At 48.8% G+C, this 57,671-nt stretch carries 51 protein-coding genes and 1 pseudogene (2 of these 52 running past the window's edge); 35 read left to right on the top strand and 17 right to left on the bottom strand.

All coding sequences use genetic code 11. The features are described from left to right. A protein-coding gene (locus tag BLV50_RS22990; RefSeq protein ID WP_090810217.1) for a hypothetical protein crosses the window boundary here: on the top strand, positions 1 to 76 show its end. Its footprint begins 1,055 nt before the window's first position; only the last 76 of its 1,131 coding nucleotides appear in the window; its start codon lies beyond the left edge, outside the window; it ends in the stop codon at positions 74 to 76. Between the two features lie 97 nt (positions 77 to 173). Here the strand turns inward: BLV50_RS22990 and BLV50_RS22995 are convergent, their stop codons facing one another. The 3 genes and pseudogenes from BLV50_RS22995 to BLV50_RS23000 all read right to left on the bottom strand — a co-directional run bounded on the left by BLV50_RS22995 (position 174) and on the right by BLV50_RS23000 (position 1,465). Beyond that, the gene (locus BLV50_RS22995; RefSeq protein WP_240321495.1) at positions 174 to 563 is read right to left on the bottom strand and encodes a TetR-like C-terminal domain-containing protein; all 390 of its coding nucleotides are present in this window, start codon (positions 561 to 563) and stop codon (positions 174 to 176) included. A 51-nt stretch (positions 564 to 614) separates the two neighbouring features. After that, a pseudogene (locus BLV50_RS33580) lies at positions 615 to 743 on the bottom strand (TetR family transcriptional regulator); the annotation flags it as partial. Continuing rightward, on the bottom strand, positions 740 to 1,465 hold the full coding sequence (locus BLV50_RS23000) for an MBL fold metallo-hydrolase (RefSeq protein ID WP_177031245.1): 726 nt from the start codon (positions 1,463 to 1,465) through the stop codon (positions 740 to 742). The pseudogene BLV50_RS33580 and the gene BLV50_RS23000, both read right to left, overlap by 4 nt. Positions 1,466 to 1,900: 435 nt before the next feature. On the opposite strand from BLV50_RS23000, the gene BLV50_RS23005 reads away from it, so the two are divergent. Together BLV50_RS23005 and BLV50_RS23010 are read left to right on the top strand one after the other, a co-directional pair. Beyond that, positions 1,901 to 2,365, top strand: a complete 465-nt coding sequence (locus BLV50_RS23005; RefSeq protein ID WP_063566196.1) for an Rrf2 family transcriptional regulator — start codon at positions 1,901 to 1,903, stop codon at positions 2,363 to 2,365. Positions 2,366 to 2,614: 249 nt separating this feature from the next. Further along, positions 2,615 to 3,241, top strand: coding sequence for a nitroreductase family protein (locus tag BLV50_RS23010; RefSeq protein WP_063566195.1), 627 nt, complete (start codon positions 2,615 to 2,617; stop codon positions 3,239 to 3,241). Between the two features lie 115 nt (positions 3,242 to 3,356). On the opposite strand, the gene BLV50_RS23015 is transcribed toward BLV50_RS23010, so the two are convergent. Further along, the gene (locus BLV50_RS23015; RefSeq protein WP_063566194.1) at positions 3,357 to 4,040 is read right to left on the bottom strand and encodes an S-layer homology domain-containing protein; all 684 of its coding nucleotides are present in this window, start codon (positions 4,038 to 4,040) and stop codon (positions 3,357 to 3,359) included. Positions 4,041 to 4,365: 325 nt separating this feature from the next. Here BLV50_RS23015 and BLV50_RS23020 point away from each other — a divergent pair, with 325 nt between their 5' ends. From BLV50_RS23020 to BLV50_RS23045, 6 genes are all read left to right on the top strand, one after another. Beyond that, positions 4,366 to 5,421 carry a lactonase family protein gene (locus BLV50_RS23020; protein WP_090810219.1) on the top strand — a complete coding sequence of 352 codons (1,056 nt, stop codon included), beginning with the start codon at positions 4,366 to 4,368 and terminating at the stop codon, positions 5,419 to 5,421. A 248-nt stretch (positions 5,422 to 5,669) separates the two neighbouring features. Next, entirely contained in the window at positions 5,670 to 7,544 is a 1,875-nt protein-coding gene (locus BLV50_RS23025) for a rhamnogalacturonan lyase (protein WP_090810221.1), read from the top strand. Positions 7,545 to 8,023: 479 nt separating this feature from the next. Further along, positions 8,024 to 9,103: a sulfate ABC transporter substrate-binding protein gene (locus BLV50_RS23030; RefSeq protein WP_063566192.1), complete on the top strand. Its 1,080-nt coding sequence runs from the start codon at positions 8,024 to 8,026 to the stop codon at positions 9,101 to 9,103. Positions 9,104 to 9,185: 82 nt separating this feature from the next. Further along, positions 9,186 to 10,022, top strand: a complete 837-nt coding sequence (cysT, locus tag BLV50_RS23035; RefSeq protein WP_063566191.1) for a sulfate ABC transporter permease subunit CysT — start codon at positions 9,186 to 9,188, stop codon at positions 10,020 to 10,022. Between the two features lie 40 nt (positions 10,023 to 10,062). After that, positions 10,063 to 10,938, top strand: coding sequence for a sulfate ABC transporter permease subunit CysW (gene cysW / locus BLV50_RS23040; protein ID WP_090810224.1), 876 nt, complete (start codon positions 10,063 to 10,065; stop codon positions 10,936 to 10,938). A 226-nt stretch (positions 10,939 to 11,164) separates the two neighbouring features. Then, the gene (locus BLV50_RS23045) at positions 11,165 to 11,404 is read left to right on the top strand and encodes a YezD family protein (RefSeq protein WP_062322628.1); all 240 of its coding nucleotides are present in this window, start codon (positions 11,165 to 11,167) and stop codon (positions 11,402 to 11,404) included. A 144-nt stretch (positions 11,405 to 11,548) separates the two neighbouring features. Here the strand turns inward: BLV50_RS23045 and BLV50_RS23050 are convergent, their stop codons facing one another. Then, positions 11,549 to 12,469 (bottom strand): hypothetical protein, encoded by a 921-nt coding sequence (locus tag BLV50_RS23050; RefSeq protein ID WP_090810225.1) that lies wholly within the window; start codon positions 12,467 to 12,469, stop codon positions 11,549 to 11,551. Between the two features lie 218 nt (positions 12,470 to 12,687). Between BLV50_RS23050 and BLV50_RS23055 the strand changes: the two genes are divergently transcribed. The 3 genes from BLV50_RS23055 (at position 12,688) to BLV50_RS23065 (ending at position 15,731) form a co-directional block, all read left to right on the top strand. Next, positions 12,688 to 13,101: a GNAT family N-acetyltransferase gene (locus tag BLV50_RS23055; RefSeq protein WP_079695807.1), complete on the top strand. Its 414-nt coding sequence runs from the start codon at positions 12,688 to 12,690 to the stop codon at positions 13,099 to 13,101. 264 nt (positions 13,102 to 13,365) lie between these two features. Continuing rightward, a complete protein-coding gene (locus BLV50_RS23060) occupies positions 13,366 to 13,998 on the top strand; it encodes an NAD(P)-dependent oxidoreductase (protein WP_090810227.1) in 633 nt (210 codons plus the stop codon). 65 nt (positions 13,999 to 14,063) lie between these two features. Next, complete coding sequence (locus BLV50_RS23065; protein ID WP_177031240.1) at positions 14,064 to 15,731, top strand: NAD(P)H-hydrate dehydratase; 1,668 nt, start codon at positions 14,064 to 14,066, stop codon at positions 15,729 to 15,731. Positions 15,732 to 16,215: 484 nt separating this feature from the next. Here BLV50_RS23065 and BLV50_RS23070 read toward each other — a convergent pair whose 3' ends face one another. The 4 genes from BLV50_RS23070 to BLV50_RS23085 all read right to left on the bottom strand — a co-directional run bounded on the left by BLV50_RS23070 (position 16,216) and on the right by BLV50_RS23085 (position 22,040). Continuing rightward, positions 16,216 to 17,868, bottom strand: coding sequence for a methyl-accepting chemotaxis protein (locus BLV50_RS23070; RefSeq protein ID WP_090810229.1), 1,653 nt, complete (start codon positions 17,866 to 17,868; stop codon positions 16,216 to 16,218). 27 nt (positions 17,869 to 17,895) lie between these two features. Then, positions 17,896 to 18,903, bottom strand: coding sequence for a BMP family lipoprotein (locus BLV50_RS23075; RefSeq protein ID WP_256338028.1), 1,008 nt, complete (start codon positions 18,901 to 18,903; stop codon positions 17,896 to 17,898). A gap of 423 nt (positions 18,904 to 19,326) precedes the next feature. Further along, positions 19,327 to 20,937, bottom strand: a complete 1,611-nt coding sequence (locus tag BLV50_RS23080; RefSeq protein ID WP_090810231.1) for a gamma-glutamyltransferase family protein — start codon at positions 20,935 to 20,937, stop codon at positions 19,327 to 19,329. Positions 20,938 to 21,140: 203 nt separating this feature from the next. Beyond that, positions 21,141 to 22,040, bottom strand: coding sequence for a glucose 1-dehydrogenase (locus BLV50_RS23085; protein WP_090810233.1), 900 nt, complete (start codon positions 22,038 to 22,040; stop codon positions 21,141 to 21,143). A 168-nt stretch (positions 22,041 to 22,208) separates the two neighbouring features. On the opposite strand from BLV50_RS23085, the gene fosB reads away from it, so the two are divergent. Continuing rightward, positions 22,209 to 22,628 carry a metallothiol transferase FosB gene (fosB, locus tag BLV50_RS23090; RefSeq protein ID WP_072734912.1) on the top strand — a complete coding sequence of 140 codons (420 nt, stop codon included), beginning with the start codon at positions 22,209 to 22,211 and terminating at the stop codon, positions 22,626 to 22,628. Positions 22,629 to 22,758: 130 nt separating this feature from the next. Next, positions 22,759 to 24,570 carry a S9 family peptidase gene (locus BLV50_RS23095; RefSeq protein ID WP_090810235.1) on the top strand — a complete coding sequence of 604 codons (1,812 nt, stop codon included), beginning with the start codon at positions 22,759 to 22,761 and terminating at the stop codon, positions 24,568 to 24,570. A 94-nt stretch (positions 24,571 to 24,664) separates the two neighbouring features. On the opposite strand, the gene BLV50_RS23100 is transcribed toward BLV50_RS23095, so the two are convergent. From BLV50_RS23100 to BLV50_RS23115, 4 genes are all read right to left on the bottom strand, one after another. Then, positions 24,665 to 25,702 (bottom strand): phosphotransferase family protein, encoded by a 1,038-nt coding sequence (locus BLV50_RS23100; RefSeq protein WP_090810237.1) that lies wholly within the window; start codon positions 25,700 to 25,702, stop codon positions 24,665 to 24,667. Positions 25,703 to 25,719: 17 nt separating this feature from the next. Then, a complete protein-coding gene (locus BLV50_RS23105; RefSeq protein WP_090810239.1) occupies positions 25,720 to 26,694 on the bottom strand; it encodes an SMI1/KNR4 family protein in 975 nt (324 codons plus the stop codon). A gap of 206 nt (positions 26,695 to 26,900) precedes the next feature. Further along, the gene (locus BLV50_RS23110) at positions 26,901 to 27,932 is read right to left on the bottom strand and encodes a ribonucleotide-diphosphate reductase subunit beta (protein WP_024632189.1); all 1,032 of its coding nucleotides are present in this window, start codon (positions 27,930 to 27,932) and stop codon (positions 26,901 to 26,903) included. 348 nt (positions 27,933 to 28,280) lie between these two features. Next, the gene (locus BLV50_RS23115) at positions 28,281 to 30,614 is read right to left on the bottom strand and encodes a ribonucleoside-diphosphate reductase subunit alpha (protein ID WP_063568260.1); all 2,334 of its coding nucleotides are present in this window, start codon (positions 30,612 to 30,614) and stop codon (positions 28,281 to 28,283) included. A 760-nt stretch (positions 30,615 to 31,374) separates the two neighbouring features. On the opposite strand from BLV50_RS23115, the gene BLV50_RS23120 reads away from it, so the two are divergent. The 7 genes from BLV50_RS23120 (at position 31,375) to BLV50_RS23140 (ending at position 36,557) form a co-directional block, all read left to right on the top strand. Then, on the top strand, positions 31,375 to 31,701 hold the full coding sequence (locus BLV50_RS23120) for an MTH1187 family thiamine-binding protein (protein WP_090810241.1): 327 nt from the start codon (positions 31,375 to 31,377) through the stop codon (positions 31,699 to 31,701). 210 nt (positions 31,702 to 31,911) lie between these two features. Then, on the top strand, positions 31,912 to 32,016 hold the full coding sequence (locus BLV50_RS33150; protein ID WP_017690880.1) for a hypothetical protein: 105 nt from the start codon (positions 31,912 to 31,914) through the stop codon (positions 32,014 to 32,016). 42 nt (positions 32,017 to 32,058) lie between these two features. Next, the gene (locus BLV50_RS33155; RefSeq protein WP_197521564.1) at positions 32,059 to 32,166 is read left to right on the top strand and encodes a sporulation protein YjcZ; all 108 of its coding nucleotides are present in this window, start codon (positions 32,059 to 32,061) and stop codon (positions 32,164 to 32,166) included. 166 nt (positions 32,167 to 32,332) lie between these two features. Continuing rightward, the gene (locus BLV50_RS33585; protein ID WP_063568262.1) at positions 32,333 to 32,638 is read left to right on the top strand and encodes a hypothetical protein; all 306 of its coding nucleotides are present in this window, start codon (positions 32,333 to 32,335) and stop codon (positions 32,636 to 32,638) included. A 578-nt stretch (positions 32,639 to 33,216) separates the two neighbouring features. Further along, positions 33,217 to 33,813: an RNA polymerase sigma factor gene (locus tag BLV50_RS23130; protein ID WP_064642567.1), complete on the top strand. Its 597-nt coding sequence runs from the start codon at positions 33,217 to 33,219 to the stop codon at positions 33,811 to 33,813. After that, positions 33,810 to 34,790, top strand: a complete 981-nt coding sequence (locus BLV50_RS23135; protein ID WP_090810243.1) for an anti-sigma factor domain-containing protein — start codon at positions 33,810 to 33,812, stop codon at positions 34,788 to 34,790. Before BLV50_RS23130 ends, BLV50_RS23135 begins: the two co-directional genes overlap by 4 nt. Positions 34,791 to 35,066: 276 nt before the next feature. Further along, positions 35,067 to 36,557 (top strand): HD-GYP domain-containing protein, encoded by a 1,491-nt coding sequence (locus BLV50_RS23140; RefSeq protein ID WP_371129275.1) that lies wholly within the window; start codon positions 35,067 to 35,069, stop codon positions 36,555 to 36,557. Here the strand turns inward: BLV50_RS23140 and BLV50_RS23145 are convergent. Further along, complete coding sequence (locus BLV50_RS23145; protein WP_079695791.1) at positions 36,550 to 37,203, bottom strand: phosphatase PAP2 family protein; 654 nt, start codon at positions 37,201 to 37,203, stop codon at positions 36,550 to 36,552. The two genes, BLV50_RS23140 and BLV50_RS23145, sit on opposite strands and share 8 nt — an antisense overlap. 232 nt (positions 37,204 to 37,435) lie before the next feature. Between BLV50_RS23145 and BLV50_RS23150 the strand changes: the two genes are divergently transcribed. The 4 genes from BLV50_RS23150 (at position 37,436) to BLV50_RS23165 (ending at position 41,441) form a co-directional block, all read left to right on the top strand. Continuing rightward, positions 37,436 to 38,851 carry a sensor histidine kinase gene (locus BLV50_RS23150; RefSeq protein ID WP_064642562.1) on the top strand — a complete coding sequence of 472 codons (1,416 nt, stop codon included), beginning with the start codon at positions 37,436 to 37,438 and terminating at the stop codon, positions 38,849 to 38,851. A gap of 208 nt (positions 38,852 to 39,059) precedes the next feature. Next, positions 39,060 to 40,217, top strand: a complete 1,158-nt coding sequence (locus BLV50_RS23155; RefSeq protein ID WP_244552209.1) for an MFS transporter — start codon at positions 39,060 to 39,062, stop codon at positions 40,215 to 40,217. Positions 40,218 to 40,237: 20 nt separating this feature from the next. Then, entirely contained in the window at positions 40,238 to 40,918 is a 681-nt protein-coding gene (locus tag BLV50_RS23160; protein WP_256338029.1) for an oxidoreductase, read from the top strand. 148 nt (positions 40,919 to 41,066) lie between these two features. Continuing rightward, a complete protein-coding gene (locus BLV50_RS23165; RefSeq protein WP_063567999.1) occupies positions 41,067 to 41,441 on the top strand; it encodes a RidA family protein in 375 nt (124 codons plus the stop codon). Between the two features lie 100 nt (positions 41,442 to 41,541). On the opposite strand, the gene BLV50_RS23170 is transcribed toward BLV50_RS23165, so the two are convergent. After that, on the bottom strand, positions 41,542 to 42,300 hold the full coding sequence (locus tag BLV50_RS23170; protein ID WP_090810247.1) for a tryptophan-rich sensory protein: 759 nt from the start codon (positions 42,298 to 42,300) through the stop codon (positions 41,542 to 41,544). A 712-nt stretch (positions 42,301 to 43,012) separates the two neighbouring features. On the opposite strand from BLV50_RS23170, the gene BLV50_RS23175 reads away from it, so the two are divergent. Continuing rightward, positions 43,013 to 43,960 (top strand): arsenic resistance protein, encoded by a 948-nt coding sequence (locus tag BLV50_RS23175; RefSeq protein WP_256338030.1) that lies wholly within the window; start codon positions 43,013 to 43,015, stop codon positions 43,958 to 43,960. A 165-nt stretch (positions 43,961 to 44,125) separates the two neighbouring features. On the opposite strand, the gene BLV50_RS23180 is transcribed toward BLV50_RS23175, so the two are convergent. Continuing rightward, complete coding sequence (locus tag BLV50_RS23180; RefSeq protein ID WP_090810251.1) at positions 44,126 to 45,757, bottom strand: response regulator; 1,632 nt, start codon at positions 45,755 to 45,757, stop codon at positions 44,126 to 44,128. Between the two features lie 5 nt (positions 45,758 to 45,762). Further along, positions 45,763 to 47,589, bottom strand: a complete 1,827-nt coding sequence (locus tag BLV50_RS23185; RefSeq protein WP_090810253.1) for a cache domain-containing sensor histidine kinase — start codon at positions 47,587 to 47,589, stop codon at positions 45,763 to 45,765. Between the two features lie 143 nt (positions 47,590 to 47,732). On the opposite strand from BLV50_RS23185, the gene BLV50_RS23190 reads away from it, so the two are divergent. The 9 genes from BLV50_RS23190 to BLV50_RS23230 all read left to right on the top strand — a co-directional run. Next, a complete protein-coding gene (locus BLV50_RS23190; protein ID WP_063567994.1) occupies positions 47,733 to 48,614 on the top strand; it encodes a carbohydrate ABC transporter permease in 882 nt (293 codons plus the stop codon). Continuing rightward, positions 48,615 to 49,451: a carbohydrate ABC transporter permease gene (locus BLV50_RS23195; RefSeq protein ID WP_053779743.1), complete on the top strand. Its 837-nt coding sequence runs from the start codon at positions 48,615 to 48,617 to the stop codon at positions 49,449 to 49,451. It abuts the gene before it with no gap. 119 nt (positions 49,452 to 49,570) lie between these two features. Continuing rightward, a complete protein-coding gene (locus tag BLV50_RS23200) occupies positions 49,571 to 50,869 on the top strand; it encodes an ABC transporter substrate-binding protein (RefSeq protein ID WP_063567993.1) in 1,299 nt (432 codons plus the stop codon). 406 nt (positions 50,870 to 51,275) lie between these two features. Beyond that, positions 51,276 to 51,896, top strand: coding sequence for a TetR/AcrR family transcriptional regulator (locus tag BLV50_RS23205; RefSeq protein WP_072734898.1), 621 nt, complete (start codon positions 51,276 to 51,278; stop codon positions 51,894 to 51,896). Positions 51,897 to 51,973: 77 nt separating this feature from the next. Then, entirely contained in the window at positions 51,974 to 53,980 is a 2,007-nt protein-coding gene (locus BLV50_RS23210; RefSeq protein ID WP_090810254.1) for an alpha/beta fold hydrolase, read from the top strand. A gap of 240 nt (positions 53,981 to 54,220) precedes the next feature. After that, positions 54,221 to 55,171, top strand: a complete 951-nt coding sequence (locus BLV50_RS23215) for a DUF1177 domain-containing protein (RefSeq protein ID WP_072734897.1) — start codon at positions 54,221 to 54,223, stop codon at positions 55,169 to 55,171. Positions 55,172 to 55,267: 96 nt separating this feature from the next. After that, on the top strand, positions 55,268 to 55,939 hold the full coding sequence (locus BLV50_RS23220; protein ID WP_090810256.1) for an AroM family protein: 672 nt from the start codon (positions 55,268 to 55,270) through the stop codon (positions 55,937 to 55,939). A 19-nt stretch (positions 55,940 to 55,958) separates the two neighbouring features. Continuing rightward, positions 55,959 to 56,909, top strand: coding sequence for an aminopeptidase (locus BLV50_RS23225; RefSeq protein ID WP_063567989.1), 951 nt, complete (start codon positions 55,959 to 55,961; stop codon positions 56,907 to 56,909). A 228-nt stretch (positions 56,910 to 57,137) separates the two neighbouring features. Then, positions 57,138 to 57,671: the 5' portion of an aspartate/glutamate racemase family protein gene (locus tag BLV50_RS23230; RefSeq protein WP_090810258.1), read on the top strand. The gene runs 99 nt beyond the window's last position; only the first 534 of its 633 coding nucleotides appear in the window; it begins with the start codon at positions 57,138 to 57,140; the stop codon falls past the right edge of the window.

Raw genomic sequence — 57,671 nt, forward strand, 5'->3', positions numbered from 1 at the left:
TTACTGGAAAGTATATGTACCCGTGATGAAGAAGATTTTGCAGGAAGTTCAGACAGGGCAAGCACCCTGGCAATAGAAAAGCCGTTCCTTTGGTAGCGGGACGGTAGGATACATAAGGAGGGCTGCAGATCATCTGCAGCCCTCCTCCATTTTCCATCAAGATATATCAGGTTTTATGAATGAAGATGTTGCAGCCCATTCAGGAAAGCGGCCACGGACAGTTGCAGGCTCTCATCCGGGTCAAAGTTCATACCGAAGCCACCCTTCTCACCCATGGAGGCGAAGCCGTGGCAAAGACTGCGTAAACCGCGAACGGCATGGAGCGTTTCCGCTTCACTTAGCGTATAGGGCTGCAACAGGCGGAGCAGCAGATCTAGGGCAGCTGTACTCTCCACAACGAGCTGCGGTTCCTGACGGTCCGGGGCATGGAAAAAGGCTTCGTACAGCCCTGGATGCTTGCGGACGAAGCCGATATATGCAGCAGCGACCTCCTGAATGGCTTCGTCACCCGAACGGCCGACAGAAGCCTCAGTTAATGCAAGCCTGAGCTGCTGTGCGGACATCAACGCCATTTCCTGGCGAAGCCCGGGAAGACCGTTGATGTGGTTGTAAAGCGACGGGGAGCGCACATCCAGCCGCTGGGCCAGAGCGGCCAGTGTTAGCGAATGGAATCCGTCACTGTCGGCAAGCTGGGTGGCGGCGCTTAATAGAGCGCCGCGATCCAGCCCTTGGCGGGGGCTCACAGATGCCCCCCGGCAGGGCGCAGCCGCTGCTCTGCGTCTGCTGTAGCTGCACGCATGGCCGCGGCGGGCTGACGCAGCATTCGTCCGTGCCCTACAGCGAGCACGGACGGCTCCAGCTCAGCCAGGCGCTTGGCGCTGGCAAGAGCAAGTTCACGGTTCCACGTCGCCAGCGCGGGGAACGGAAAGAGCGGGCGCAGGCGGCCGGATACGGCGAGGCCGCCGTGCAGCTGATACGCGTCGCCAGCGATGAGCACGCGGCTGCGCGTATCCATGAAGGCCATATGGCCCGGCGTATGGCCTGGGGTAGCAATGGCGACCAGGGATCCGATCCGGTCGCCGTCATCGAGCAAGCGATCCGGCCGGGTGCGGATCGCTTTGGGAACACTGCCGCGTACCGGAGTCTGTGGCTCGCCGGGAAGCAGGGAGGCGTCTCCGCCAAGCAGTGGGGCATCTCTTCTTGAGATGCAGACCTCGGCTTCAGGCAGTGCCTCCTTAAGACCATCCAGTGCACCAACATGGTCACCATGGGCGTGAGTCAGAATAATTCTGATAATCGGTTTGCCCAAGGATTGTGCAGTAGCCAAAATCCCCTTGAGACTGAATGGCATTCCGGCATCAATAAGGGTAAACCCCTCTTTTTCTTCAACAAGATATACGTTCACAGGGAAGAGGCGTGGAAGGAATGAAACTTGGACAACATCATGCTCACGTGTAATTCGCATCATTGAATCCTCCTTAAAACTAATGTTATTAGTAATATAACTAATGTCATTAGTTTTTGCAATACCCTATGTAGATTTGCTTAAAAAATAGCATTTTTTAAAATCCCAAAACACTTTACAAAAAAAGCGTTTTCAAAATAGGAATAACCGATTATAATAATCTCGTAAGCCCTTTCATATGTCTATCTTATTGGAGCCTTTCGCGAAGCGATAGGCTCACTTTTTTTGTTCTGTTCCCTCAAAACACGGAGGAACTCAACCTTTTTACTAAGCCTATGAAGGGCCTGTATATACTGGTATGACAGGGGGAATCAGGTTTTCTAACCCCTAAGTTGAGAATGTTGACAAACATAACTGTTATTCCTATAATAACAGTTATACTTACCTTGGATTGAATTTTCAGCGGTGAACGATATGCCGGGAAGGGAGTAAGTAATGAACAGTGAATTTACCATTGCTGTGCACTGTCTGGTCTTTCTGTCCATGAAGGATGAGTGTATGGCCAATAGTGAAGACTTGTCTCAAAGTGTTGGTACGCATCCAGCCAGAGTACGCAAGGTGCTTAGTGTGCTGCGGAAGCATGGATACCTGACCACCAAGGAAGGTGCCCACGGTGGTTATCTGCTCAGCCGTCCGAGTGAAGAAATCAAGCTTGGAGAACTGTACAGACTGGTAGCAGGTGGATCACTTGGTCCCAGCTGGTGTTCGGGAGAATCCGGTTCAACGTGCGTTGTTTCTTCCAATATGCAGGATGTGATGGGAAGTATCTACGATGGAGGCGAAGAAGCATTAAGCGCTTATTTTGACCGTATATCCATTGAGGATGTGAAGCATCGTATCGGTAATGGGGAAGAATGTTCTTTGTCTATGGAACCCTTGGCCATGAAGGATAGGTCGTGACAGAACTGATCGTTAACAGCTCTTCATGACCTGGCCTTGGACTGCTGCTATCAGGCATGGTGGACAAGCTATATCAGGGCGTTTGCTCCGGTTGTAAGATCCGTTGATGTTTCAGGCGATTCCGGGCATAACGTGAACACAGATGGAAGCGATCGTCTGCGCTGATGTTATTTTCGGAAGGTGAGTACTCGGTAGAGTTTGGCCTTGCGAACGTAAAAAAATAAAAAAAGAATTTGGGGAGTGGAACGCATGTCCAGCATTGAAAACAATGAAACACTTCGCGTGATTAACGAACGTCACGCTGTCAAAAAGTACGAAAGTGGTTTTGTTATGCCTGAAGCAGATCTGAACGCTATCCTGACTGCCGCTTCCGAAGCACCGTCTTCATGGAACCTGCAACACTGGAAATTCCTCGTGATCGAATCCGAAGCAGACAAAGCCAAGTTGCTGCCAATCGCTTACGGCCAAAGTCAAATCACAGACAGCTCCGTTACGATCGCTGTACTCGGAGATTTGGAAGCAAACCGCAACGCCGTGATTTATGATCAGGCTGTTGAAGCAGGTGCGATCCCGGCTGAAGTTCGTGACGCATTGGTTGGACAGATCAACGGTGCTTACCAAAATCCGCAAATCGCCCGTGACGAAGCAATCCGCAATGCATCTTTTGCTTCACAGAACATTATGCTTGCTGCACGTTCCCTGGGATATGATACTTGCCCAATGGGTGGTTACAACCCGCAACAATTGATCGAAACATTCAACATCCCTGCGCGTTATTTACCAACGTTGTTGATCACTGTAGGTAAAGCTGCAGTACCAGCTCGTCCGGCAGGTCGTTTCCCGCTGTCCGAAGTTGTTGTTAAAGGTTCTTTCTAAGACTGATTTTGGATCAGTTATCGCTATAGAGAGTAATATATATAACGTAAATAGCCGCATGTCCCCTTTAGAGGGAACATGCGGCTATTTGGTATTTAAATGATGAAGAAGGGCATTATTTCTCTGGTGTTTCCGGGATTTTCGGTGCATTGAAATCTTCCAGATACTCAATTGCGTTATACATCATAACCGCAGCTTCGGCGCGGGTAATCGTTTCCTTCGGATTGAAGTTGCCTTCTGCATCGAGTGTATTAATCTTCAAGACAAGGGAACGTTGAACAGCACCTTGAAATTCTGGAGTCAGCTCTTTTTCATCCGTGATGTCTACAGGTTTGATGTTAATCATCGGCAGGCCGCCTTTGGCTTCAATGCCCTGCATTAAGAAAAGGGTATACTGTTCACGGGTCAACGCCTTGGAAGGATCGATATCGTTGGACATCTTAATGCCATTGAATTGGGCACGGACAAAAGCATCACTGTACCATACGCCATCTTTTACGTTGGAGAAGTAGTCACTTGGCAGGGGTTGTTTGATAAAACGAATCGTGTCCAAATTCAGATGGAGGCCATCTGCAATGAGCTGGATACCCTGAGCTGTGTTTAGTTCCTGTTCCGGTTTGAACAAGCTATCACTCACGCCTTTGATTAAACCATCCTGATGTAGGGATTCAATCTTGTCTGCCCCCACAATACCTTGAATATCAGTGAATTCCGCTTGAGCGGCGTGAATCGGACCAGCGCTCAGAGAAAGGGTAAGTAAAGCTCCGGCTGTTAATGTAGCCAATATATTTTTTTTCATATCAGATTCGCCTCACTTTTCCAGGGAGTATCCCTTTGTATAAAAGTTATTTGTCCCTATAGACGACCCTATTCCTCAAAAGGTTGCTGTAATTTTCCATTGTTTTTCTACAAGAAATTCTGTTGGAATATGTGCAAAGTAAATGGACTATTGTAAGGCATTATGCTTTGTATTATGGTGAGGAAAGATAACCACTGAAGCAAAGGTCTGTGATTTGGGTAAGTACATAACAGTGGAATCAACTATTCGGGTTACAACTTCTTATAATTGCATGTAATTAGAGTGTAAGGTTAATCATTTGAATCAATAAGGAGAGAATGAGACGATGGAACCGACAGCAACGAATGAAGCTTTTTTCTATACAGGTACTTATGCATCAGCAGAACAGCCGGGGATTTTTCTATGTGCGTTAAACAAGGAAACAGGCGAGTTGCGGATTGTAAATCATATGGATGGGGTGGATAATCCATCCTATCTGGCTTTATCTCCGGATGGGAATGGTCTGTACGTGGTAAGTGAGACAGATGAGGGAGAGGTGCTGGTCTATCGCAGGGATGCCGCAACGGGTGAGCTGCACTTGATGGATCGCAAGTTAACGAAGGGCGCTTCGCCTTGTTATGTGTCTGTCACGGAGGACGGCAAGTGGGTGCTGACTTCGAACTACAGCAGTGGTAGTGTGAACGTATTCCCGGTAGGAGATCAAGGCACGCTTGAAGAGATGAGTGCGCTGATTGAGCATACAGGAAGAGGGCAGAATGATGACCGTCAAGAAGGGCCGCACGCCCACTCCATTCAACCAGACCCTTCGGGTCAGTACGCCATTGTCTGTGATCTGGGTCTGGATCAGATTATTGTGTATCGTCAGGAAGAAGGCCGCCTGGTAACGCATCGTGAGACGAATCAGCCTCCAGGCTCCGGACCGAGACATCTCGTCTTCCACCCAAGCTCGAAATGGGCCTATGTGATTAATGAATTGAGTAACACCGTTACGGCGTTCATGTATGATCAACGCAGAGGTGAGTTCACTACGTTGCAGCATATCACCACACTGCCTGAAGGACATTCTGGAGAAGGTACGGCAGCGGATATCCGTGTGTCCCCGTGTGGTCGTTTCCTCTATGCTTCCAACCGTGGGGACGACAGCATTGTGCTGTATCACATTGACCAGGAATCCGGTGAGCTGGAGGCTATAGAGTGGACTTCCACTATCGGTCAGACTCCGCGTAACTTCAACCTGCTTCCCGGTGGTATTCTGCTGGTTGCCAATCAGGACAGCAACAACCTCGTTGCTTTTCAGATTAATGGTGAAGATGGACGTCTAACACACAACGGATTCAAGCTGGAGATACCCCGCCCAGTGTGTATTGCTCCGGTAGTATAAGGTGGGATGACACAACATTCTTTGTTACGTTCAAATTCCGATCGAGCGTGTGAAAAAGAAGCATCCAAGTCGAAAGATTCATCTTTCGGCTTTTTTCCTTTTTTTCATACATAAAATTACTAAGTTAGACCTATAGATGGAATTATATGTTTAATTTAAAATGAATATATTAAAGCGCTTACATGGATGTGAGATGGCGCTACCAAGGGCATCGGGCTTACCAATTCGATTGGGGAGGCAATGGCTTTATGGGAAAACGATCGTTATGGAAGCGTACATTGCGGACCGCAGGGGTATCCCTGCTGAGTTCTGCGTTACTGGTGACTTCGCTCGGTCTTGGAAACATACCAGTCACTCATGCTGCTGGTGCCCGTCAGATGGAGTTTCTGGACCGAGGTGTAGTTGCAGTGAAGACAGGCACAGGTGTGTTTGTCAGTTGGCGGCTTCTGGGTACGGAAGGGTCGAATGTATCGTTTAATGTCTATCGGGATGGAACTAAGGTAAATGCATCGCCCATAACGAACAGCACCAACCTCCAGGATGCAAGCGGGACAAGTAGTTCCAAATATACGGTTCGAGCCGTAGTCAGTGGAAACGAACAGGCTGCTTCGGCGGCAGCGAGCGTATGGGGCAATAATTATTTGTCTGTACCTCTCAGTGTACCCGCAGGAGGCACAACACCGGATGGTGTAGCCTACACGTACAGTGCCAATGATGCGAGTGCAGGAGATGTAGACGGGGACGGCGAGTATGAACTGATTGTGAAGTGGGACCCGTCCAACTCCAAGGATAATTCCCAAAGCGGCTACACGGGTGAAGTATTTATCGATGCCTACAAATTGAATGGAACGCGCCTATGGCGAATTAGTCTGGGTAAAAATATCCGTGCCGGTGCTCATTACACCCAGTTCATGGTGTACGATCTGGACGGAGATGGTAAGGCCGAAGTGGCGATGAAAACGGCTGATGGTACGAAGGATGGTACGGGAGTAGTCATCGGGGATGCCAGCAAGGATTATCGTAATTCCAGCGGATACGTTCTGTCCGGACCGGAGTTCCTTACGATCTTTAATGGACAGACCGGCAAAGAACTTTCCACGGTGAACTACGAACCAGCGCGCGGTAATGTGTCCGATTGGGGAGACAACTATGGCAACCGGGTCGATCGATTCCTTGCTGCGATTGCGTATTTGGATGGGGAGCGGCCCAGTCTGGTCATGGCGCGTGGATACTACACCCGAACCGTGCTGGTGGCGTACAACTGGCGGGATGGACAATTGACGAAACAATGGACTTTTGATTCCAATACATCAGGTAATTCCGGTTATGCTGGGCAAGGTAATCATAATCTGAGCGTGGCAGACGTGGACGGCGATGGCAAAGATGAGATCGTATATGGCGCGATGGCGGTAGATGATAACGGCAAAGGACTCTACACGACAGGACTCCATCATGGGGATGCGATGCATCTCAGTGATCTGGACCCGGATCGTGCAGGACTTGAAGTATTCCAGGTGCATGAGACACCGTCCAATGCCGGAGTGGAATTCCGTGATGCGCGTACAGGTCAGTTGATCTGGGGCATCCCTACGACCAAAGATATTGGACGCGGCATGGCAGCCGATATCGATCCACGTTATAAGGGGGCAGAAGTGTGGGCGGATGGTGGCTTGTATACAGCCAAAGGACAGAAAATAGGGACAACCCTGCCTTCCTCCACGAATTTTGGCATCTGGTGGGACGGTGATCTGCTCCGTGAATTGCTGGACAGCAACCGGATTGATAAATGGGACTACGCCAATAGCCAAACGGTTAATCTGTTGACGGCATCCGGTGTTTCTTCCAATAATGGAACGAAGTCCACACCGAATCTGCAGGCTGACCTGTTCGGCGACTGGAGAGAAGAAGTGGTATGGCGGACCAATGACAGCTCTGCACTGCGCATCTACACGACAACAGCCGTTACGGACAAACGGATCTACACCCTGATGCATGATCCGGTATACCGTCTTGGCGTAGCTTGGCAAAATGTAGCCTATAACCAACCGCCACACACGGGCTTTTATTTGGGAGATAGCATGAGCACACCTCCCGTACCGAATATCCGGTACGCTGGCAAATAAGAGCGAAAGGGCATGGAACTCATGCCAACCCCAGAGATGATGTTACAGCGAATTAAACTTACCGCTGACAAGGGAACAACGGACTTTGGTCCGTTGTTCTTCTTTTTCTGCCATTTACACAGATATTCGGTAGAAATCGGAAAAAACGTTTGACAGTCCTATGTACTGCCCTTATGATACGTATATAACTCACTAAACAGGTAGGAATAATAAAAATGACTATGCTCTATTTGCGGAAGCAGTCATTTACAGTCACATGAGCGATCGTAACGTGAACAGAATAACGTTCTCACCGTATAGACGGAGGAACACCGCAGCGCATCATTTCTGGATGAAGCATACACGGCCTTTGGGTCGGCATGACTTTATGAGGGAGAAGTGCGCGGGGGTTCCTCCGTTTTTTGTTTTTTTTCGGTGCGTTCCATGCTGTTCAGCCTGTTGGGGTAATCTTGCAGATCCATTCGGGGGGAGTGTTATCTATGAAAAAGAGAATTCATAAGGGTATTCTGGTTGGTCTGGCATTGGTGTTAACAGGGGTACTGGCGGCATGCGGATCGGATAGCGGTGGCACGAATGCGGCAGCAACATCGGGGGGAACGGAAGGTGGCAAAGAAGGGGCAAAAGCGATCGAGCTGCTGAATGTATCCTATGATCCGACACGTGAACTCTATGAGCAATATAACAAGGCATTTGCGGCGTATTGGCTGAAAGAGAAAGGTCAGGAAGTAACGGTTAAGCAGTCTCATGGCGGTTCAGGTAAACAAAGTCGTTCCGTCATTGATGGGCTGGACGCGGATGTGGTTACTCTGGCATTGGGATACGATATCGATGCTATTGAAGATAAAGGTCTGATCAATGCGGGGTGGCAGGACAAATACGAGCACAACAGCTCCCCGTATACGTCAACGATCGTGTTTTTGGTACGCAAAGGCAATCCAAAAGGCATTAAGGACTGGGATGATCTCATCAAGGGAGATACCCAGGTCATTACCCCAAATCCAAAAACGTCCGGCGGGGCACGCTGGAACTATCTGGCGGCATGGGGATATGCGCTCAAACATAACAACAATGATGAAGAGAAGGCCAAAGCATTTGTTGCAGAGCTGTTCAAACATGCACCTGTCCTTGACTCTGGAGCACGTGGAGCGACGACTACGTTTGTAGAGCGCGGTATTGGTGATGTACTGCTTGCATGGGAGAATGAGGCTTTCTTGTCAGTTAAAGAGCTGGGTCCGGACAAATTCGATATTGTGGTGCCTTCGGTCAGTATTTTGGCTGAACCACCTGTAGCGATTGTAGATAAAAATGCAGACAAAAAGGGCAGCCGCGAAGTGGCGGACGCCTATCTGAAATATTTGTACAGCGAAGAGGGGCAGACCATTGCTGCCGAGAACTATTACCGTCCAACCCTGGACAGCGTGAAGGAAAAGTTCAAGGATCAATTCCCGCAGCTTGAGCTGTTCACATTGGACGATGTATTTGGTACATGGCGCGATACCCAGGCCAAGCACTTTAATGACGGCGGTATCTTTGACCAGATCTATGTTCCGGGCAGTTAATGCATCTGACGTCGATGATGTTGAGTGACCATGTAAGCGGCCAACCAGTCCGACCGACTGAAGGCAGAGAGGATGAACGTGCATGAGCAAGGTGATGGTGGCCCGGAGTCGCACACTGCCGGGATTCGGATTAACGATGGGTTACAGTGTGCTTTACCTGAGCCTGGTTGTACTTATTCCACTCGCAGCGCTCTTGTTTAACTCCACGGGGCTGACCTGGTCCACATTGATTGAGGTGGCGACCAATCCCCGGGTACTGGCTTCTTTCCAGGTGAGTTTTCTGACTGCAGGTGCAGCGGCCCTGATCGATCTGGTTCTCGGGCTGCTCCTGGCTTGGGTACTTGTCCGGTATGAGTTCCCTGGAAAGCGGCTGTTTGATGCCGTTATTGATCTGCCTTTTGCCTTGCCGACAGCAGTGGCGGGGGTTGCCTTAACGGCGCTGTATGCCGGGAATGGCTGGATTGGGCAGTTTGTGGAACCTTTGGGCATCAAGCTGGCCTATTCACAGGCGGGCATTACTCTCGCGCTGATGTTTATCGGGATTCCGTTTGTGGTGCGTACGGTGCAGCCGGTTTTGCAGGAACTGGAGACTGAAGTGGAGGAAGCTGCGGCTACGCTGGGAGCGGGAAGATGGCGGATATTTCGTAAGATTCTGCTTCCGGATCTGATCCCGCCGCTGCTGACCGGTTTTGCGTTAGCCTTTGCCCGAGGTATTGGCGAATATGGTTCAGTGGTGTTTATCTCAGGCAATATGCCGATGAAAACGGAGATTGCGCCCCTGCTGATCATGGCGAAGCTGGAGCAGTTCGATTATGCGGGAGCTACGGCGGTAGCCTTGCTGCTGCTGCTGGTCTCTTTTGTCCTATTGCTGATCATTAATTCACTTCAACGCTGGAGCCGCAAGGCAGGCAGAGCTTAGTGAGCAGTGAGCCAACCTAAACCAAAAGGAGGTACAGAATATGGCGGGTTCCGTTCCATTGACGCCTGCTTCCCGTGTGCGAACCGGGCCGGGGCCAAACCGTGCAACCACGGAAGCACCATGGGTCAAATGGTTGTTGATCGGATTGGCAAGTCTGGTGCTGCTCTGGCTGCTCATCTTGCCGCTGGTGATCGTGCTGATGGAGGCTTTAAAGCAAGGCTGGGGTGTCTACATCGCCGCGCTTACCGAGCCGGACGCGATGTCGGCATTGAAACTTACGCTGCTGGTTGCCGGGATTACCGTACCGCTCAATACGATATTCGGTGTGGCGGCTGCGTGGGTCATTACCAAGTTCCAGTTCAGGGGCAAAGGACTCATGATCACCCTGATCGATCTTCCTTTTTCGATCTCGCCTGTGGTAGGCGGGTTGATCTTTGTCCTCATCTTTGGTTCAAATGGATGGTTTGGACCGTGGCTGGCCGAGCATGATATCAAAATTATTTTTGCCCTGCCCGGCATTGTCATCGCAACATTGTTCATTACGTTTCCCTTCGTTGCCAGAGAGCTGATTCCGTTGATGGAGGATCAAGGCACGAGGGAAGAAGAAGCGGCGGTTACGCTTGGGGCCTCCGGGTGGCGGATATTCTGGAACGTTACACTTCCCAACATCAAGTGGGGACTGTTATATGGCATTATTCTGTGTAATGCGCGGGCAATGGGGGAGTTTGGGGCCGTGTCTGTTGTATCGGGACATATTCGCGGGGAGACCAACACCTTGCCGCTGCATGTCGAGATCCTGTATAACGAATATCAATTCTCTGCTTCGTTTGCCGTCGCCTCCTTGTTGCTGATTTTGGCTCTGGCAACGTTGCTGCTCAAGAGCTGGTTGGGTCATAAAACGATTCCCGAAAAGTGATGTAACAATCCTATATTCATGCCGATCATCTTGGTTTTGAAGAGGGTTCCGAATGAAAATGGATTTTGTTTAAACTTCATGAAAATTCGGATTGACAGCTACTGGAAGCCCTGCTAATGTATAAACCAAGTATATAGGTTGGATAAGAATGAATTATAAGTCGGGTTGGATGACAGCGCACTTGAGGAATATAGCGGGCAGTAGCCCGAGAAGAGGAGGCGGCTCTATGGCTAAGCCGTTAAAAGTGGATGAGGTATGGATGGATCGCATTGCCGGACAACTGAACGACATGGAGTTTGGCTCGTTACACATCGTTGTACATGAAGGCCAGATTGTGCAGATGGAGCGGACCGAACGCAAGCGTTTTGAAAATACGCCCTCCGGCAGCGCCTCCAAATCCGGCAGCACTGCACGAAGCAGCTCACCCCGTTCACTGCGCTCATCGAATGCAAGTGCGAAGGGATAGGCATCATGTAATCCAGGATCGAATTAGGCATAATGCAAAAAATAGTAGAAACCAAAAAGAGAAGCCGCCGATTTTGCGGGCTTCTCTTTTTGGTGTTGAATGAACTGAGTCTGATGATGCAGGCAAACCAAGTTAAAAGAAGGTTTATTTTTCGGAAATGGCTCCGGATGTGCGTGGTTTATAGAGGTTTAGCTCCATATCCAAGTTCTCATCCTCATGTGCTTCTGCAATGCTATTCAATTCCTTATCCGAATCGGTGTGTCCCGCATAGGGGCGATCACTGCGAGAAGGCGTTCCTGTCAGGCTGAAGCCAGAGATGAACAGAATGAGTTGCAATCCCAATGCGTAGGGAGCAGCAGCCAGTCCAATCAGATGAAGCAGCGAGCACATGGCAATTAGCGTAACAAGTGCTCTGGTTACTGTGCCCGATGAACCCTGTCTTGGACTGGACCAGAGCAGATAACCATAGAACACCGTGATGATCAAAGAAACGAAGCGTATCCATGGCAAAGCATTGAACCATGAATGCCAGAAAGGATACAACAGACCTTGTTGACGAAACACAAAATCAGCGATTAGGTACAGTACAGCTACTACAGCGGTGGGCTCGGCAGCTGGACGAATGACATTCCAGATCGCTCTTCCCCACTGGTCAGGATGTGCGTATCGATTCAATTCATCGGACAATGCTGCACTCTCTCGTTCCAGAGCCCTGTGCATCAATGCCAGTCGAGCGGGATCAACATCGATAATACAGCTGCGGATCTGATCCTGAAGCTGTGGAGACAGATGCACTGCGGCTCTGCAGGACAGCATAGCCGTTAATAATTCATGATGCTCATGTTCCGTTATAGCAACTTTCCGTTGTTCTTTGGCTGTGAGTTGTCCCAGTAGGGTTGTACTTATGTATAATGTATCTCGTATCGCGTGCATTCGCCTGTCCCGGCTTCGTCTGACCTCAGTGGCTGACCATACGTAGAGTCCAAGCAGCACAGCGATCATTCCGAGTAGTACCGCCACGAAGCCCGGATATGAGAATAGAGCAAGCATCCAGCGTTGAAGCACAATGGTTCCTCCTTTGCAAAAACTGTAGTGTAGCATGAAACACGGTTCACATAAGCTTTCTCTCACTATTACACAGGAATTGCGTGAATTCAAGCAGGAACAGTAGGAATTTACTGTCATAAGAAGGACCACGGCACCCATGCAAAGAAGATGTAATTTCCATGAATTTTTTTAATTCTACACATAATTATAGGTTTAATAGGAAGGGAGCATGATACATGGACCAGATCAACATTGAACACACACCGCCCTCAGCAGCAGAATACCTAGCGTTACGGAAAAGCGCAGGTCTTAGTGCGATGAGCAACGAGGGGGCGGAGATTGGGCTGCCCAATAGTCTTTTTGCCGTATGTCTGCGTGAAGAAAATGAAATCGTAGGCATGGGCCGGGTCATCGGGGACGGAGGTTGCTTCTTTCAGGTGGTGGATATCGCCGTGCGCCCGGATCAGCAGGGAAGAGGATATGGCAAATTGATTATGAGCGAGATCATGAATTATTTGCGCGAACATGTGCCTGCTCGTGGCTTGGTTAGCCTGCTGGCTGACGTTCCTGCCGATCGTCTGTACGCTCAATTCGGCTTCACCTACACCAGTCCGAAATCGGAAGGTATGTGGTGGAGACAAGGGGAATAGAGCGGAAATAAAGCGCAGTTTATTGAAAATTGAAATGAGGGAAGTATGCATGACCTCAAACTAATATGAAGTAATTGATGCTGAGCCGCATTGCGGCTTTTTTTGTGTGGAGTAAGAGGTGGAAGAGATTTTTTCGCGATGGTTTACAAGTGGGCATAGACGGTTTAAGATGGCGTGAGCCGTTTAAGGTATATAACAATGGGATTAAGTATTAAAATAACGGTAAGTTGACAAGATGATATCTACTGAAAAGAGGGATTTGATATGAAAGTTGCCATTTTTGGAGCAACCGGAGCGATTGGGAAGACGATACTGTGGGAGTTAATGGACCGCGGACATGAGGTAACGGCGATAGTTCGTGATCCTTCGAAGGTTGAGATGGAGCATGAGCGTTTGCGTGTGATAGAAGGGGATTTGCTTAACCCGGACCAGGTTGCTGATTTTACAGCAGGCCAGGAAGCCGTTGTGAGTGCCTATGGACCGAAGTTTGGTGCGGAGGAAGAGATGTTGGAAGTTACACGTTCACTAATTGAGGGTGTTCGTCGTGGAAAAGCAGGACGTTTGGTTGTCGTGGGTGGAGCAGGAAGCTTGCTTACCGATTCTGGAGAAATGCTGATGGACACACCAGGATTCCCTGAGGAAGTCAAACCATTGGCGAAGGCTCATGTCGATGCGTATAACCTGATTGAAGCATCGGATATTAACTGGACCTACATGAGTCCTGCGGCTACGATCACAACAGGAAGACGGACAGGCCTGTTCCGGGTTGGCATGAATCGTGTAATCACAGATGATCTTGGTGAGAGTTCGATTTCCGTTGGCGATTTTGCAGCGGCTTTGGTGGATGAGCTGGATGATCCGCAATTTATTCAATCCCGGTTTACAGTAGGTTATTAAAAGTTTTAGGTAAGCTAGCAATCTTTCTGTAAATTTCCGAAGAGGCCACCGGGGAGGGATGAACGTTGTTTATCGTAACCGCTGAACAGATGAGAGCTGTGGATGAGCATACGATTCAGAAGCTTGGCATTCCTGCTGTCAGTCTGATGGAGAACGCAGGCAGAGCCATCGCCGAGGAAGTTATCCGGCTGTGCCGGGAAGACGATGTTGACCACCGTTCGAAGCAGTATGGTTACTGGAACAAAAACGGGAAGCGGGCGCACACCGGGCCCGGCGATCGGCCTGCTCATGGTGGCGACATCATCGCCGATCCGGCGCTCGTGATGGAGCAACCCGGTGATCAGCAGTGGTACATGCTGATCGGCAAGGGTAATAATGGCGGCGACGGGCTGGTTGCGGCGCGCCATTTGGTTGAAGCGGGGCTCGGCGTGACTTTGGTTTACGCCGATGCGCCTGATGCGTTGCGGGGCGAAGCCGCAGTGCAGCGGGATGCCGCCGCGCAGCTCGGCATCCCTGCTCTGGTCCATGGGCGCGAAGCCGTGGACTTCAGCCGGTGCACAGGCATCGTGGATGCGCTGCTGGGCACCGGCTCGAGGGGGGCGCCGCGCGGAGCATACGCAGCGCTGATTGAGGCGGTGAACGAAAGCGGCAAGCCAGTCGTGTCAGCCGATGTGCCAAGCGGGCTCAATGCCGACACCGGGGAGGTATATGAGCCCTGCATTCAGGCCCGGGTTACCGTATGTCTCGCGCTACTTAAGTGCGGGCTGGTGCAGTACCCGGGTGCATCTGCCGCAGGGCGCATCGTGGTGCGCTCCATCGGCATTCCCGCGCGGCTTGCGCCGGAGCATGGCCCCTCGGTCCGTCTGCTGACGGAAGAGGTACTGCGCAGTGCGCTGCGCGTGGACACGGGCCGACTCCGGGCACCGGACGGCCACAAGGGCACTTACGGCCACGTGCTGCTGGCCGCAGGCAGTCTGCCGATGAGCGGCGCAGGCCTGCTCTCGGCCAAAGCCGCGCTGCGCGCTGGCTGCGGGCTCGCCACATGGGCGCTGCCCTCGGCACTGCTGCCGCATGTCATCGGCACCGTGCCCGAGCTCATGCTCGCTGCCGCCGCAGATGGCGACAGCGGCGAGTGGAACGCGGCTTCCGCAGACGCTGTGCTGCGTCTCGCCGAAAGCCGCGACGTGCTCGCGACCGGCCCGGGTCTCGGCCGCTTCAAGGGCGACACAGACTGGCTGCGCCGTCTGTGGCAACATTCGGATCGCCCGCTCGTCATCGACGCGGACGCCCTCAACATGCTGGCAGACGCTGGCCCAACAGGGCCTCGCGACTGGGGCAAACGAAGTGCGGCGACCATCCTGACGCCGCACCCTGGGGAGATGGGCCGACTGCTGGGCATGTCGACCCCCGAAGTACAGCGTGACCGAATTGGACACGCTGTACGGTACGCCCGCGAGCAGGGCGTGACCCTTGTGCTCAAGGGAGCACGAACGGTCATCGCAACGCCATCCGGCGAGGCGTATATCAACACCACCGGGCACGCAGGCATGGCAACCGGCGGTGCAGGAGACGTGTTGACCGGCATTATCGCCGGTCTGCTCGCCCAAGGGCTCAGCGCGGAGCAGGCTGCAGCCTTTGGCGTGTTTCTACACGGCCAGGCAGGGGAGAGAGCTGCGCTGCTGCGCGGTGATCCGGCATCCCTGCTCGCCGGGGATATCGTTGATGCACTATAAAACAGGGGCATGATTGGTGCCGACTCTTGGTACGTACATTCGTTACTTCATAAGCTGCATTTACACCGCTTTGAGCTCGGGTGATAGGTGTGCTGCATGCCTTTGCACAAAGGACGAAGATATAAACCACTCATAACATTAAGAAAGGGATGTCCATAGTCATAAACATGACGAGGACATCCCTTTTTAGTGTATTGCCATTTTAACGAATCAAACACATGCTATTAGCTGCAATTTTCATAGTTTCGCCATTTAACAAATCCTAGCGAAGTTATTCCCTCAATTAGCACCTCATACCGCTGTATTTGTGGCCGGACTAACCGGAATAACGTGACTGAAGTTCGTTAATCTGTGCATTCGACCCAAATCCTCTAATTAAGGTGTGGTCGATTCGTTAGAATTGATTAGCGCTTCGACCCGAGAAAGGAAGTTCCTTTCAACCTTCGGTACAGACGCTTCTCTTCATTCTTTTATCATGGTTCAACTACAACCGGAACCGTAAAAGCTCCTGATGCATCTCTGCACTGATATCCCGCAGGGTTTTCACCTTAGTGCTTGCTTCGGCGAACGAACGTTGTTGCTCGGCCGTTGAAGCTGTAATTTCCTCACTGCTTGCGGCCGATTGTTCCGTAATGGCACTTATATTTTCAATCGCCTGCTGAACCTGTGCGCTAAGCTCACTGGACTGCTGCATGTCTTCCGTAAGCTGATTAATACTTGTGCTAATTCGCTCTACACTGTGACGAATTCCGGAGAAGGATTCGCCGGTTTTTCCGGTGGCCTGCTCCTGTTCTGCAAAGAGCTGAATGCTCTGTGTCACAGAGTTTTTCACTTTGCCCATAGCCGTTGTGATTTCGCCGACAGCCCCAAAGATATGCTGTACCGATTGCTCGGATTGCTCGGCCAGTTTCTTCACTTCCCCCGCAACGACAGCAAAGCCGCGTCCGGCTTCACCTGCACGTGCCGCTTCGATGGAGGCGTTCAGAGACAGAAGGGTTGTCTGCGTAGCGATGCTTGATACATAAGCAGTCATGGTTGCGATCCGGGAGGCACTCTCCTCCAATTCCTGGACAGTCTTTTCTACCTCGGACATGGCAATCCGGTTTACTTCAGCCAGTCGAAGCTGTTCCTGTACGGCAATGTGTCCCTCCTGCACGGAAGTCAAAACTTCGTTACCATAGATGGCCGATTGTGAAGTCGCCTGAAGATTGCTTTCAAACATATGCTGCATCTTGTCCACAACCATAACCGTGTCGCTTAGATCCTCAGCAATTTTCTGACTGCCAATCGATAGCTCTTCGGTAGTTCGGGATACCTGCTGCACAATGGCTTGCACAGTATCATTACCGCGGTCAATGTCCTGTGCCATCCCATCAACACGGTTTCCTGCCGCACCGATAGATTGAATGATACTGCGAATATTCCCCGTCATAAGGCGGAAGGAGCGGTTTAAGTCATCCAATTCATCTTTGCCTCGTGTCTCCGGAAGCTGCTGCGTCAGATCACCGTTCGCAATTTGTCCTGCTGCTTCCTTCAAGTTGCGTATGCGTCTCGCCAATTTTCGTGAAGTGTACATGTTGAACACCAGTACAGCGACAAGCAGGATGATGGCTCCGGCGAGAGCAATCTGCCAGGTCCGCTGAATGTCTTGTTCAAGATTTACTGTGTATTGGTCATATCGATCCCGGGTCACCTCATCCAGCATATAAATATCATTTTGTATGCCTTTGACCCGTGAGCTGAAACGTTTGGCGTCCGAACTGTTCATGGCTGTGATGGCTTCGGTGGCGCCCGTGTCCAGAGCTGTTAATTTGGTTTGGATCGATTGGATCAGGCGAAGCTGTTCATCCGTTTCCAGCAAGCCTTCTGTGAGCTGCTTTACCATGGTTTTACCTTCATTCAGCAAGCGTGCAACATTATCCTGATTTCCAGCTGTCATGGAGAACGAGTACACATCGAGCGCCTGCTCGGTCTGTATCTGGTTAGCGTTCAACTCCGTGACCTTCAGCATGGCAGGCACCAGATTTTGATTTTTGGCATTCATGCTCAGCAATTGAATAATGATATAGGCTACAAGCAAAAGGCATAACAGTAACGATACTACGGCATTCATTATCAGCTTTCCCTGCAATTTCATAAGCGTGCCTCCATATTAGCAATTGGTTTATTGATCTAGGGTAATTTTGGTTTTGCCGGAAGCGATCTGTGCTTTCAAATCTTCGAACGTTTGCTGTTGTTCGTCCGTGAGTGTGATGTTATGTAGGGCGGTTAAACCTACGCCGTTTTCTGCCAGACCATAGAACATTTCTTTTTCGGGAAATGAATGCTGGTTCTGAATGAACGTATTAATGGCGTTATGAAGAGAGACATCTACATTTTTGAGCATGGAAGTGAGTACTGCTTTTTCTGCTAAAAAGAACTGATCCTGGTCCACGCCAATGGCGTATTTACCTAATCTCTGAATCTCCGAAAGTGAGCCTATGCCGGTAAGTCCGGCAGCAACGTAAATGACATCAACACGCTGTTCCTGAATCATCTGCGCCGCGAGTTTTCCTCCAAGATCAGGATTGCCGAAATCCCCGGCGTACACGACATGGACTGTGGCATCCGGATTAGCCGCCTTTACACCTTGCTCAAAACCTTGCTGGAAATCGTGAAGCACCGGAATATCCATTCCACCCAAGAAGCCTACATGGTCTTCGGTTGTTGCAAAGCCAGCAATGATACCTGCAAGATAGCTGCCTTCTTCTGCTTTGAAGGACATGGAGGTCACATTGGGGAGATCGGAATGCCCGTCAATGATGAGAAAATGCTGATCGGGATACTTCTGAGCAACCTTCTCCAGATCGGTTTTTATCGTGTCGCTTAGACCAATAATCAGATCAACTTTATCCTTCGCAAATTGCTCAAAAGCTGCCTCGGATGTCAAATCCTTTCCCGGTTCCTTGTAATCAAAAACAATACTGTTCTCGTTTCTTGCCTGTACCAATCCCTCAAAAGATGCGTCACTGAAAGAATGATCACCCAAGCCGACATCCGTAAGAACGATTCCGACTTTAGTTCGCTGATCTGCGGGGGACACCTTATCGGATGCCGAACATGCTCCCAGCATCAGAACAACTAGAACCATCATCATGGTGAACCCGAATTTGATTTTCCATTGTGTTTTCATGTGCGTATGCCCTCTTTTCTATAAGATGGAGATGACGTGTGAGGTGAGCAATTCCTCTATATGTATATCGGACGAGAGCAGAGTCTCTATAATGGGTAAGGATGAAAATTTACGAAAACTCAATAAAATTCCAATGAAACCCATAAATTATACATAGAATTTACATCTGAAGAGGCATGAATTCTATACTGAACCTGTACTACGTCTTGCTGGTCAACGGGAAAAAGAAAGACAAAAAAAGGGTAAAGAAGAGACCGATTAGATCTCTTCTTTACCCTTTTTTTGAAACCAAACGAATGATGAATGACTACATATCATGAATCAAAAAATTCATATATATGAACGGTTTTCCCGGTTCCCGCAGCATATGCAATATTCCTGAGCGTTACGTTCCCGCTCTCATTCAGCTGCACTTGCAACGTATTACCACGCTGCTACCGAGCCATCTGCCCGGCTTTCCGTGCCGCCGCACAATACGCCGTTGTCCGGGTTGCGCCAGATGATCTGGCCGCGTCCAAACATCGACGGATCGAGGGCGACCTGTATATCATGCCCTTTGCGAGCAAGTGCCTGTGCAATATGTTGAGGGAATCCAGGCTCAACCAGAATCGTTTTGCCTTTGGTCCACTGCCAGCGCGGAGAATCGAGCGCAGCCTGTGGATTGAGGTGGAAGTCCACCGTATTCATAACGACCTGCACATGACCCTGGGGTTGCATGAAACCGCCCATGACCCCGAATGGTCCGACTGCTTCATCACCACGTGTGAGGAAGCCCGGAATGATTGTATGAAATGTCCGTTTGCCTGGCTCCAGTGCGTTGGCGTGATCGGGATCAAGCGAGAAATTATGTCCCCGGTTTTGCAGGGCAATGCCTGTGCCTGGCACAACCAGCCCGGAGCCGAAGCCCATATAATTGCTCTGAATGAAGGAAACCATGTTGCCCTCACCATCTGCCGTTGCAAGATACACCGTTCCACTTGCCCTTGGGTCGCCCGCTTCAGGCGGAAGTGCCATATCACCAATGAGCTTGCGCCGTTCATCTGCATACGCTTCGGATAATAATTCCTGCACCGTTACGCCCATCTTGCGTTCCTCGGTAATGTATTTCTCTCCATCGGCAAACGCCAGCTTCATGGCTTCCAGCTGCCTGTGGTATGCCAGAACGGATTCCTTTTCTTCAAAATCAAATCCCTTTAACAGATTGAGCGCCGCCAGAGCAATCAGCCCCTGACCATTTGGCGGGATCTCCCACACGTCATATCCGCGATAGGAGACCGAGATCGGATCAACCCATTCAGGTTGGAATGCAGCCAGATCTTCTTTGGTCAGGTAACCTCCGTGTTCTGCCATAAAAGAATGAATACGCTCCGCGAGTTCGCCTTCATAGAAGTCTCGCGCACCGCTCTCGCCAATCCGGCGCAGTGTTGCCGCATGATCCGGCGAGCGCCACATCTCGCCCACGGCTGGAACACGCCCGCCTGGGGCAAACGTCTCAAACCACGCACGGCCGGCTTCCGCATCGCCTTGGCGCGCATAGATGTCGGCTGCCCTTGCCCAATGGCGAGCCAGCCCCGGCGCAAGCGGGTAACCTTCTTCCGCGTAGCGGACAGCCGGTTCCAGCGTTTCCGCCAGCGTAAGCCGCCCGAATCGGCGGCTCAGCTCAGCCCAACCCGCCGGTGCGCCAGGCACCGTCACCGGGATGACCCCCAGCTTCGGCATCTCCGAATGGCCTGCCGCTTTGAGCGCCTCAATCGATATACTCTGAGGCGCAGGCCCACTGGCATTCAGGCCATGCAGTTTGCCCTCGGTCCAGACGAGGGCAAAGGCATCGCCCCCAATGCCATTGGACGTTGGCTCCAGCACGGTGAGTGCAGCAGCGGTGCCGATAGCGGCATCAATGGCGTTGCCGCCCTTTTTTAACACGTCCAGACCCGCTTGTGCAGCCAAAGGTTGTGAAGTGGCGACCATGCCTTTTTTGGCATAAACGGGCACACGATAAGACGGATACGGTTGGTAGAGTGGATCGTAGTTCATCAGGTTGTTCAGCTCCTTGTCGCAAGATGTCAGGTTCCGGCTCGCCGGATCAATTACTCCTAACCCTCTTCGGAACAGGTGGCATGATCTCCTGCTGCCAACGCGAAATCCAATCTGACATAGCCCGTGAATAGAGATGATACAGTTGTATTCATATCAGTGCCAATGTATTTTTTCCAAGATATGAGGTGTTCTCCAGATGACTAGGTCGTTACCATATCGCCGCCATTGACATGAATGCACTCACCAGTGACATAGGAGGAGTCGCGGGAAGCGAGATAGACGTAGGCAGCTGCTAGTTCATAAGGTTGGCCTGCCCGGCCCATCGGCGTCTCGGTTCCAAATACCTGCACGTCTTCAGCGGAGAAGCTGGATGGAATGAGTGGGGTCCAGATCGGTCCGGGCGCGACGCAGTTGACCCGAATGCCCTGAGCAGCGAGTGATTTGGCGAGTACCCGTGTCAGAGAGACCACAGCCCCTTTGCTGGATGAGTAATCGATCAGTTGCACTTCACCTTTATAGGCCGTAATGGAAGCCGTATTGATGATGGATGCTCCTTTGCACAGATGTGGGAGAGCCGCCTGAATCAGAAAAAAGTAGGCAAACACATTCGTCTGGAACGTATGGTACAGCTGTTCTTCCGTAATATCGACAATGCTTGGCTGTACGTACTGCACGCCATGATTGTTGACCAGGACGTCGATCTTTCCGAAGGTTTCCATGGTCGTTCGGATGACAGCCTCACAGTTTTTCTTTAACCGCAGATCAATCTCGATTAATAGACACCGTTGTCCCAGCTCTTCAATGCGTTCACGTGTCCTTTCGGCGTCGGTCCGTTCATATAGATAAGCGATGGTGATATCTGCACCTTCCTTGGCAAAAGCAATAGCTGCCGCTCTGCCGATTCCACTGTCACCACCGGTAATAATCGCAACCTTGCCTTCTAGCTTGCAGCTGCCAATATAAGCAGGATCTTCGCTGATCGGTTCAGGCACCATCAGGGTTTCCAGACCTGGCTGCTGGTCCTGATGCTGGGGTGGGAAAGCCAGCTTTTGTGGCTTGCACACCGTTTTCTCACCGTAAAAAGGATAGACAGGATTCATTCGGTTTACATCCCCCTCGCACGTTCGTTCATACGCCTAAACTATGCATTCGCCCAGAAGAAGGTGCGACAGGAGGAAGAAGGGCATTTGTTTTTGGGGTAAAATATACCATAATAAGGATGTAGCAATTGCAACAGTTCATTAAAATGTGGAGGTGTCAGGAGCCAAATGAATATTCAGGGGATTAATCATCTGTGCTTTTCCGTATCCAATCTGGAACGGTCCATTACCTTTTATGAGCAGGCTCTCGGTGCCCGTATTCAGGTGAAAGGCCGGAAGCTGGCATATTTCGAACTTGCCGGACTTTGGATCGCTTTGAATCAGGAAGACGTCATTCGCAACTATACGGAACGAACGTATACACATATTGCATTTACCGTAAAAGAAGAGGAATTTGACGAGTCTGTGCAGCAGCTGCGAGCAGCCGGGGCTGACATTCTTCCCGGAAGACCACGCGATCCGAAGGATGCATTATCCATTTATTTTACCGATCCCGATGGTCATTTGTTCGAGCTACATACCGGAAATATGAAGCAGAGACTTGACTATTACCGTGAGGATAAACCTCATATGACCTTTTATACGTAATCGAATGAGCTGAAATGGAAAAAAATATGACATATCTATTGTGCAAACAATGGATGTGCATATAATATGGACAAATATACCCTTAATTTACCACTGTTTGATACTTCGTTCATACTCAAGGAGGTTTGTCATGATTCAGTTTCCCAAACCGGATGTAGAACAGTATTTCCAGACGTATCGCATTTCCCATTTTGCCGTATCGGCCGACGAGAAACGTTTGTTTTTTGACAGCAATCTGAACGGCCAGCCCAATATCTGGGCGATGGATCTGCCGGGTGGCTACCCGTATCCTTTGACGTATTTGAATCAGAGCAGCCAGTTTATCAAACCAGACCCAGAAGGACGTCATATTCTCACGGCGTTTGATCGGGATGGGGATGAGAATTATCATCTGTATGCACTTCAACCGGAAGGCGGAGTCCCATTTCCTGTTGTTCCGGCAGAGCCCAATGATCGTTGTTATTTCTCCCATCTGTCCGAGGATGGACAGCGTCTTTATTATATGACAAGTAAGGATAACCCGAACTATCTCAACTCACGCCGGATGAACCTGGAAACGGGAGAGGATGAGCTCTTGCATCAAGGGGAAGAGGTCACAAGCAATCTGATTGCTGTGAGTTCGGATGAACAAGCCTATGTAATCTTGAATGTATACTCCAATACCTACCAGACAGCATATGTATACCGGAACGGTGAGTCAGAATCCATTATTCCGGTCTCCGAGCGACAGAGTCAGGTTTCGTATGTCCTATTTGCAGACAATAATCGGCTTCTGATGATTACAAATGATAACGAACCGTACACCTATGTGGCCGAATACCGGCTGGATACTCATGAGTTTCGTCCTCTGTGCAAAGTGGAGGGAGAAGACGTGGATATCATCCGCTGGCATAAGGATTCAGAGACGTTATACTTCTGGACGTTTACGGGTCCCGAGAATCGGATGTACGCGCTGGACAAAGGTTCCGAGCAGCCTCGGCGTGTGGCCATGCCACTGGACACCGTAGAACATGTGACGGTTACCAAGGCTGGCAACGTGTATATTTCGGGGCGTGGAGCTGTCCAGCCGCATAATATCTATCGGTTGATGACAGGTAGTGAGTCCTGGGAACCGTTGACTGCGAATCGGGTCACGGGGCTTAATCCGAGTGATCTCGTCTACCCGGATGTCATTCGATATAACTCCTACGACGGACTGGAGATCGAAGCGCTTTTTTTCAAAGCGAAGCCGGAACAGGCTAATGGTTACACGGTATTTTGGCCGCATGGCGGGCCACAGGCATCGGAAGCAAAATTCTTCCGTCCGATGTTCCAAATGATGCTGGCTCAGGGTTATCATATTTTTGCTCCGAACTTCCGGGGAAGCACTGGATATGGCGCCGAGTTTGGCAAAATGGTCGAGAGAGATTGGGGCGAGGGCCCAAGGTTAGACTGTGTTGCCGGTATAAACTGGCTGTTTGACGAGGGTATCTCATCACCGGATCGCCTGTTCGTGGTAGGGGGTAGTTACGGCGGGTATATGACCTTGCTGCTGGCAGGGCGTCACCCGGAATTATTCCGCGCTGCGGTTGATATTTTTGGGCCAAGTAACCTGTTCACATTCCTGGAATCTGTGCCGGAAGACTGGAAACCGATGATGGACAACTGGCTGGGTGATCCGGTCCGTGACCGCGAACGCTTAACGAAGGATTCACCGATTACGTATCTGGACCAGATGGTCAACCCGATGCTGGTCATTCAAGGGGCCAATGATCCAAGGGTCGTGAAGGCGGAATCGGATCAGATCGTGGCCGCGTTGCAGGGGAAAGGGGTAGACGTGGAATACATCGTTCTGGATGATGAAGGCCATGGCTTCTCCAGAAAAACGAATGAGATTCTCGTGTATCGGCGGATGCTGGAGTTTTTGCAGAAACATCAGGAAGTGCCGGTTGCACAACCGTAATTCATATATGCATATTACCGATTTAAATATATGATGGTTTGAGAAAACCGCCAGGAGTGAGTGCATCTCATCCTTCTGGCGGTTTTTTGTTGTGTTAATCCAGTAAAGCAATTACCGAATCCATGTACTGCTCCGCCCAATGTGCAAAAGGCATATCCGATGCCCAGGTTACTCGGCCTGTTGCTTTGCATTCACCCCATAACAAAATACGCTGATAGAGCAGATGCACCCTAAGACGGGTAGCAAAGTGCTGGTATCGCTCCGTATCTGCTGCGCAGACAACCTCCCGGTAACCGTGAAGGAATCGTTTGGCAAGTTCGGGTTGACCTTCTCGTACATACATGGCTGTCATTTTGGTTAAGTCAGCTGTTCCGTCTCCAAAATAGGCCGTTGTAAAATCAAACAGACCACTAATCTGCCAGTCCGAAGCAAGGCTATCACCATTCCTCTGAATCACAAAGTTCTCGACCTTAAAATCACCCATCACAAATCCGGGCACAGGCATGGAGTGAAATGCAGATTCAGCGTTTTTTAATTGCTCGTCCACCCACTGTGTATCTTCGTCTGTTATCACGGAGTACTTTGCAGCATCCTGCAGCCAGTGATGGATTGTCCCATACAGCCAGTCCAGATATTTGCCCGCAAAGGGAACGATCTGCTTTGCTACAGGATCATACTCTCCCGCATCAGGGACCTTCCAACGGTGCAGTTCTGCTAAGGAGTGGGCAAGCATCGAAGCGATCTTTTCCTGATCCTCCTGTGAAAGTGAAGCTTGTAATGACGGATCATGCAGGTGCATTCCAGGTAATAGGGGCATGATGGCATAGCTCCAGCCCAATATGTCGGTATCTTCATGCAATAAATATGGAGCAGGTACAGGAATGTTAGTGTGAGTTCTCAGCTGTTTTACAAAGAACTGCTCTTCCTGAAGTTGTCCTGCATATAACGGGTTGCCTTTCAGAATATATTCTCCCTCTGAAGAGCGAATAAAAAGTGTCTGACCCATCACACCCTCATCGGTTCGCTTATAATCTATAAGCGCTCCCAGATTGAAATCATGAAGCGCCTTTTGCAAGGATGCTTGCTCAATCTCACCAAGTTTATTGGAGCCAAAATAAATACGGGTTGTCATAAGCCCCTCCTGCGATCTCAGTCTTCATCCTCTTCGTCAGACAGATCAAACGTATCGGCATCAACCAATCCGCGAATAAAAGTTTCAAAATTAGGCGCCAGATATGTAATCTCATAATCGTCTTCCTGATCCACATGAACCACAGCAGGTTCGCCTTCAGGGCCACAGAATCGATAATCCAGCATCACTACATCGTGTCCGGCAGACGGACAATCACAGATCACAACACCAAGATCAGGGTATCCCCAATCTTCAATCATGAAACGGCTTCCAAATTCTCCGCCCAGTGTATTGGACTTGTCCCGTGCAATGCCCATAATCCCCGTAATGGCGATATGGTCTTCAGCCCATGAAGTAGCTTCTTTGGTTGGGAAAACAGTGTGTGCAGGGATTCCACCGTTCTGTGTGTTCATTAACTGGATATAGGAGGCAGGTAATTTGTAGCCTAGCTCCTGTTCAATGGTTTGGATCAACTCTTCGTCAAAAGGTGAAGATACATAACTTTCCAACGCATATTCACTCTGTTCCCAGAATGAAGCCGGATCGTAGGACCCGGAAGCGGCTCTGAGATTGTTCAGCCTGCCACTGTGCTCCAATTCCAACAATATCTCTTGATGTCGTTGTCGATCCTGTTGCATTTTTTCAGCTTTGGGCCTTGTCCATTCGAGAAATTCGATAGTCGATTCGTCATGGGGCAAGAGCTCGTTTGCCATCTCAAAAGCTTTGAGTGCCTGCTCGTACATGGCCATATGATAATAAGCGTAACCCAACCGGTACTGCCATAGTGGGTCGCTTGCTCCCTGCCCATGGATGAATAGTAACTGTTGGACAGCCTCACGGTAACGACCTTCATTGTTATACGCTCTGGAAAGTTGTCCAATCAGCTCATAATCCCGCTCCGATTCGGGAATTTGTTGAATACGTTTAATAATGAGACCGAACTGGTCCTGTTCATGCCATTTGTTTAGTTGTTCCAGCAGTTCTCTTTCCATCACTATGCCTCATTTCAATAGGGGAATGTGAACCTAATTCCATTATATCTTACAAGCTCGCAGGATGGATGGGTACAGTATCCTATCCAGTCGCATATAAAAAACACTCCCACAAGCAGAAAGCCATCAAGACATTTCAACAAGGGGAGTGTTGTGCATTTTTATTAAATTGCGTTCATTAAATTACGCTCACTGTATCAATCAACTTACAGATCGTCAAATCCGTTATCGTCGCCGACTTTGCCGTAGTTACGGGATTTGGCTTCGAAGAAGTCTGTTTTCGTAGCATTCAGTGCTTCGTCGGAGAAAGGTTTGATCCAAGGCATGCAGTTTACATCCACGCCTTCATATGCTTTTTCCATACCCATCAGGCGCAAACGTTTGTTGGCGATGTACTTGATGTAGTCTTCCAACTCGTTCAGGTCAATCCCGCGTACGTTGCTGAGAGTGTAGTGTGCCCAGTTGGTTTCGAGTTCAACGGCACGGTTGATCGTTTTGTACACATAGTCCATGTTCTCAGGTGTGTTCAGTTCAGGGAAGTCTACCAGCAGCTGTTTGTACACTTCAGCGAAGAAGTAGCAGTGTTGGTTCTCGTCGCGCTGAATATAAGAGATCATTTGGCTGGTTGCCATCATCTTCTGGTCACGGGCCAGGTTGTAGAAGAAGGCAAATGTACTATAGAAGAAGATACCTTCAAGTACCAGATCGGCTACCATGGCCTGGAAGAACGTCTGTGGAGACGGGTTATCCCGGAAGGTTTGGTAGATGTCGGCGATGAACCGGTTACGGTCAAGCAGCACCGGATCATGTTTCCAGTATTCAAAGATTTCCTTTTGTTCCCGATCGGACACGATGGAGGACAGAACGTAAGAGTACGATTGGTTGTGTACAACTTCCTGTTGTCCAATGATTGCCGAGATCGCTTCCAGTGAGGAATCCGTGAAATAACGTTTCACGTCACCTACAAACATCGTTTGCATGGAGTCCAATACAGCGAGCAGGGAGATGTTGACTTTAAATGTACGCTGTTCTTCCGGATCCAATTGGGCAAATTGGGAAGCATCCTTGGACATTGGAATTTCATCCGCGATCCAGTGGTTGAGCAGCAGTACTTTGTACAGTTTGTACATATGAGGCATACGAATATCGTTCCAGTTCAGAATGCCTGAGCATTCCCCTTCAATGATACGGGTAGACTGGTTAGGCGCTTCGGTATTGAAAATTTTCTGCAATTGCATAATCCGTTCACTCCTTGAATGAATTTACACTGTATAACTACGATGACAGAACAACCTTCCGATCGCTGTTATCCCCTGATTTTTTTGATTCCCTCTTTTATAAGGGGAAATCCGGTGATAAAGGCGAGCGCTCCGCTTCTTCAGCTTTGTTCTGTCCTCTTCGTTATCGTGTAATCATTAATTCTTTTATATATTAGGGTTGTATAATGTGGCATCTATATCAACATCTCATGATGTTGTGATCGTGTTTTGGGCAAAAAAGTACCAGGGCAACGCCATTTTGCATTCAAAACAGGATGCCCTGGTAGTCATCGTAGATCTAGTGAGCTTTCAGCATCACGATAAAACTTAGCTTGCGCAAGAATCGCATTCTTCAATAGTCAATGCCCGGCTGCGAACATAATAAGTTGATTTAATGCCGGCTCTCCAGGCGTGCAGATGCAGTTCCAGGAATTCCGTTGCTTTGATATCTGGACGAACATACAAGTTGAAACTTTGTCCCTGATCGACGTGGCGTTGACGGGCAGCGGCCATATTGATGGAAGCATGTTGATCCACCATGAACGCTGTTTTGTAATACCAGATCGTTTTTTCGGACAGGTCAGGTGCCGGGTTGGCAATCTTGTATGTCGTTTTCTCTTCATAGGACAACAGTTCGTAAAGCGGATCAATGCTGGCTGTTGAACCGGCAATGATGGACGTTGAACCATTTGGTGCAATAGCGAACAACCAAGCGTTACGTACACCGTTTTGTTGTACTTGGGCTTGCAGTTCTTTCCATTGTTCAGTTGTAACGAATTCGCCTACGCGCTCACCTGTCGTGTAATCCCGTTGGTCGAAGTATTTACCTGTTTGCCAATCGGAACCTTGGAACTTCGGATAATGTCCTTTTTCCTTGGACAGTTCCATGCTGGCTTTCACGAGCAGATAGTTAATTTTTTCGTACAGATTGTCGTTATATGTGACTGCTTCTTCTGATTCCCAACGAATGCCTTCAAGAGCAAGCAGGTGATGGAGTCCGAATGTTCCCAGACCAACCGCACGGTATTGACTGTTGGTGTATTGGGCTTGTAGCACTTCAATGTTGTTGATGTCGATAACGTTGTCCAGCATACGAACCTGAATCGGTACCAGACGCTCCAATACATCATGAGGTACAGCACGTGCCAAGTGAATGGAGTTCAGGTTGCAGACTACGAAATCGCCCGGTACTTTGGAAATCACGATGCGGGTTTGTCCATCTTTGGTTACGAGCTCTTCCTTTTCAACTACAGTTGCAGATTGGTTCTGCATGATTTCAGTACAAAGGTTGGAAGAGTACACCATGCCGTGTGCACTGTTTGGGTTCGAACGGTTAACGGTATCCCGGTAGAACATGTAAGGCGTACCGGTTTCGAGTTGGGATTTCATAACACGTTTCATGATGTCAATCGCCTGAACCGTAATCCGGGACAACAGCGGGTGGTTGACCGCTTCCTCATATTTCTCACGGAACGCGCCTTCGCCTACGGATTCATCATAGAAATCTTCCAGTCCGAGTGGACGACCGTTCTCATCTTTCCAGCCCATCACTTTTTTCGTTTCATGCGGGCAGAACAGGTTCCATTCGCCGCGGCTGGCTACTCGCTCCATGAACAGGTCAGGCAGGCAGATGCCGTGGAATACGTCATGCGCACGCATCCGCTCGTCACCATTGTTCAGCTTCAGATCGAGGAAGGCCAGAATGTCTTTGTGGAAAACGTCCAGATAAACAGCGATTGCACCTTTACGTGTTCCGAGTTGGTCTACGCTGACCGCAGTATTATTTAGTTGGCGAATCCAAGGGATTACGCCAGAACTTGTATTTTTGTGACCCCGGATGTCCGAACCGCGAGCTCTGACTTTACCGAGGTAAACGCCGATGCCGCCGCCCATTTTGCTGAGACGTGCTACATCTGTGTTGGAGTCAAAGATACCCTCAAGGGAATCATCCACGGTATCAATGAAACAGCTGGAGAGTTGTCCAGCCACTTTTTTACCCGCATTGGACATCGTAGGTGTAGCTGCCGTCATGTACATGTTGCTCATTGCCCAGTAAGCTTCCTTAACGAGATCCATACGTCTCTCAGCAGGCTCCTGATGCATCAGGTACATCGCGATAACCATGTAACGCTCTTGAGGCAATTCCATGACTTTTCCGTCAAAATCGTGTGCAAGGTAACGTTCTGCCAGTGTGAGCAAGCCAATATAGTCGAACAACAGATCGTTGCGGTAATCGATGCATTCAGCAAGTTCGTCGATCTGCTCTTTGGTGTAACATTCCAGCAGTTCTTCGCGGTAGATGCCTTTCTTCACAAGATCCACTAGAAGCGGGTGGAAAGCGCCGTACGGCTCTTCCGGGTAAGATTTGTATCTGCGGTTGGTTGCCGCTTTCTTGTAAAGGGAAGTAAGCAGGGAGCGTGCCGCTGCAAATTTCCAGTTAGGCTCTTCCTTCGTTACCAGTTCCAGAGCGCTCATCATAAAAGCGCTGCTGATCTCGTCTCCGGTAACTTCGTCACGACGGAGCTTGCTGTTTACCCCGCGTATCAGACGTTCCTTGTCCAGCATGTCCAGTCCTTCCAGAATACGATCTGCATATACCGAGATGCGCATATCATCAAAGGCAAGCTGGCGGTTGTTCGGCTTGGTCACAACTTGTGGCATGAATATTCCTCGCTTTCGCATGTTTAAGAGATAAATTGGAGAAATTCTTTATATAAAGAATTGAGTGTCTTCTTACGGTGAGATAAAGATATAAGCTGCATATTGCGGACTGAACGGCGGTGATTGCGAGTCTTGCCTCATCTTGCACATAGGAGCGCACGCAGAACATGGTCACATAAAAAGCATTCCCCTTGCCTCGCGGCTGAAAATGCCCATGGATGCCCTGAGTTCCTTACCGTCTTTGAAGAATCAAAAAAAGACAGAAAAGGTGCTTATGTAATCTTTTGTCTATAGCAGACACGCCTGTGAATTAGAGGATACCGGTGCAGTCCAAATAGCCCCGTTAACCTCCGAGTCAAGTCTGTTTCGAGAAAGCGATTTACACCTACAGGGACGTGCCTTTAGAGGTGATTTCATCCTGTTTTTCGCGAGATTTCAGAAGATGACTAATAGAAGTGGGGTGATTTAATTTTACTACATTTTGTTGCTGTCCTCTTACTGTAACCCAACATATAGTGTTTGTAAACAGGGTCAACACAGTAAAACGTAATTCCGAGTATACCATTTAAGCCAGGATTCCGCAAAGGAAAAGGACTGGAAGATTTGAAGATTTATCAAAAAAAATTTTTGATCAAATCAGATGACGTCATCACGTCAGTTTGAATTATAGCTCCTTCAACTGGTAGAATAAAAACAGGCAAAAATCGACTAAAAATGAGCGGCACCGGTATCTTTCGGGGCCCAAGGGAGGCGGAGCGAAATGGCAATAGCAGAAGTGACCGTAATTCCAATTGGCACCGGAACGACCAGCTTGAGCAGTTATGTGGCGGATATGCAGAAAGTATTGGAAAACCAGCGGGGCATTACATATCAGTTGACCTCCATGAGTACCATTATCGAAGGCCCGCTCAATGAAGTATTTACAGCAATTGCGGCTCTGCATGAAGCTCCGTTTCTATCGGGAGCTCAACGTGTCTCCACATCCGTCAAGATCGACGATCGTCGTGACAAACCGGATGCCTCCAGTGTACAGAAGCTGCAATCTGTTCAGGAGAAACTGGCATCCCGTCAGACACGTCCGAACTGACGGAAGTCAGCAGCATAAGGAAGATGGTCTTATACAATGTACTGCAAGTCTCTTTCTGGGGCTTGCAGTTTTTTTGCATTTCATGGGTTCAAAGAGAAAGAGAATATGGTTGCTTCGCAGGTAATGCCTGCCCAAATTTAATCAGAGCCCGATCTAGTGTGTGATTTTTGCATATAGTGAACTGTACCTCAAATAAAAGGAGGGTTTTGCATGAGTGGAGTTGTAGGTGGATACGGCGGCGCATGGACATCGACTGGTGCCATTTTGGTTCTCTTCATATTGTTGGTTATCATTTCCAAAGCATTCCTCATCTAATAGACCCTTAACACCTAAACCATTGGTAAAGGAGGAATCTCCATGAGCGAAGTACTTGGAGGCGCAGGATACGGCGGCTGGACATCAACTGGTGCCATCTTGGTTCTGTTCATTCTTCTCGTTATCATCACTAAATCTTTCTGGGTATAATATGTTGAACTCCGCCGGTTAACCGGTGGGGTTTTTTTTGGTTTGAGGACAAGCCTACAGGAATAGTGAAAACGCCTATTTTGTCAAAGTAGGGCCATAGCCCGGTCCAGAGGTAGGCATAATACATAGCTTAGGGGTGTAGGCAAATGTTAAGGAGGAATGAACAATGAGCGAAGTAAAACCGAATTCACCGAACGGACAGGGACACGTATACGGATACGTGGGAGGGTATGAGCACATGCATGGATACACAGGTCATGAAATGCATGGGTACGGATATGGTTGTGGAACTATGCCAGCGGGCTATGGCTACGGCTACGCTCATCATCCCAATCAGGCTCCAGTGCTTCATGGGTATCACCATGGTTGTGGAACTTCCTATGGACATAGCGGAGGAAGCTGGGGATCCATGGGTACGATTCTTGTACTGTTCATCCTGTTGGTCATCATCTCCAAAACGATGTTTATCTAGATCTTACAACAGCAACTGTATCAGGGGGTTGATCCATACAACTCCGATGAAAGGCGCCGAGATTGTATCGGCGCCTTTTAGCTGTCTGGACATTTTTTTCTTAAAAGTGGACATAGAAAAACACCCGGAACCCAATTCCGGGTGCTTTGTGTATGTTTTCAATCTTCTCAAGAATAAGTGACATCCAAAACAACAAAAGCCCTACCTCTCTTTTGTCCTTGCGGCTCCGATGACCGCGCCAGTGTGAATGGGAACATCTTGTGAAACTCTGTACTACCGGGTTAATGTGATTCAGGTTCTTCAATCTTCATAGGTTAATGTGCATGTTCGCTGCGGTCGCAGCATGAAGAAAATATTCCGGGGTTTAAAGAAGACAGAAAATCATATGAGGTTGTTTAAATACCAACTCTTAGAGTATACCACAGGCTGTAATTTTTTGCAATAAAAAGGAAGGTTGAAGCATTTTTTTGAAAACAATTGCGAAAACATTTCAAATTTTTTCTTCAATAAGGTAATCCTCTTCAAATGATTCTGCGTAGGGTTATAATAAGAGGGATGACACGGAAAGGGGCCCTCGCATGACTGAATCAATAGAGGACAGCAGGTTAATGCGGCAGATTGCGGAACGAGATGCTTCCGCACTGGAGCTTTTATATGACCGCTACGAGCGGGCGGTGTATTCTTTTGCTTATCGGATTGTTGGTGATCCAATGACAGCAGAAGAGACTGTCCAGGAGTTATTCCTGCGGGTTTGGAACAATGCTGAACGATATGAGGCCTCACAGGGGAAGCTGACCACGTGGATGTTCGCCATTACGCGCAACATTGCAGTGGACATGCTGAGGCGAAAATCCAAAAGCGCAGCTACGACCTCAGTGGAGAACGAAACACTGGCGGCATATGCCGATGAACATACAAATACAGAAGAAGAAATAGAGCGCAAATGGGAAGGTGTCCGAATCAAGGAGGCGCTGTCCCAGTTGAATGGTGACCAGCAACAGGTCATTGAATCGATCTATTATGCAGGCTTAACGCAACAGGAGGTATCCAGCAGATTCGGGATTCCGCTGGGTACGGTAAAGAGCCGTGTCAGGCTTGCGATGCGGCAGCTTCAGAAGCTGCTCGCCGATGCTGAATTGCATCCGGACGCGGGAAGGGAGGGCATACATCCATGATAGAACGACATGAGGAATGGTCTGATCTGGCACCGGTGTATGTGCTGGGAGGACTCGAAGCGGAGGAAGTGGCAGCATTTGAAGCACATTTGGCCCAATGTGAGTCTTGTCGCCAGGAGGTGAGGGAATTGCAGGAAGTAACAGGCTTCCTGCCACTCGCGGCGGAACCTGTTGCACCGCCGCCTGGCATGCGAGCACGTGTGCTGAGCAACGTGCTTGGACACGCGCAGGAGAGCGCCGGAACGAAGCCGGCGGCTGCTCCTGCGAAGCCTGAAGCACCCGCGGTGCTTCAGGCGGATCTTGCGCCGCAGCATGAAGCGGCGCAGCCCGGGCAAGGCTTGCCGCCGGAGACGGCGGTGCCTGCAGCCCGGGCAGAAGAAGCTGCACAGGCACAGCCATGGCAGCCTCAAGGGCGCGCGCGTGCGCGCAGCAGTCGCGCCTGGCGCATAGCAAGCGTAGCCCTCGCGGCAGCGGCGCTCGTGCTCGGCATCTACGCCGGGCAGCTGCAAGGCCAGGTCGATTCGCTGAAGCAGCAAGCTGCGGGCTCATCGACAGTGCAAGAGCAGCTTGCTCAGGCGCAGGCACAGAATGCGCAGCTGCAAGAGCAGCTTGCTTCATCCCTGCAACCTGCACAGGGAATGCAGACAGGCGAAGCCGTCAAGCTTAGTCCTGCGACACAGGACATTGTGGCCCAAGGACTGGCTACCATCGTTATTGACAGCAAAGGCACTCACCTGGTCGTACAGGCGGAGAACTTGCCTACTCTGGAAGGAAATGAGGCGTTCCAGGTTTGGCTGATCAAGGGCGATACACCTCAGAATGCGGGGACCTTCCTGAGCCATAATGGAACGGGAGCGGTATACTATACGTTAGACTCTGCCAACGACTACGACACGGTCGCGATCACACTTGAACCGGATGCGATGGGTGATGAGCCGCGTGGTACAATGATTCTCGCTGCCAAGATTAAAGGATAAGAAATGTCTTGCCATAACAGGCTGTTTCCTACGGGGAACAGTCTTTTTTGTATGGTTGTACGCGTACATATAAGTTAAATGAGCGATTCATAGTTAATTCTAGGATGGAGGTTTCCCGTCCGTGAAATGAATTAATTTTTTCAGTCCGAGCAACCGATAACAAATAGGAGGCTGTACCCTTAATTTCCCTCTGTCATCATCAATGGGGAGAACGGGTTTACACCTAGAGAGTGAGGGGTTAGGGTGGAAGTATACCGTTCATTTATCTTTCGTCTGATGCGAAATTATATTATCGGTTCAATGGGAGCTGTTTTTGTGGTAGGTACAGTCGTTATGGTGTCTACCTTACAAATACCAAACATTCAATTTGTACGACTTATTATCATTGTGCTGATATCACTATTGTTCATGCTTGTTGCAGAACTGATTACGTTATGGGCACAACTTGGCCCCATCCGGCAGTTTTTTGCCGCTGAGCATCATGAAAAGGCCGAATTGACAAAAATGTATGAGAGCATTCACCGTTTTCCGGGACAAACGATCTATCGTATTTTGGGTCCGCATATGCTTGGATTTTCCCTGCCTGCTGCCGGATTGACGATATGGATGATTTCTACAGGATGGCTGGAATTTCCGTATGGATATGTCGCAGTTGCAGCTGCGTGTGCCTTATTGATCGCCGTAATGCATGCCTTAATTGAATATTTTCTGACGGTTCGGACCGTGAGACCGCTGCTGCTGGAAGTTCGCCGCAGAGGCAAAGATCAGCATGGCATGGAGCCATCTCTCGGAGGACGTGTCCTGGTGTCCATTCAGCGTAAATTTCAGCTGAGTACGGCGCTGATCGGTTTATTTCCATTATTTCTGTTCTTCCTGGCTACATCAATCCGTCTTCAGTATATGGATAGCGAGTTTGCGAAAGAGTATATTCTGTGGGCAGTTCTTATCGTTGTGCTGGGCGGGGGCTTCGCCCTTGTGGGAAGCTGGCTGCTGATTCGGGATGTTCGCGGCCCGGTTGCAGAGCTAACGGAGGAGATGAACCGAATTCAAGAGGGAGACCTGGGCAGAAGAACCCCTGATCTGTACGCGGATGAATTTTCTGCGCTCATCTCCGGATTCAATATGATGATTAATCGGCTTGAGATGAGACAAGAACGTAATCGGCAGTTGCTGCAAAGTTATTTTTCCACCTTGGCGGCTGCATTGGACGCACGGGACAAATATACGGCAGGTCATTCCATGCGGGTGGCAGAGTACTCCATTATGATTGGCAAGCTGAGTGGCATGAATGAGGAACAAGCAGATCTATTATACAAATCAGCATTGTTGCATGATATTGGGAAAATCGGCATACCCGACGAAGTGTTATTGAAAGATGGGAAACTCACTGATGACGAATTCGCCATCATTCGCACACATCCCGTTCTTGGAGAGGGCATTTTGTTACAGATTGAACCGATTGATGCCATGGCAGATTTCCTGCCGGGTGTAAGGTCTCATCATGAAAGATATGATGGCAAAGGATATCCTGATGGCATAGCAGGCCAAGAGATTCCGCTGTTTGGCCGTATCATTGCCGTGGCTGATGCATTTGATGCCATGACGTCTGATCGTCCATATCGGAATGGGATGAGCCATGAGAAAGCGCTATCTATTTTGGAAGAAGGAAAAGGGACCCAGTGGGATCCCTATTTTGCAAGTTTGTTTATTGATGAGTGGAGGCGGCAACAGCATCTCCAGAAATCGTCGGAGCGAGGGGTCAGCTGATCCCCTCAGTCCACTTCGATTCTTTTCTGCGACGACGGAGCAGCGAGAGCCCAGTGATAATTGTAAAAACGCATTCGCCGAGTACGACCGCACCCAGGGCGTCATAGATTACATGTTGTTTAATCATTAAGGTGGACAATATAATCAGTGCTGCACCAGCAGCAACTAACACCTTAACATGTTTGCGAATACTCTGAACGGAGAGAACAGCACGCATAACCAGATAAGAATGAAGGGCATGAATACTTGGAAAACAATTATATGGACGGTCCTGGCCGTAGAGCCATCCAAGGAGAGATGCGCCTAGACCTGTACCTGTTAACTCGGGACGCGGCACCATAGTCTGAAAATTAAAATAGATCAGGTAACAGATCCAGACACAGATGTTCATGGATAACAGGACGCGATAATAAGTGAGCCGATCTTTGGCACATAAATAAGCCAAGACGCCGAAGACAAACGGATACCAACCCAGATAGGGTATGGACATGGAAGGTACATAAGGGATGATCCGGTCCAACGGGGAATTAAGAACAGAGAACCCGCGCTCCGGACTATTCAGAATATCATAGAACATCCCCATGACAGCCAAGGAAAGCATCAAGCTTAACGACAGCCAGTAGGATTTGCTTTTTAATACGTGCACAACACCGTTTCTCCTTTCATCCAGGTTCGCAAGGAACTGGATCACAGCAAATAAAATCGAACAACAATATATTCTACTACGTTCAGCGCACAAATTGAATCCTGATTTGTGTATTTTTGTGCATTTTTTTGACGACGAAGGAATGTCGAAGGTTGAATGGGCATGATATGATAGAGATGTATACGGACTAAAGGTTTTCTGTCAATGAATACACGACAACAGGAGTGAGTGAATGCAATTTTCAAAAATGTTCGTATTAAACATGGGGATGCTCATTACCATTGCTTACCTTGCTAGTGTGTTCTATAAATACGTCGTAATACGAGCTTCATCACGAGTAAAACAGATATGTTCGTTGTTTGTACTTATTTTTGCAGGCTGGATCAGCACGGTATTTGGATTTCAGCTTAATGATGAAGTTGTCTTCGATCTTCGTTTTGTTCCTTTAATTGTTGCCGTTTTGACGTATAGACAACCCTATAGCGTGATTATCGTGGGTGTTGGGATTGGACTGACCCGGTTAACTTTCGGTATCAATGATGCTACGGTGGCTGCACTGATCAACATGTCAATCTTGGGTGTGCTGTGTGCAGGGTTGAATATATGGATGAGACGCAGTGACTACAGGCTAATTGTTAAAGGTGTCATCGTCATATTGATTGTAAATGTGGTCAATAGTGTGAACATAGCTATCGTCGGCGTTATCCCGGCTACGTATTTTTTCTCACATATTATGCCGTATACCCTTCCTGTTGGTATTTTACTTAGTCTTATTTTTGCTTTTATTTTACGAGATTTCCAGAATGAACAGAATCGGATTTTGCTCATCCAGAGCACCAATCGTTTATTGTCTGTGCAAAAGGAAGAATTGCAGAAAGCTCAGATCGTGCTGGAAGACCGTGCCAAGCAGTTGATGATTACTTCGCAGTACAAATCGGAATTTTTGGCGAATATGTCGCATGAACTGCGAACACCGTTGAACAGTGTCATTAACTTTGCCCAGATGATCAGCGAGAACGGTGATACGCTGGAGCAGGAGGATGTCGTACGTTTTGCCACAATGATTGAGCATTCTGGTCAGGAGTTGCTAACGTTAATCAATGACATTCTCGATCTGTCCAAAGTGGAAGCGGGCAGACTGGATATCGTCTTGGAGGATATCAGTGTTGCCCAACTGACGGAAGATGCCATGAATCACTTCCAGTTGGTTGCCGAGAAAAAGGGAGTCCAGCTGCAACTGGACAAGAAGCCAGGACTACCAGAGACCCTCTGGTCTGATCCCCAACGAGTCCAGCAGATTTTGCGTAATCTTATGTCCAACGCCATCAAGTTTACGCATCAGGGGAAGGTCACACTGACCGTGAGTACCAAGCAAATGAAGAAGTCAGGCATTCTAAGTCAATGGATTGTTTTCTCGGTACAAGATACGGGAATTGGCATTGCTGAAGACAAACATCAATCCATTTTTGAAGCATTTCAACAGGCTGACGGGTCTATTAGCCGCAAATTTGGGGGAACAGGACTTGGCCTGTCAATCAGTCGGGATTTGGCAAGATTACTGGACGGATCGATCGAACTTAAAAGCGCTGAGGGCAAGGGAAGTACCTTCTATCTCTATCTCCCGTTGAACCGTGAAAAAATGAGTTGACAACCATCACGCTGTGAGTAGAATTTGGGGTGACAACTAGCATCGACCGGCTCTTGAAACCCGGTCTAAGGAGTGTATCCCCATACAGAAGACGGTCAACGTTAACCCTCCTCCGTTTGCAGGCAAACCACGGCGCAAGGGTTCGACACAACGCACGAATTTATCCATTGCAACATGGGAGGGTGTACCGGCAATTATTTTGCAGACGTTGCTGGGAGGCCCATTTTTAACCGGATTTCTGCTGTACCTTGGGGCCGGGTCAAGACATATTGGCTTTGTGCTCGCCATTACGACGTTTGTCAATATCGCCCAGATTGGAGCGGCTTACTGGATGCAGCGCATTCGCAGCCGCAAACGCATGCTTATATTGTTTGTAGGGGTGCATCGCATCCTGTGGAGTTCGACGGGCCTCATCCCGTTCCTGTTTCCCAAGGAGTGGTGGGTAGGCATTTATATTGGTGTGTATACGGTTGCATTTATAGCCAATACGATTGGCGGTATGATCTGGACCTCATTGATTGGAGATATCGTTCCTGCCAAGGTGAGAGGGCGTTATTTCGGAATTCGAAACACGATTCTGAACGCACTTGGAAGCGTATGCTTATTTGCTGGAGGCATCGTTTTGGACCGTTTCCCCGGGGAAATGGGTTTCTTAATCCTGTTCATTCCGGTGTGGATTTGCGCCATAGCCAATACAGTTATTTATTGCTTTTATCCAGATGTGCCGTTTGAACGTTCAACTGAAAAGGTTTTTTGGGGCATGTTCAAGAAGCCGTTTCAGGATCCTTCCTTTTTGAGGGCTGCAATGTTCCTCGCGGCCTGGTTACTGATCCAGACGTTGATCGTTCCGCTATTTTCCTACGTGATGCTTGACCTGCTTAACATTAATTATCAGACGGTATCTATAATCACCGTGGTGCAGACGCTCGTTATGATGGCCGGATTCTATATCTGGGGCAATCTGAACGCAAGATTCAGCAATAAAACCTTATTATTTTGGACATTACCGATCATCGCACTCTCCTGTCTGTCATGGGGATTGATGTCGTTTATGCCTGTTTTGATAGCGCTTTTTTTATCTCATATTTTTCTCGGTATTGGTGTGGGTGGATTCAACCAGCTTGCTTTCAACTTCACAATCGGAGATACACCCAAAAGCGAAAGACCGATGTTTGTCGCCGTGTATTCGGCTATGACCGGAGTGACCTCGTTTCTTGGACCGCTGATTGGTGGCTGGTTGTATGAGAGAATGGAAACCTGGCCGGACGCGATGAATTGGGTTTCCACCTATGGCTTCCAAGTGGGTGTTGGTGCAGCGATGCTGGTTCTTACGTTTACGCTTGGACGTCGTGTGCTTCTGAAATAGAGATATGTGGAGGGATGTACTTGGAAAATCACGAACGGCAAGCTCTTGTGATTGGAGCCACCGGGCTTGTGGGTGGACTACTGGTACGCAGCTTGCTTCAGAATCCGGCTTATGGCCGGATTCGTGTATTGGTCAGACGACCGCTTGAAATGGAACATCCAAAGCTGGAGCAGCATGTCGTGGATTGGGAACAACTTGAAGAGCAGAAAGATCTATTTCGCGATGTTGATGACTTGTACTGTTGCTTGGGTACAACGATTAAAAAAGCCGGCAGTCAGGAAAACTTCCGCCAAGTGGATTTTCACTACCCCGTAAAAGCCGCCAAACTGGCCAAGGAACATGGTGTATCCCAGATGCTCGTCATCTCTTCCATGGGAGCCGATGCCGGTTCTCGTGTGTTTTATAGTCGGACCAAGGGAGAGATGGAAGAGGCATTAACGGATATCGGTTTCCGTTCACTGCACATATTCCGTCCGTCGTTAATTCTTGGAGATCGCAAAGAAAAACGGTTGGGTGAGCAGTTGGCAGCTCATGCCATGACGTTTCTGGATCGCTGGATGAAAGGCAGAGTGGATAAATATCGGGCAATCCAGGCTTCAACCATAGCTCGCGCCATGATGAACATTGCGCTTGTTCAAACCAATGGAAACCACGTGTATTCCAATGATGTTATTCATGTGCTTGGTTTGGATGAGTCCTGAGATATTCATGGTTATCCGATATTGGAATGAGAGCTAAGGGTAGACGTTTCTTGCCTGGGTGGGATCGTGGTATAATAAGCTTCAAAAATGAGTTCGAGGCTTGTCTCCTCGCGGTGGCAGGACAGCGAACATGAAGGAGAACTCATCCATGAAAAAACCAATCTCTACCGATCAGGCGCCAGGTGCCATTGGTCCATACAGCCAGGCTGTTGAAGCAGGCGGTTTCATCTATACTTCCGGTCAGCTTGGCCTGAACCCGCAAACAGGAGAATTCGGAGCCGATGTACAGGAGCAGACTCGTTTGTCCCTGAGCAACGTGAAGGCCATTCTTGAAGCAGCAGGCACAAGTATGGATAAAGTTGTGAAAACGACTGTTTTCCTGAAAGACATGAATGATTTTGTTCCGGTAAACGAAGTGTACAGCACGTTCTTCGAACAGCCTTATCCGGCACGCAGCGCAGTTGAAGTTGCTCGTCTGCCGAAGGATGCTCTTGTGGAGATTGAGGTCATTGCCCTCAAATAGGGGAGACTGATATTTGCCAAGCAAGGAAAGTTACATAAAAAGCCGATTTCTGGTCAGATGACCGAAATCGGCTTTTTGAATTTATATGAACAGATCCGGATTAATCCCGATCCTGGTTACGGGCGAAGAATAGCCATACCGCATAAATGGCTAGCACGATCGCAATGATAATTGCCGTATAATATACGGAGGTAACGTCTTTTTGTTTGAGTGCGATGGCAATATATGCCCAAGTAAAGACAAGTGGGTATACGCTATCCCGGTAAGGGAAGCTCACCAGTACAGCCAGCACAAGGCCTACAATTAACATGATGATGGTCCAGGTAGGTTCACTGAGTCCGAAGCCATCCCAGCCGATTTTATATAATAATACAGCCGCATTGATAATGGTTGCCACGCTAACCCATCCAAGATATATGCTGAACGGCAGCTTCACGAGCCAGATTTCGGCCGTTGTGGGGAGGGTGATTGCACGCGTTTTTACATATAGCATGATCAGGGACAACAGAAGCAGAACGATGACGACTAAGGCGAGACCGATTTTGAGATTTTGAAAAGCAAAGATCCACGCTACATTAAAGGCACAGCTTGCTAGAAACCAGTAACCGTGGCGGGTAATGGAGTCTCTTTTCCAAGAAGAGGGAACGAACTGATAGATGACAAAGCCAGCGAGCAGCAGATAGATCAGCCCCCATATAGAGAATGCATAGCCCGAAGGGGTGAGCAATACAGGGTACATATCCGATACTTCCTTGTTGGTTCTACCTCCGATAGGCAGCGCGTTGGAAAGATAATTTACTACGATAACAGCGATGAATCCAATCGCGTTTAACCACTTGTACGGATTGTTACGTGACATTGTGTTTCCTCCTTGGTTTTACAAAAATGAATGAACCACGGGTCAGTCTACAATAAATATACCCAGTTCTTTCGCATTCTAATAAGAAGCCGCAAAAATTCACAGGATCGTTGTCTGGATACCCTGCGGTTTGCCGCGCTCTTATTCGCTGTGCTACGTCTCAATGTACGCTGGTTGAAGCAGAAATATGTTAATGGCATGGACTTCTTTCTTATTCATTTGGCTGGTAAGTTTATCTATATTCGTTCACAACGTTCTGCTATACTCAAATTTAGGACAAATGTAATCGGTGGGAAGACACGGCGAAGCTGCTCCGAAAGGAGGTGGAGCCGTGTCCCTTGATTTGATCGTGAAGATTCTGAACGCTTTATTAAAGATCGTCAGTATTTGTACTGGCCTAAGAACTTTATTCAGCGTTAAGAAGACACGTAAGCACAAGAAAAACCACCGACGATAGGTTGGCCCCTTAATTCGGTGGTTTTTCATGCATTTGAAATTCGCGCCGTGGTCACCCATCGGTCTTTTGTCTGGATATCCGCAATGTTAGCGCATTGCGGATATTTTCATATTACCCAGAATTGCTTTCTAATATGACAATAACATATACTTCAATTCACTACAACTCACTACAAACGTACAATTATCATTTTGATATTGTGATAAAATGCTAATTCTCAGAGGGAGAGGAAGAAGGTTGTTTACGAGAGAAACGATGGAGAAGCAACAAACGTGGTTTTATGTTGTTGCCCTATTCGTGGGAGCAGCGATTGGGCTGGGCACCCCTGAATGGGGGTCAGCGCTGCATTATACGGTTTCACCTGTGCTTGCGATTTTGCTATATAGCATGTTTGCACAGATTCCTTTTTTACAGCTCAAAGAATCCTTATCCAACCTGCGATTTATTGGAGCTTTGCTGGTGGCTAATTTTATCGTAGTGCCTGTGGTCGTGTGGTTGTTAACCCTGGCGTTTCCGCAACCTCCTGCCGTGCTCATTGGCGTTTATCTGGTACTGTTAACGCCCTGCATTGATTACGTCATTGTTTTTACACAGTTGGGTCGGGGCAATGAGAAATTGATGCTTGCTGCAACGCCAATCCTGTTTGTTATACAAATGGTCTTATTACCAGTATATTTGTGGCTGTTCATAGGGAAGGAAGCGGCACAGGTCATGCAGGTGGGGCCTTTCGTGGAGGCTTTTCTGTTCCTGATCGTTATTCCGTTGCTGTTGGCTATTCTTACGCAAGTTGTGACCAAAGGGAAAGCCGGAGGAGAACGGGTGATGAACGCAACCGCTTGGCTGCCTGTACCCATGATGGCTCTGGCCTTGATTGTGGTTGTCGCATCGCAGATCGGGAAGGTCTACAATGATTTTGCTGTAATTGTGGATGTTCTGCCCATTTATATTATTTTTCTAGTTGTTATGCCCTTCATATCACGAATCGTAGTGGCTCTATTTCGATTGAATACAGGCGAAGGCAGGGCCGTTATTTTCAGTGCAGGGACCCGAAATTCACTTGTCGTTCTGCCATTGGCACTTGCATTGCCGCAAGAGTGGGCCACAATTGCTGCCGCAGTGATAGTAACCCAGACGATCGTCGAGCTGGCGGGAGAGTTAATCTATATTCGTATTGTTCCTTCCGTCATACTACGGGATCGCTGATTCCTTTAGAAAAGAAGATCAGGGTGTATCCATTAAGATGCATCCATATATGTAAAAAGGAAAGGGGCAATTCCCTGAGTCATGAACATGACGGGATGCCCCTTTTATCGTTTAACGAATCGAGCACGTTCTAGTAGACGAATTTCCACAGATTCGGCGGCTCAATTAAGCATTTCCGCCAGATAACGTTTTACGGTATTCCCCCGGTGTGATGCCCTCCATTTTTTTGAACACTTTACTGAAATACTTCTCGTCCTGATAGCCGACCATCTCCGAGATTTTTGCAATTCGTAGTGAAGGGTTCTGTAACAGCAGCTTGGCGTTATTGATTCGCAGTTTGCCCAAATACTCCGACCAATTCAATCCGAACTGCTGTTTGAATTTGCGAGATATATATTCGCGACTCAAGTAGAACCGGGCAGCAATCTGCTGCAGAGACAGGTCCTCCTGATAATGAGCATCCATATAACGTGCAATCTCACTCATTGGGTCCGGTGTTGCATGATGATGTGCAGTGAGGGCCTTTCCGGCTGCGAGCAACCGCTGTTCCAGCAGGGAGCGGAGCAAGGGCAGCGATAATAGTCCGTCACGGTCCAAAGGCAACTCGGCGAATGGAATGGATTGTTCATCTATCGCTTCATCTTCATCCTTCGGTGGGGCACCTGCAGCATCGTCGAGCCAACGGCCAATCATCCATTCCATTTCATCCATCCATTGCTGTATCTGCTCCGCTGTTATGACATCGAGCCGGGTGATGGGATCAATCCATTCTGCAACGGCATTGGACACGATGGAAGCGCGCCCGCTCATAGATGCCAGCCGTAAGGACTCCTCAAAGGTAGATAACCGCAGCCCTTTGTTTCCGTTGGAGGACTCCATTGCATCGTGAATACACTGCTTCGTTTGCAAGGCATTGCGTCGCCACAACCGCAAACTAGCTTCCTGATAGGCTCCCGAGGTCCCCGTAGGATAAAACTCACAGCTGGATATACCAAAATGAAGACGGCGTTGAATGGTCTGCTCCAGACCATCGTTCACTTTTTCGAGAATGGTTTGAAGTGTCGAGCATTGACCCCAGTATAGGAGAACGACTTCATCCGGCTGATCAAGCTGGCGGAACACGACACCTTCAGCAGGCGGGGATAACATCTCCGCACAGATATTCAGCACGGAGAATACGAGCAAATCAGGCTGACTACGATATTTTGCCAAGCATTGAGCATCGAGATGGGAAAGGCTGGTGACTGCCACACTGCAACTGTCGATCTGCTTGGGCAGATTTAATTCATCCCGCAGCCGCTGGAATTGGGTGTTATTGCTTCCGCGTCCAACGACAAGCTCTGTGAGCAGTCTGTCATGATAATGCGGACGCATCTGATTGACCACCATGGATTGTCTTGTGGACTGCACACGAACAGCATCGTCTTCTTTCCAGGCGTCGACTGCTCTAAATAAGGATGAATTCAGTTCGTCTGCTTCGACTGGTTTGAGCAGGTAGTCCGTACCTCCATATCGAATCGCATGCCTGACCAGTTCAAAATCATCATACCCGCTGATGACCAGTACCTTGCTGTGCGGGGCATGAACAGATATCCATTCGAGCAGAGCCATACCATCCTTGCCAGGCATTCGCATATCGCTGAGTACAATTTGCGGTTGATGAGCCGTAATGGCAGCGACCGCTTCGTGACCATCTGCCGCTTCATATAAGGTATCAATTCCTGCGGCTTCCCATTGACCAAGCAGCTTAATCGCATCGCGGACGTGTTTTTCATCATCGACAATCAAGGCTTTCATGTTGTTCACTCTCCCGCGTATATTTTGACTATGATCTGCACGCCATTCGGCTCCAGATTGCTAATCGTAAGCGTTGCATTGTATCCCGGAGGTGAGTTCAGTTGGAGTCTGCGCATCACATTACGCAGTCCAATTGACTCGGTTTCGTCCGGTTCCTGTGAGGAATCGGAAGATATAGATGCCGGATGCAACCAACGCTGAATTTCGGACAACTTGTCTTCCGGAATGCGCGGTCCGTTATTTTCCAGCCGAATCTGAATCCAATCGTCAGGCGTTCGCTGACTGGATATGCGTATCCTGCCTTTGCCAGGCTGAACATCCGCTCCATGCTTGAAGTAATTCTCAATTAAAGGCTGCAAGGTCATCCTCGGCATTTCGGCCCGCAGGGTATCTTCGGCAAAATCCAGTTCAACCTCCAGGCGGTCACCGAACCGCTCTTTTTGCAGTTCCAGATAGAGTCGTGCATGCTCGGCTTCTTCGTTCAAAGTGACCCGGGTCTGGTCACGCATGCTGTAGCGCAGCATTTTGGATAGGGAAGATAGCAGCACATACACCCGTTGTCCTTGCTGTTGAAGCGCAAGTGTACCGATGGATTGCAACGTATTATACAGAAAATGGGGATGAATCTGGGCTTGCAGCGCTTTAAGTTGATTCGTTTTATTCGCAATTTCAAGGCGATATTCCCGCAAAATCAAGTTGTTCACCGTATCCATCATATCCCGGAAATGACGGGCCAGCACACCGATCTCGTCCCGACTCGTTAAACGGATATCCACATGCAGGCGTCCTGCCTGAATCTGGTTCATATAACGCATTAATTGCTTGAGCGGTCCGGTGATCCGGATCGAGATGAACAAGGTTGCCACAATGACCAATAACAGCGCAGCAATAGCGATCATGGCATTATTCCACGTTAGAGTGGTGGCACTCGCGTACAGCGTTTCATTCGGAATCTGTTTTACAATGGTCCAGTCTGCAAATTGGCTTCCTAATTGCTGATACACATACATTGAATGATCTTGTTCAAAATGCCCTGAAGCGGTCTGTACTGTCCCTTCACCGGAACGTGCTGAATTCAGCTCAGTCGCTGCTTCCTGCCGTAATGCATCCGTTCCGCTGACTTCCGACTTTCCTTCGAAAATGATCTGGTTCTTATTGTCGATGACATAGATCTGTTCCTTTGTCGGATCATACAGTCTGCTGCAGATTTCGGCAATGGTATCCATGTTCAAATCGATGGCGAGCACACCCAATCGTTCTGTCGAAGGTACATCCTTGATCACACGGTGAAGGGTAATCACTGTTCTTGGAGGATCATCCGCTGACGCTGCCTTGAAGCCGTAAGAATGACTAAGGTGAGCCGATTCGACCCAGATATCCGGGCTTTTATCGTTCGATTTTCCATGAAGCGAGTCGGAGTAGGCCTGTTTGCGTTCTTCCCGCTTCGGGAAAGGATTGGCAATTAATGTCGATTGATTGGCAGCAAAAGAGTGCAGATACAGCTGGAATACATCGGGCACAGCCGAACGTATCGTCTGCAGAGTGGTGTATACCTCGGCAACTGCGCGATAGTCGCCGGGGATTTTCGCCAGATTTCGCAGAAAATTCGGATCGTTGTACACAGCAAGCGAAGCTCTTGCCACGTTATCCACGTAATTGTTGAGATTGGTGGACGCCTGAAAGATTAGGCGTTTGTTCTCTGCGACGGCCTGCTCACGCAGGGCGGTCTTAGTCTGGATAAACGTCATGCTGATGGATGCCAGCAGCGGGATCGTCGTGGCAATGAGCATAAAAGCGATTAGCTTGGTGCGAATGCTGTAGTATTTTGACATCGTGACACCCCTTCTGGTTGCAGGTTAAGAGAGGACAATATTTTACACCCAACTGTTCACCAGGGTCGGTGTTTCCCTGTGCGAGAATGGGGTTTAATAGAACAAGAGACCAATTTCATCCATCTATAGAAGGGGAGAACGATATGAAGCATCGCAAATCTTCACAGCTGTTACAGCAGCTTGTGTTCGTGGGTCCCTCCATCGTCTTTTTTATTCTCATTATCGTGGTCCCTTTCCTGCTTGGCATGGTATATTCCTTTACCGACTGGAACGGGGTGTCGGCGAACATTCATTGGGTAGGATTCGATAATTTCAAGCAAATTTTTGCGAATGATCCCAAGTTTCTATCTGCGTTTTGGTTTACGGTGCGCTTCACCGTGGTTGGTGTAATTTTGACCAATGTTATCGGTTTTTTCCTGGCGTATTTCCTGACCAAGCCGCTCAAGACGAGAAACTTTCTGCGCACGATCTTTTTTATGCCTAACGTGATCGGTGGATTGTTGCTCGGCTTTATCTGGCAGTTCATATTTGTGAAAGGGTTTTCAGCGGTAGGCGACGTAACAGGTTGGTCCTTCTTTAACCTCCCTTGGTTAGGAGACGAGCCAACGGCCTTCTGGGGTATCGTCATTGTATTTGTTTGGCAGACCGCAGGGTATCTGATGGTCATCTACATCTCGTCCTTGACCAACGTATCACCTGATCTGCTGGAAGCTGCCGAAATTGATGGTGCCAGCCGCTGGCAGGTACTGCGCAGCATTATTTTCCCGCTCATTATGCCGGGAGTCACAATCTGTCTGTTCCTTGCCATCTCCTGGTCATTCAAAATGTTCGATCTCAATCTGTCGCTGACCAAAGGCGGACCGTTTGGATCAACAGAATCGGTAGCTCTGAATATTTACAATGAGGCTTTTGTGAATAATCGGTACGGCATCGGTACAGCCAAAGCACTTGTGTTCTTCGTAATCGTTGCCATTATCACCATGATTCAGGTGCGTGTGACGAAGAGCAAGGAGGTGGAGGCATAAATGGAAACGTCAAAAAATTACCGCTTCAGTACCATTGTAACCGAGATTGTTATGGTGCTCATTGGATTATTGTTCCTGGTTCCGTTTTACTTCCTGTTTGTCAATTCGGTCAAAACATTCGGTGACCTGCTTACCAATTCGGCAGCATGGCCAGAGGTATTCCAATGGGGCAACTATGCGAACGCCTGGGAGAAAATCAAGTTCCCATCAGCGCTGATGAACTCGCTCATCGTCACTGTAGTCAGCAATCTGCTGCTGGTGTTGATCAGCTCCATGGCGGCCTACCGAATGGTACGCAGCGATACACGCTTCAACCGGATTTTGTTCGGCATGTTCATTGCCGCCATGGTGATTCCGTTTCAGTCTATCATGATTCCACTCGTTACCGTAACCAGTAATCTTGGACTGATCGACAGCCTCTTCGGACTCATCATCTGTTATCTCGGTTTTGGCGCACCGATGTCCATCTTCCTGTTCCACGGATTCGTCAAATCGGTTCCGCTCGAAATTGAAGAGGCAGCTCGGGTGGATGGAAGCTCCGCCTACGGCGTGTTCTTCCGGATTGTATTCCCGCTGATGAAGCCGATGTATGTAACTGTCATCATCCTGAATACACTCTGGATCTGGAATGACTATCTGCTGCCATCCCTGATTCTGCAAAGCTCCAATTTGCGTACAATTCCGATTGCGACCTTTGCGCTCTTCGGACAATATACGAAGCAATGGGATCTTGCCCTGCCTGCACTGGTGCTTGGTATCATGCCAATTATCATCTTCTTCCTGCTGATGCAGAAATACATCATTCAGGGGATTACTGCTGGATCCGTTAAAGGGTAAGTGCGAGGGCGGACCGCTCCGTGATCATGTGCGCTTACGGTCGCTGTTGCTCCCCGGTATCCTGAATAAAAAATGCAACGAAGCTGTTATACTGAAACTACTATAGGGAGAGTGTATGTATGAAAAGAATGACCAAGTTGACGTTGCTTATGCTGATTGCTTTTTCTGTAATGCTTGCGGGTTGTGGCAACGGAGATAAGAGTGGAAGTCCTGTCAAAACAGACGGCCAAGGTGGCGGAGAGGCTGCTGCAGGAGACAAAACCATTAAAATCTTTCAATTCAAAGTCGAAATTGCGGAAGCGCTTAACCGTCTCAAAGCGGAGTATGAATCCTCTCATCCAGGCATCAAGTTGGACATTCAGACCGTGGGTGGCGGCAGTGACTACGGCGCTGCATTGAAAGCCAAGTTCGCTGCTGGCGAACAACCGGACATCTTCAACGTTGGTGGTTATCGTGAACTGGACACATGGCTCGAATACCTGGAAGATCTGTCAGGTGAAGCATGGGTAAAAGATGTGCTTGATGTTGCCAAAGAGCCAATGACCAAAGACGGCAAACTGTATGGACAGCCGCTGGCATTGGAAGGCTATGGCTTCATTTATAACAAAGATCTCTTCCAAAAAGCAGGCATCACTGAAATTCCAACGACACTGGAACAATTGGATCAGGCTGCACAGAAACTTCAAGCCGCAGGCATTACCCCGTTCTCCAATGGATATCAGGAATGGTGGGTACTCGGCAATCATAACGTAAACGTGGCATTTGCGAATCAGGCAGATCCGGTGAAATTTATTCAAGGTCTTAACGAAGGTACGGAGAAAATCCCTGGCAATCAGGTGTTCACGGACTGGATGAACTTGCTCGACTTGACGCTGAAATACAGCAACAAAAACCCGCTGACAACCGACTACAACACACAGGTAACCCTTTTTGCCACTGGAGAAGCAGCGATGATGCAGCAAGGGAACTGGACACAGGTACAAATTGATGGCATCGATCCTAATCTGAATCTCGGCATTCTGCCGATGCCAATTACGAATGAACCGAACGACAAATTGTTTGTTGGCGTACCTAACTACTGGGTTGTGAACAAGAATTCGCAAGTGAAACCGGAAGCGAAAGAGTTTCTGGAATGGCTCGTGACATCTGACATCGGGAAACAGTATATGACCAAAGAATTCAAGTTTATCCCGGCGTTCAGTTCCATTCAGGCATCTGAAGAGGATCTGGGTGATCTCGCAACCGATATCATGAAGTACAGCCAGGAAAACAAAACATTAAGCTGGAACTTTAACCGTTTCCCTGAAGGCGTTCCACAAGAATTCGGTAGTACGATTCAGGCTTATGTGGCAGGTAAATCGGACAAAAAAGCCCTGCTTGATGCATTGCAGCAAAACTGGGATAGTCTGAAAAAATAACTAATCCAGATTAACCCTCCATATAAGTAAATAGTGCTGTTCCAAGCTTGAATGGTTATCCACATACTAGTATCCACAGGCTAATGGAGCCATTCGCACATAATTTGGATGAGTAGCCAACTCAAATAGGTCAATCAGAATTTTATTCTGGTTGACCTATTTTTTAGTTTTGGGACTCCGCTAGCGCAGATCGAAAGAATAGCATGAGATACTGCCCCTGAAATGTGGATAACTCCATCATATGTAGTGGCCCAATAACCTATTTAACACAGAGTTAATACTATATGTGGATATCCTGTGTGTAAAATGTTCTAAATGTGGACAAGTATGAGAAAATTGGGGCAAAGATCACTTTTGTTAACTACATAACTTGCGTTTGTTTAATTAGTACTATATAGTTCTATTTATGACAAATCAAAAATCGATCTCAGGTTCTGTGAAATCCAAAAGTTCCAATCCGGTTAATCGGACCAAGGCAGTCGAAGTGGCTGCTCAGTTATTTTTGCGTCAGGGATACAGCTATGTCAGCATGGATGAGGTCGTGCGGGCAAGCGGGGTATCCAAATCGAATATCTATTACCATTTCAAAAACAAGGAGGAATTGCTCCAGGCCGTGGTGCAGTACTGGATTGCCCAGTATGAATCGGAGCTCTACCTGCTGCTCAGTCAGCGTGAACGAGAGGTTACAGAACGGATCTATTCGTTCATGGCGTTACTGTCCGCAGGCATGGAAGGGCGCGATTATAAAGGAAGTTGTCCGTTTATTACATTGTATATGCAGACACCAGCCAGCGCACCCGAAGTGAAAGAAAGCATAGCCCGTTTCTTCCGTGAGCTGCAGCCGATGATGGAAAAGCTGTTGCAGCAAGGGGTGGATCGTGGCGAATTTCGTAAAGGGATTGAGCCGGGACCCGCGGCTGCATTATTTATCGCTGCATTCGAGGGTTCACTTGTACTCGCGGAGACTGCGCGTGATATAGGGATTATTGAACAATCAGCACGTACATTTTGTCAGATGCTTCGGTAAACGAAGCTCTTTTTTTGAATACAAATAGTACTATATAGTACTAAAATAAATAGGGGTAAAAGGGAGAGAGATTAGAAATGAGTATACATAATTCATCATTATCAAATGCAGAACGTAAGACTGACCTCAATCCAGCTATGAACAACATGGCGACTGAATCAACGACTATTTTGATGACGGGCAGTACCGGATTTATAGGCAAGGAGGCAGTGAAACAACTTGGAGACAGTGAAGCGCAGTTATTACTGCTTGTACGCTCTGAATCCAAAGCGAGGATGGTTCTGAATGCATATGGAGTAACGGATTTCAGCCGAATAACGTATATTCAGGGGGATTTGTCAGCTCCAGGCCTCGGTCTGACCGAAGCTGATCGTGAGCGTGCTCATCAGGCCAATATCATAATTCATGCAGGTGGGACGATGGATGTCACATTGCCACCGAAGGTGGCAGAACAGATTTTTATGAATGGAGCAAGAGGCATGGCCGAACTGGCCGAAGAAATCCAGCGTACACACGGATTGAGGCACTTTATCCACGTGGTTGGTTTTATGAGTCCCTATGGAAGGAAGGATTCTCCGCCCATATCTTCAACGAATGAAGATGTTGGGGATAAGTCGAGCGGGCAGAAGTCATTGATTAGAAAAGCCTTCCATTCGGAAAGTGCTTATGAACATATGAAATTCGAAGCCGATCGTTATATTCGACAGCATGCAGAACAACATTCGTATGTCTTATCTGTTGTAAACCCGAGTACAATCGTGGGTCCATATCCCACTGGAGCAACCGAACAAACGGGCGGAATTGGCATGATGATACAGGCGATGAGAAGGCGTAGAATGCCGGTGATTCCCGGTGGTCTACAGCACTGGCTGCCCCTCGTATCCAATGACGTGGTTGCACAGACCCTTGTTTTCCTGACTCAGGACAGCAATCCATCCGGCGGCACATATCCCCTGTTGTCCAGAAAAGCGGACAGTCCGGATATGAAGGAAATGATTCGGTTACTAGCGGCGGAGTTGGATGTATCTGCACCTCGATGGTCAGTACCCCTGCCCATGATCCATGCAGCGATGAAGGCTGGTGGCACAAAGATTAGCGGAATACCGCCCGAATCAATCGCGTTTATTACCAAACAGGAGTTTGAAGTGCAGCAAACGGAGCGGTTGTTTCAGCGAATGGGACTAAAATTGCCTGAAGTTAGTGAGTTATTACCTTACGTAACAGCTGATTTGGATTATCGTTTCAGCTATCCTGCACAGGAGGATTTACCTCAGGGTTGGACTCGAACACGTAAGGGAAGTCTTGCGGTGCTGGTCCATGAGGGCAAGGGGGAGCCTTGGGTGATTGTTCATGGTTTGATGAGCAGTGCTGACGATATGATCCCGCTGGGAGATGCGTTATGGAGTATGACGGGAAACCCGATATGGCTTGTCGATCTTGCCGGATTTGGGCGTTCTCCGGTTCATCGGAACAAGGTAAGAGGGACGGCCTTCAAAGGGCAGGTCGAAGGGGTGCGAAGTGTGCTGGATGAGATACAAGGTCCGGTCAAACTGGTAGGACATTCTGTTGGGGCAGCCATAGCCGCGGCGGTGATGCAGGAGAGTGGACGTGAAAATATTCAGCTTGCCATGCTGCAGCCCGTATGGGGAGCCTCGAAAGATGGTATGCAGCGCCTAATATCAAGACTCCCGAGAAGAATGCTGCAAGGACTGTTATTTCGGATGTCTCCACAGCAATTGGCTGGGCAGTTAAAAAGAGCAGAGGCTGCGGGGATCAATCCAACCGTGCTGGAAGGTTATGCGAGGAGATCTTCTTCTGGTATGAAGTCTCCCCGCATCGCAGGAGCGAATGCTGATTTGCTCCACTGGATACAGTCCCATCCAAATGATAAAGTGTCACAGACAAGTGTAGATGCGCAGCGCACAATTATGGTTTGGGGGACAAACGATAAGGGATACTCGCGCCCCGAAAATATCCATTCATCTGTTCAACGTGTGGAACTTCCCTATGGGCATCACTTTCCCCTGTTTTATGGGGAAGAAACAGCTTCGTTGCTTTTGAAATGGCAAATGAAGAGACGGTAAGCGAAGAAATGAAGTGTGCATTCCCGAAATTACAAAATATTCAGGTCACTCGATAATAAAATGTTAAATTATATTACACATACAGTTAGATAAACGGAATGAAAACGTTATTTTCACTCCCATTTATACTTGTCGCACAATAAAACGATGCTCATTTTGGCAAGGCAGTACATTGTGACCCTCTTCTGAACTGCGATAGACTTGATTTCAAGATCAACAGCTAAGAGGAGGATGTGTACGATGCCACTTCAAAAAACGTTATTGGCACTGGACGCGCTGGACAGCGCTTATGTAAATGGTGAAAGTGTAAAGCAACTATTTGTTCAATATCCACAGGTTTCCGTTGAAGTGCTGACCGTACAAGGGGAAAAGGGAAGTACGGATTTTGTTAAAATCATCATCCCTGGTACAAACGGCAAGTTGTCAGGAGGGCAGGCCCCGACCATGGGGATTGTCGGACGACTGGGTGGAATCGGCGCCCGTCCAACACGCATTGGACTCGTTTCGGATGCAGATGGCGCCGTCGCTGCTGTAGCAGCAGGACTGAAACTCGCCGATATGCAGACCAAGGGTGATTCGCTCAAAGGTGATGTCATTGTGACTACGCATATCTGTCCGGATGCCCCGACTCTTCCGCATGAACCGGTGGATTTTATGGACTCTCCGGTCGACATTTTGCAGATGAACGAACATGAGGTTCTGCCAGAGATGGAAGCTATTTTGTCCATTGATACAACCAAAGGAAACCGGGTGATTAACCATAAAGGCATCGCCATTTCGCCCACGGTGAAAGAGGGATATATTTTACGGGTGAGCGATGATTTGCTCCGAATTATGGAGATGACCACAGGGCAGCTGCCTGTGACTTTCCCGATTACGACGCAGGATATTACGCCATATGGCAATGACTTATACCATATTAATTCCATTTTACAGCCAGCTGTGGCTACACATGCACCTGTTGTAGGCGTAGCCGTAACCGCTCAATCTGCAGTTCCGGGATGCGGCACAGGAGCGAGCCATGAGGTTGATATTGCAAGCGCAGTTCGTTTGGTCGTGGAGACAGCCAAGGAATTCACGAATGGCACCTGTTCTTTCTACAATGTGGAGGAATATAACCTGATTACTCGTCTGTATGGATCAATGAAAGTACTTCAGACACCAGGAATCCAGGCAGCTCCGTCTGCATAGTTTAGTCGAGAAGGTCACGGTTGAAGCGGCAGTTAAATATAATGCTGTGGACATACGTGGCTTCTACAGCCGATCTGATATGTAGGAGGCTATAACATGACCAAGCAGCTAGGCATGATTACGATTGGACAAGCTCCACGAACCGATGTTGCGCCTGTCTTAGAAAAGTACCTGGAGGGGCGGGCGGAACTCCTTCAGGTCGGGGTGCTGGACGGACTGTCGGCAACTCAGATCGCTGCGCTGGCCCCGGAATCGGGTGAATATGTGTTGACTTCCCGTCTGCAGGATGGCAGTGCAGCTATCGTATCCCGTGAAAAAATCAGACCGATGCTGAATCAAAAGATTCGTGAATTCGAAGCCATGGGTGTCTCCAATATTCTGCTGCTGTGCACAGGTTCCTTTCCGGGTCTGCGTTCAGCTAAAGTGCACCTTATTGAGCCTGATCGTATTATTCCTCCAGCCGTACAGGCCATGGCCGATGGCCGCCGTCTGGGGCTTATTGGACCTTTGGCAGAGCAAGCGGGACAGCTTGATTTGAAGTTTTCCTCCCTGGTCCAGCCTGCGTTTGCAGCTGCTTCTCCCTATACATCCGGTGAGGATGAGTTTCGGCAGGCGACGGAATCATTAAAGGGGCGTGTTGAACTCATTTTACTGGATTGCATGGGGTATGATGAGCGCCACCGTCAATGGGTTGCCAATGCCAGCGCAGGAATCCCGGTCATTTTGTCGAATGCTCTAATGGGTCAACTAGTAGCGGAAATGGTCTGACACAGGAGGAGACGAACAAATGAACCAGCAACGAATTGACGTCAGTAAAAATGTTTTGGTGGAATGCCTTGGACTTCGCAGTGGTGAGACACTGGCTGTCGTAGCGGATGATGCCAAGAGAGAACTGGCCGAATCCATATATGAGGCAGGCAAGGCATTGGGAGCAGATGCGGTGCTTATGGTGATGAAGGAACGGAGCAAATCCGGTGAAGAGCCGCCTGCGCCGATTGCCGAAGCGATGAAGCGTGCAGATGTCGCGGTATGCGTAACCCGTTATTCACTAACCCATACGCAGGCGCGTAAACAGGCGGCAGCTGCGGGAACTAGGGTAGCTACGATGCCGGGCATGACGGATGATATGTTCATGAACGGTGCCATTACCGCAGAATATCCCAAAGTGAAGGCTTTGACAGATAAGGTCACGGCCATGCTGAGTGCAGGGAGAAATGTCCGTATCGAGAAAGATGGACACCAGCTGTCATTCTCCATTCAGGGACGTAACGGCGTGCCAAGCACAGGTATGTACCTCAATCCAGGTGAGTCCGGCAATTTGCCTTCCGGTGAAGCTTACATCGCCCCCGTTGAAGGTATTGGAGAAGGTGAAATCCTGGTGGATGGCTCAATTGCAGGAATAGGTGCGATCGGTGAACCTGTTCTATTGACGGTTAGAGAGGGCCGCCTTGTTACGGCAACTGGCGCTGAAGGAGACAAGCTGTTATCCATGCTGGGCGAAGGTGATGGTCGAATTCTTGGCGAGTTCGGCATTGGCACCAATGACAAGGCTCGAATTACAGGTGTTGTCTTGGAGGACGAGAAAGTCTACGGTACGATTCATGTTGCTTTTGGAAGTAACAATACCTTCGGTGGCACAGTCGCAGCAGGTGTTCACATTGATGCCGTTGTGCAGAAGCCGGATGTGTACATTGATGATGTGTTGATTATGCGTCAGGGAGAGCTGCTCGATCAATAATAGAGCAGAATATTCAAGGGATAACCTTGTGGATCAAAAAAAGGGTATGAGAGCGTATGCACAACATATCCACAGTGGGGACCAATGCGTAAATTACGCGGTAGATTTAGCGACAAATACACAACATATTCACAATATATAAAGAGATATCCACATAATTGGGGGTAACTATCAACAGTTTGTGGGTAACATATACACAAGATATCCACAGCCTGGGGAGGAATGCCGATGTTGGGTCTTATCAGAGTGATTACACTTCATCATGAAGAAGATATCCACAGACACGGGGCATTGATTGAAGGACGTTATGGCATTCAGGTTCGGAGTCGCTGCATTCCCGATCAACCGCTGGGGGTATATGATCAGGCCACAGAGCTTGAATCGATTCCCAAAATTGTGGATCTGGCACGAAAACTGGAACAGGAAGGCTGTACCTCTATCGGTATCAGTTGTGCAGCCGATCCGGCTCTTGCAGAAATGCGTGCCGCAGTTCAGATCCCCGTCTATGGTGCTGGCTCATGTGCTGCACATCTTGCGCTCACATCAGCGGCGCGTGTTGGTGTATTGACCATCCTAGAGGAAGTGCCCCTGCTGATCCGAGGAATACTAGGTGATGCTTATATCGGGATGGATCGTCCTGAAGGTGTGGTAACCACGCTGGATCTCAACACGCCTCAGGGGCGAATCGCGGCTATGGAAGCTGCCAGAAGACTCAAGGCGAAGGGTGCTGAGTCCATCGTTCTTGCGTGTACTGGTTTTGCA

Origin of the sequence: Paenibacillus sp. 276b, assembly GCF_900107875.1 — a bacterium.
GTDB lineage: Bacteria > Bacillota > Bacilli > Paenibacillales > Paenibacillaceae > Paenibacillus > Paenibacillus marchantiae.

Coding starts and splice junctions, on each gene's coding strand:
- BLV50_RS22995 (WP_240321495.1), bottom strand. CDS start 563: ATGTCCGCACAGCAGCTCAGGCTTGCATTAACTGAGGCTTCTGTCGGC.
- BLV50_RS23000 (WP_177031245.1), bottom strand. CDS start 1,465: ATGCGAATTACACGTGAGCATGATGTTGTCCAAGTTTCATTCCTTCCA.
- BLV50_RS23005 (WP_063566196.1), top strand. CDS start 1,901: ATGAACAGTGAATTTACCATTGCTGTGCACTGTCTGGTCTTTCTGTCC.
- BLV50_RS23010 (WP_063566195.1), top strand. CDS start 2,615: ATGTCCAGCATTGAAAACAATGAAACACTTCGCGTGATTAACGAACGT.
- BLV50_RS23015 (WP_063566194.1), bottom strand. CDS start 4,040: ATGAAAAAAAATATATTGGCTACATTAACAGCCGGAGCTTTACTTACC.
- BLV50_RS23020 (WP_090810219.1), top strand. CDS start 4,366: ATGGAACCGACAGCAACGAATGAAGCTTTTTTCTATACAGGTACTTAT.
- BLV50_RS23025 (WP_090810221.1), top strand. CDS start 5,670: ATGGGAAAACGATCGTTATGGAAGCGTACATTGCGGACCGCAGGGGTA.
- BLV50_RS23030 (WP_063566192.1), top strand. CDS start 8,024: ATGAAAAAGAGAATTCATAAGGGTATTCTGGTTGGTCTGGCATTGGTG.
- cysT (WP_063566191.1), top strand. CDS start 9,186: ATGAGCAAGGTGATGGTGGCCCGGAGTCGCACACTGCCGGGATTCGGA.
- cysW (WP_090810224.1), top strand. CDS start 10,063: ATGGCGGGTTCCGTTCCATTGACGCCTGCTTCCCGTGTGCGAACCGGG.
- BLV50_RS23045 (WP_062322628.1), top strand. CDS start 11,165: ATGGCTAAGCCGTTAAAAGTGGATGAGGTATGGATGGATCGCATTGCC.
- BLV50_RS23055 (WP_079695807.1), top strand. CDS start 12,688: ATGGACCAGATCAACATTGAACACACACCGCCCTCAGCAGCAGAATAC.
- BLV50_RS23060 (WP_090810227.1), top strand. CDS start 13,366: ATGAAAGTTGCCATTTTTGGAGCAACCGGAGCGATTGGGAAGACGATA.
- BLV50_RS23070 (WP_090810229.1), bottom strand. CDS start 17,868: ATGAAATTGCAGGGAAAGCTGATAATGAATGCCGTAGTATCGTTACTG.
- BLV50_RS23075 (WP_256338028.1), bottom strand. CDS start 18,903: ATGAAAACACAATGGAAAATCAAATTCGGGTTCACCATGATGATGGTT.
- BLV50_RS23080 (WP_090810231.1), bottom strand. CDS start 20,937: ATGAACTACGATCCACTCTACCAACCGTATCCGTCTTATCGTGTGCCC.
- BLV50_RS23085 (WP_090810233.1), bottom strand. CDS start 22,040: ATGAATCCTGTCTATCCTTTTTACGGTGAGAAAACGGTGTGCAAGCCA.
- fosB (WP_072734912.1), top strand. CDS start 22,209: ATGAATATTCAGGGGATTAATCATCTGTGCTTTTCCGTATCCAATCTG.
- BLV50_RS23095 (WP_090810235.1), top strand. CDS start 22,759: ATGATTCAGTTTCCCAAACCGGATGTAGAACAGTATTTCCAGACGTAT.
- BLV50_RS23100 (WP_090810237.1), bottom strand. CDS start 25,702: ATGACAACCCGTATTTATTTTGGCTCCAATAAACTTGGTGAGATTGAG.
- BLV50_RS23105 (WP_090810239.1), bottom strand. CDS start 26,694: ATGGAAAGAGAACTGCTGGAACAACTAAACAAATGGCATGAACAGGAC.
- BLV50_RS23110 (WP_024632189.1), bottom strand. CDS start 27,932: ATGCAATTGCAGAAAATTTTCAATACCGAAGCGCCTAACCAGTCTACC.
- BLV50_RS23115 (WP_063568260.1), bottom strand. CDS start 30,614: ATGCCACAAGTTGTGACCAAGCCGAACAACCGCCAGCTTGCCTTTGAT.
- BLV50_RS23120 (WP_090810241.1), top strand. CDS start 31,375: ATGGCAATAGCAGAAGTGACCGTAATTCCAATTGGCACCGGAACGACC.
- BLV50_RS33150 (WP_017690880.1), top strand. CDS start 31,912: ATGAGTGGAGTTGTAGGTGGATACGGCGGCGCATGGACATCGACTGGT.
- BLV50_RS33155 (WP_197521564.1), top strand. CDS start 32,059: ATGAGCGAAGTACTTGGAGGCGCAGGATACGGCGGCTGGACATCAACT.
- BLV50_RS33585 (WP_063568262.1), top strand. CDS start 32,333: ATGAGCGAAGTAAAACCGAATTCACCGAACGGACAGGGACACGTATAC.
- BLV50_RS23130 (WP_064642567.1), top strand. CDS start 33,217: ATGACTGAATCAATAGAGGACAGCAGGTTAATGCGGCAGATTGCGGAA.
- BLV50_RS23135 (WP_090810243.1), top strand. CDS start 33,810: ATGATAGAACGACATGAGGAATGGTCTGATCTGGCACCGGTGTATGTG.
- BLV50_RS23140 (WP_371129275.1), top strand. CDS start 35,067: ATGCGAAATTATATTATCGGTTCAATGGGAGCTGTTTTTGTGGTAGGT.
- BLV50_RS23150 (WP_064642562.1), top strand. CDS start 37,436: ATGCAATTTTCAAAAATGTTCGTATTAAACATGGGGATGCTCATTACC.
- BLV50_RS23165 (WP_063567999.1), top strand. CDS start 41,067: ATGAAAAAACCAATCTCTACCGATCAGGCGCCAGGTGCCATTGGTCCA.
- BLV50_RS23170 (WP_090810247.1), bottom strand. CDS start 42,300: ATGTCACGTAACAATCCGTACAAGTGGTTAAACGCGATTGGATTCATC.
- BLV50_RS23175 (WP_256338030.1), top strand. CDS start 43,013: ATGGAGAAGCAACAAACGTGGTTTTATGTTGTTGCCCTATTCGTGGGA.
- BLV50_RS23180 (WP_090810251.1), bottom strand. CDS start 45,757: ATGAAAGCCTTGATTGTCGATGATGAAAAACACGTCCGCGATGCGATT.
- BLV50_RS23185 (WP_090810253.1), bottom strand. CDS start 47,589: ATGTCAAAATACTACAGCATTCGCACCAAGCTAATCGCTTTTATGCTC.
- BLV50_RS23190 (WP_063567994.1), top strand. CDS start 47,733: ATGAAGCATCGCAAATCTTCACAGCTGTTACAGCAGCTTGTGTTCGTG.
- BLV50_RS23195 (WP_053779743.1), top strand. CDS start 48,615: ATGGAAACGTCAAAAAATTACCGCTTCAGTACCATTGTAACCGAGATT.
- BLV50_RS23200 (WP_063567993.1), top strand. CDS start 49,571: ATGAAAAGAATGACCAAGTTGACGTTGCTTATGCTGATTGCTTTTTCT.
- BLV50_RS23205 (WP_072734898.1), top strand. CDS start 51,276: ATGACAAATCAAAAATCGATCTCAGGTTCTGTGAAATCCAAAAGTTCC.
- BLV50_RS23210 (WP_090810254.1), top strand. CDS start 51,974: ATGAGTATACATAATTCATCATTATCAAATGCAGAACGTAAGACTGAC.
- BLV50_RS23215 (WP_072734897.1), top strand. CDS start 54,221: ATGCCACTTCAAAAAACGTTATTGGCACTGGACGCGCTGGACAGCGCT.
- BLV50_RS23220 (WP_090810256.1), top strand. CDS start 55,268: ATGACCAAGCAGCTAGGCATGATTACGATTGGACAAGCTCCACGAACC.
- BLV50_RS23225 (WP_063567989.1), top strand. CDS start 55,959: ATGAACCAGCAACGAATTGACGTCAGTAAAAATGTTTTGGTGGAATGC.